Here is a 56,813-nt window from a genome sequence, read left to right on the forward strand (position 1 = left end):
CGAGGGGGAAAACATGCGGGCAGGCTCGGGGAGCAACGGATGATTTCGGCGCGACCGGAGGATTTTTTTCACGTCGGGAGGGATCCCGGGAAAGGGCTTCTCATCTCGAAGAAAAAAAATATTTCAAAGGGGAGGTTATGAAGTCGGATTGCAAAGTGTTTGAAGTATATAGTCCGGAAAATTTTCGACGGATAAAACGTTTTCGGACGGCACGGTCGCACCCGCTCTCCGGAGCGGGTGAGGATTCTAATGGCGGCCCAGCGTCGGTAGACCCCACGTCCCGGAAAGGTCGCACGAAGAGCAGGGGCAGTGAGGCGTTATCGCTCTTGCTTGCGGCTGCGTGCGTCACGGGCGCCCTCTGAGCAGGGAAAAGGATGGGCGCATAAAAAAGCCCTTGCAAAACAAAGGTTTGCAAGGGCTCCGGGTGGGTCCTAGTGGACTCGAACCACCGACCTCTACGATGTCAACGTAGCGCTCTAACCAGCTGAGCTAAGGACCCGTTTTCGGCGGGCACGGAATATATCGAATCCAAACACCGCGTGTCAAGCGATATACGTGTTCAGAAGGCGAGGGATCGCTATGAGGTCAGGAAAACGTCCCCCGCACGGGTTTTTCATGGAAACTTGAACGGTTTCGCAAGGCGAGACGTCGAAGCGGTGCTCTTTAGGGCGTCGTTTTCCTGTCGATACCCCTGCCGGGATCCTCTGACACTTCGAAACCGGAATCATGCAATACGATCACGTCGTCCAGGGAAAGGCCAGGGACCGGGGCCCCCGGATGCGGGTCGTCCGGAAAGCGCCGCCGGCGCCCAGGTTGCGCCGGTTTCCTCCCGTGCTTCAGGTGCTCACCCAGATCCCCCCATACGTAGAACAGCAGTTGAGCGCCATCGCCCTGCAGGCGCACCGGCAGGGGAAGGACCTCTCGGAGGTCTGCCGCGACATCCACTATTACGCCCAGTCCCTCGGTTTCACCGCGACCATCGGGATGCGGGAAGTGTACAGCGCGGACATGCCGTCCTTTCCCGACCAGACCGTCGTCTCTGCGCTGTTGATGGTGGACCTGAAGCCGCTTGCGGCGCGGCATCGACCGGCGGATGCGCGCACCCGTGCCGCCGGATAGTCGCCGCCGATCCAATGGCTTGCTCGCGCGTATGAGGGCCGGACCCGCAACGAGGCTGCCCTCTTCTCCCACCATCTTCACCGACCGTGAACCCGTATTCCCCCGACGAGCGCTCCGTCGTGGCCGACGTCATCGGCGCGCGGCGCACCATCCACACGTTTTTGCCGGAGCCGCCCCCGGAAGCGCTCCTTCTCCGCGCGCTCGAACGGGCGCGATGGGCCCCCAACCACAAGCTCACCGAGCCGTGGCGTTTCTATCTCCTTGGTCCGGAGACGGCGGAGGCCGTCGCGCGGCTGAATGCGGAGATCGTTGCGATGAAAAAAGGGGAGCAGGCGGGGCGGAACAAGCTTGCCCGCTGGCGCACCATGCCCGGATGGCTCGTGATCACCTGCCGGAAAGCCGGGGATCCGCTCCGCGAGCGGGAAGACTATGCGGCCTGTTGTTGCGCCGCGCAGAATCTGATGCTCGTGTTGTGGAGCGAAGGCATCGGGACGAAGTGGAGCACCGCCCCGGCCACGCGCGATCCGCGCTTCTTCGAATTGCTCGGCATCGATCCGGCGGAGGAGACGGTGGTGGGGCTGTTCTGGTACGGTTATCCCGCCGAGGCGCCCGAGAAGGCCCGTCGCCCCGTCGCCGAGGTGCTGAAAAGGCTGCCGTGACGTTCGGGCTAAAACGTCAGGCGGAGGTCGAGGCGGGGGAGGCTCGTGTCGGGCGGGGGCGGGCCGAGCGTGAGTGAGAGGTGGGCGGCGCCGTTCGTGCGGTTGGCGGCGCGCACGGCGAAAAGCCCGGCAATGATCCGGTTGCTCACGAGCGCGGCGAGGAACACGAAGCGGCGGTTGCGAAGCGTTTCGGAGTCGCTCCGCAGGCGGCGGAATTTCTGGAAGTCCTCCTCCGTCTCCCACGCCCACTGGAAGGAGCGTTCGCTCACGTAGTCGAGTTGATCCCAGGCGCGGTTGCGGAGCTGCACTGCGAGGTATTCGTCCGAGGAATGGAAGGCGGCGAGGTTGAGGAAGAAGGTCCGGTCCTTCCCTTCGATCTCGGCGTGGGCGCGCGTGGCGGCGAGCGTCTCGAAGCTTTGCACGAGCGCGTCCCTCCGCCATTCCGTTCCAATCAGCCCGAGCCACAGTCCGGCGTCGGCGAAGGCGAAGAGCGTCCCGCCGCCGCCCCACCTCCCGTTCTGCGCATACCGGTGCCCGAGGCCCGGGAAAAGGAGGCTCATCGCGAAGGCTTTTTGCGGAGATTTCGGGCGCACCGTCTCCGGGATCGGCCGCTCTTGCGCCGGGGCGGGGCAGGCACAGACGAGCATCAGGAGGGCCGTGAGAAGACCTTTTTTCATGGAGGGAAGAGGCATGGCGTGTAGGGGCCGGCGTGGTGCTTCACAGGATCGCGGGTTCCATCCGGTATCGGCGTTTATCGTCCGAATGAAGCGGAAGGCAAAAAATCTCGAGCGTTCGATGGCCCGGAATAGGTCGTCGCTTCGTATCCTGTCCCGTCCGGATCGTCCTAAGATACCCCGTCCCCGTCCCCGGTTCCCATGCATTTCGACATTCATCACGCGCATCCGTGGGACCTCTCGCCGCGGGAGGCCGTCGCGCTTCAGCGGAGGCTTGCCGCCGAGGTGCGAGAGGAGCCGCTCGGGTCGCCCGTCGAGACGGTGGCGGGCGTGGACGTGAGCGTGCGCGGGGACCGTGTGCAGACGGCCGTCGTGGTGCTCCGGCTGCCGGGGCTGGAGGTCGTCGATGAGGCCGTATGGCGCGGGCCGGTCGTCTTTCCGTACGTCTCGGGGCTGCTGAGCTTTCGGGAGATCCCCGCCATCCTCCCGGCGCTCGAACGGCTCTCCGTGCGCCCGGACGTGTTCATGACCGACAGTCAGGGGCTGGCGCACCCGCGCCGCTTCGGGCTTGCCTGCCACCTCGGCGTGCTCCTCGATCATCCCACCTTCGGTGTGGCCAAGACACGGCTGTGGGGGCGGTACGACGACCTCGGGCCGGAAAAGGGCGCAACGGCTCCCCTGTACGACAAAGGGCAGGTCATCGGCGCGGCGGTCCGGACACGGACGGGCGTCAAGCCGGTGTTCGTGAGCATCGGCCATCGCATCACGCTCGACGAAGCCGTCGGCCTCACGCTCGCCTGCGCGCCGAAGTACAAGATCCCCGAGCCGACGCGCCTGGCTCATCATCTGAGCCGGAAAGTGTGAGAGTGGGTCAGGAACTCGCGTCCTAGAAATCCACCCGGAGCCGCACGTTGACGGTGCGGGGCGTCAGGCGTGTCGGGATGCGGTTCCAGATGCCGGAGGCGTCGGGCACCCACGTATAGGCGACCGTGTTGATCATGTTGAAGACGTTGAGGATCTCCCCCGTGAGTTGAAGGCGCACGGGTCCGTTGAGGCCTTCGTCGAAGAGCACGATGTTTTTCGTCAGGCCCATGTCGAAGCGGAAATAGCGGGGATAGCGGGCCGAGAAGCGGTCGCCGGGGACCTGGGCGACGAGCGAGCCGAGGCGGGGGCCGGGGATGGGCGGCGTGTACGGCAGGCCGCTTCCGAAGAGCGTGCGCATGTGGATCTTCCACGTTTCATCGCCGGGGATATAATCCTGCACGAAGATCGAGATGGTGTGCCGCTGATCCGTCGGGCGGGGAATGCTGCCCCGGTTGTGCGTCGTGAGGAACGGCTCGACGAAACGCTCGCGGGCGACGAGGAAGCTGTAGTTGACCCAGCTTTCGAGGCCCGGCACGAACTCGCCCCGGAGTTGAAGGTCGAGTCCGTACGTGTCGCCCGAAGCGTCATTCTCGCCCGAATAGAGGACGCGGACGTTTGCGATGTCGTACGTGATGAGGTTCGAGAGGCGTTTGTAATACGCCTCGCCGCGGAGGTAAAAGCGCTGTTTCGGGAAGAAATACTCGACGCCGCCGACGAACTGCATCGAGCGCTGGGATTTCAGGTCGCGGTTGATGGCGCCGAGGATGGATTCTCCGGGGGCGGGCTGTCCCCGGAACTCGCGGTAGGTGGGGGTCTGGTAATAGAGGCCCCATGCGCCGGTGAGGGTCGTGCGCTCGTCGAGGCGATAGCGGGCCGTGAGGCGGGGGGAGAGGGTGAACTCGTCGTTGAAGGAGAAGTAGTCCGCGCGCACGCCTGCCGTGACGAAGAAGCGTCCGGGTCGGTCGGCGAAGACGTCGAAGGCGTCCTGGAGGTAGACGCCGGTCTGGTATGCGTCGAACGTGGCGGCGTCGGCGAGTTCGTTCGCCACGATGCGGACGACCTCGCCGTCGGTGGAGCGGCCGACCACGGCGGAGCCTTCGTCGAGGCGGTCTTCGAAGGTGAGGCGGCGCGCGAACAGGCCCCCTTCGAGGCCGTGCCGCTCCGTCGAGTAGATCCACCGGCTCTGCGCGGTCCACATTTTCACCCGCACGCGGTTGTTCGCGCGGTCTTCCTGTCGGGACGTGCCCACGGGGAAGAGCCCCTCGCCGCCCTGCGGGTTGTCGCTGCCGGGATCGACCTGGAAGAGCACCGACGAGCCGCTGAGTTCGAACACCTCATCCTCGACCGTCTCGAAGTACGACGCGTCGTGCTCGAGGCTCAACTTCGGCGAGAGGCGGTCCGAGAGGCGCACCCCGGCGAAGCGGGTCTCATAGCCGTCGCGCTCTTCGTTGCCGGGGTCGTACGTGATCCACAGCGATTTCAGGTTCGACGGGGCCTGCCGGCTGTCCTGACTGAGGGTGCCGAAAAACGTTTTGCGGGTGTTGGGATCGAGGGTGAAGGTGTGCTCGGCCCAGATGCCGAGGGCTTCGATCTCGTGTCCCGGCGCGAGCGTGAAGGCGACCATTGCCTGGACGTCGGTGAAGTCGGGGTTGTAGTTTCCCTTGAGCTCCTGAGTGGCGAAGAAGCGTCTCGGCCGCGATTTCCGCACGCCGACGAGCCATCCGAGTCGTCCGTCGAGGGCCGAGGAGCTGCCGCTGAAGCCTGCGTCGAGGAGCGAGGCATAGGCCGAGCCTCGGAGCCGCTCGCGCGTCCGGTCCGGGCGACGGTAGCGGACGTCGAGCGCCGAGGAGAGCTTGCCGCCATACCGCGCCGGGAAGCCGCCCGTATAAAACGTGATGCGGTCGGCCAGTTCGATGTTGAGCAAACTGAGGCCTTCCTGTTCGCCCTGCCGGGGGCGGAAGGGGAGGAAGACCTCGAAGCCGTTGATGAAGATGAGGTTCTCGTTGAAGCCGCCGCCGCGCACGGAGTACTGGTTCGACAGCTCGTTGTTGGTCACTACGCCCGGCAGGGCCTTGAGCGCGCGGAGACCGTCGTTGATGGGCAACGGCATGTCCTGGACGGTGCGCGGATGCAGTTCGTACACGCCCGCCTCCTCGGGCGCGGCGCGACCCTCGACCGTCACCCCCCCCATCTCGATGGTTGCTTCACCGAGACGCACGTCGAGCGTCGTGGCGCGACCACGACGTACGGAGACCGAGTCGAGCCGGGGGGTGTATCCGATAGCGGAGAAGCGGAGGAGATAGCGGCCTTCGGGCAGTCGGAGCGTATATCGGCCGTCCGTGTCCGTGGCCGTGCCGAAGTTCGTGCCGTCGACGAGGATCGTCACGCCGGGGATGGGTTGACGGGTCTCGGACTCCGTCACGCGGCCGTTCACCTCGCCCCAGTTTTGCGCCCGCGCGCCCGGAACGAGGGCCGTGAGGAAGAGGATCAGCCAGAAGGGAGCGAAAAAACGCATGAGCGGACTACGACGGTTCGACGAGAGCGGAGGACGTGAGCGTGTAGTATCGGTCGGTCGATGCGCGTTTTTCGTAGGTGACGGGAAAGCGAAAGGGGGGGCGGGGTGGGGAAAACGGGACGGCCTTCAAATCGTTCCGAGACCGGCCCCGGGTTCATGCTCCATCCGATGCGTGCGTGAGGGAGAGGCCATACGCCCGGAGAACGTCCGAATCACGAATTTATCTACGGCTATGCGCTTCGAAAAGGGGAAAAGCCGTCCCTCTCGCTCAATACGCCTTTGCGAACACCACGCGCCCTTTCGACGGTTTCCCGGTGAGCATATCGACGCCGGGTTCTTCGGCGCGGTCGAGGGGGATGCACCGGATGGTGGCTCTGGTCTCGTCCTTGATGCGGGCTTCCGTCTCCGCCGTTCCGTCCCAGTGGGCAAGGACGAAGCCGCCTTTTTCCTCGAGCACGGTCTTGAAGTCTTCGTACGTGTCGACGGAGGTGGTGTGCTCTTCCCGGAATCGTACGGCGCGGTCGAAGAGGTTCTGCTGGATGGCGTCGAGCGTGTCGCGGATGCGTTCGGTGAGGCCTGCCTGCGGGACGACCTCCTTGGTCCGCGTGTCCCGCCGGGCCATCTCGATGGCGTCGTTCCGCACGTCGCGGGGGCCGAGCGCCAGCCGGATGGGCACGCCCTGCACCTCGTACTCGTTGAACTTCCACCCCGGGCGATACCCCTCGCGGGCGTCGAGCTTGACCGAGATGCCGGCGGCCATGAGGCGCTCGCGGATGCGTTCGGCGGCTTCGAGCACCGCCGACTTGTCCGCATCCTTCCGATAGATTGGCACGATGACCACCTGTGTGGGGGCGAGGCGGGGCGGGAGCACGAGGCCCTGGTCGTCCGAATGCGTCATGATGAGCGCGCCGATGAGCCGCGTCGAGACGCCCCACGAGGTGGACCAGACGTATTCGAGTTCGTTGTCGCGGTTCTGAAACGTGCAATCGAACGCCTTCGCGAAGTTCTGCCCGAGAAAGTGGCTCGTGCCTGCCTGAAGCGCCTTTCCGTCCTGCATCAGCGCCTCGATGCAGTACGTCTCCACGGCTCCGGCAAAGCGCTCGCTCGCCGTCTTCACCCCCTTGATGACGGGGACGGCCATGTAATCCTCGGCGAAAGAAGCATAGAGGTCGAGGATCTTCAGCGTCTCTTCCATCGCTTCGGCTTCGGTGGCGTGGGCGGTGTGCCCCTCCTGCCAGAGAAACTCCATCGTGCGGAGAAAGAGCCGCGTGCGCATCTCCCACCGAACCACGTTTGCCCACTGGTTGATCAGCAGGGGCAGGTCGCGCCAGGACTGTATCCACCGGCTGTACGTGTCCCAGATGATCGTCTCGCTCGTGGGACGGACAATGAGGTTCTCTTCGAGCTTCGAGGCGGGGTCGGGGATGAGCCCCGATCCGTCTTCGGCCATCTTCAGGCGCGAGTGCGTGACGACGGCGCATTCCTTCGCGAAGCCCTCGACGTGCGCCGCTTCCCGCTCGAGGAAAGACTGCGGGATGAAGATCGGGAAGTAGGCGTTTTCATGGCCGGTAGCCTTGAACATCCCGTCGAGCACGGCCTGCATGTTCTCCCAGAGGGCATAGCCGTTCGGACGGATGATCATGCACCCCCGCACCGGCGAATAGTCGGCGAGCCGGGCAAAGCGCACGACGTCGAGGTACCACTGCGAATAGTCGTCGGCGCGGGGTGTGATAGCGTCAGCCATAATGTACAGTCGATGAGGTGATTCGGAGACAGCCGGAGAACACAGGCAACCTTATACGTTTCGGTCGGCAGGTTTGGAAGAGGCGGCCTGGTATTTGCCGTAATTTCAAAAGGTCTCTTTCGGTTACCTTCTGCGCCTGGAGAGCGGCCAAAAAGGCATATCCGCGACGCAGGAGGTATGGATGGAAGCCGGGCGGAGAATATACCTGCCGTTGCCTCTGTTCGCAAAGAAGGATCGCGGGAAGTATCCTTGAAAACGGGAAAGATTTTGGCTACCGTTCAGAGGTAGCGTTCGGACATAAGGTGTACCAGGGGGTGATGAAGATGAAATGGCTGTCTCAAAGGGTTTCCAGGTGGTTCACGTTCACGCCCGTCGTGTTGTTGCTCTTCGGTCTGACGGGCTGCTATACCCAACTGGCGGTGGTGGACGAGGAAGGGTACGGCGATGAGCCCGAGTATACGGAAGTGGAGGAGTACGATGAGGACGGAAACGTCGTCGTGCATCGCTATTATGACGAAGACGAGTACTACGACGAGGACGAAGAATACTATTACGAGGACGATCGGGATCGTCCGTATCGCTATCGTGCCTACTTCGCTCGCTTCTATGATCCCTTCTTCTACGACCCGTTCTTTTACGATCCCTTTTTCTATGATCCGTACTATTACGGGTCCGGCTTTCACATCAGCCTGGGGTTCGGCTTCGGGTACGGCGATCCGTTTTATTACAGTCCCTTTTATCGTAGCCCGTTCTATACGTATGGCGGGTTTTACGGCTATCCGTATTACGGCGGAGGCTCGGTCGTAGTGGTGCGTCCGAACCGGCTCTACCGGCCGCGCGGGAGCACGATGGGGCGGAGCACACTCGCGAGCAGCCGCCGGGGGACGCGCGGATACGTCCGGGGCGGCGCCACGCGGGACGGCGTCGGGCGGAGCGCCGGGGACGACTCGCGGATCACGACACGTTCGAGCGGGCGCACCATTGTGAGGAGCGGCTCCTCCGGGACGTCGGCGAGCAAGACGGACGGCGCGCGGCGCACGCGAAGCACCGTGCGCTCGTCGAGCCGGAACCAGGGGCGGAGCGCGACGGGACGCAGCGCCACCCGCGCGCGTTCGTCCTCGCGTTCGAGCGGCAGCCGGGGCGTCGTCCGGGGTTCGTCTACGCGGAGTTCCGAGTCACTCGGCCGGTCCTCTTCACGGAGATCCTCGAAAGGGAGTGTGCGTTCGTCTTCGAGACGTTCGTCGCAGAGCCGGGCGGTGCGTCATTCCTCCGGCAGTTCATCGCGGAGTGGATCGGTGCGACGTGCGCCCAGTCGCTCGTCAAGCCGTTCCTCGGGCAGCGCGTCGAAAGGCCGCAGCGCCCCGAGTCGTTCGAGTGGATCGGCCCGCAGCGCCCCGAGTCGTTCGTCGAGCCGCTCTTCCGGGCGGAGCAGCTCGAGCAGTCACCGGCGCGGGCACTGAATGCGCCGGCTCGTCGATCCGATCCAACATATTGCTCATGAATGAGCCGGGGAGAGGCCCGTGCGGATGTGCGGGCCTTTTCTGCGTTCGGGAAATATTCGCAATTTTAAGTGCAAATCCCTTTAAAACAAAAATTTGACGTGAAGGATAGTCCTATGGAAAAGATCAAGAGGACCTCGCGTGCGCGCCGGCTCGCCTGGCTGGCCGTGATCGTCGGACTGGCGGCGGCGGGACCTGCGGCGCAGGCACAGACGGGCGAAGATGCCCTCCGTTTCTCCAGCCGTTTCCCGGCGTTCGGCCCGCGGATGACGGGTATGGGAGGCGCGGGCATCGCGGGGGTGGCGGACTACTCGGCGCTGGTCGTCAACCCGGCCGGGCTGGGCTATTTCAAGCGCTCGGCCTTCTCCGGCTCGATGGCCTCGATCCTCACCAGGGACGACGGCATCTATCGCGTGCCGGGCTTCTCGAACGGGCTCGACAACGACGTGAGCGACACCCGCCTCGGGCATGCCGCCTATGTCTATCGCGCCCCGACCCGGCGCGGCGCGCTCACCTTCGCCGCCTCCTTCAATCAGGTGAACACTTTCGAACGCGACCTGGTCTTCTCCGGCGAGAACCCGAACAATTCCATCACCGACTTCTTCATGCCGTTGCCGGGTGAGTTCACCCTCGAAGAAGACGATCAGGGCATCTTTCCTTCCTTCACCCGTGACCTCTCGTTTATCGCCTTCGAGACCTTCGCCATCGACCTCGACCCCGAACTGGTCGATGCCGGAGACCCCGTCCCGTTCGTGCCGGCGGTGACGAGAGGCACGGTGGCGCAGACGGGGAGCGTGACGGAGGAGGGGAGCATGAAGGAGATCAACTTCGGCGGGGCCGTCGAAGCCTCGCGCGGGGTGATGGTCGGCCTCTCGGTCAACGTCCCCTTCGGCACGTACAAGTTCCTCCGCATCTTCGAGGAAGAGGACCTCTTCAACGACAACGACGGCAGTTTCGGCACGACCGACTTCGACTTCCTCCGTCTCGAAGAGCGCATCCGTTCGAAGCTCATCGGCGTCAATGCGCGGGGCGGGGTGTCGGCGGCGCTCGCGCCTCAGGTTCGGGTGGGCTTTACCATCGAGTCGCCCACGTATTACAGCATCGATGAGGACTTCGACACCCGTCTGGAGACGTTCTTCGACAATGGCGATGTGTTCGTCTACGGGGATCAACCCGACGAGGACGCGGGCTCGGGCGTCTTCGAGTACACCGTCACGACGCCGTGGCGCATCGGGGCGGGGCTCGCGCTCCGAAATGCCGGCTTCACCCTCTCCGCAGACGCCGAATACGTGGATTGGTCACAACTCGAACTCGACGATGCCGACGGCACGTTCGTCGACGAGAACCGTCGCATTCGGCAGGATTTCGAGGCTGTCGTCAACACGCGGCTCGGCGTCGAGTACCGGCTTGGTGTGCTCGCGCTCCGGGGCGGCTTCGCGTATCAACCCGACCCCAACGGCGCGAACGAACTCGACCGAAGCAAAACGTTCTATTCCGCCGGGTTCGGATACCGTTTCTCCCGGCAGTTCGGCGTCGATTTCGGATGGATGCAGGAGCGCTTCGACGACCGGTACCGCCCGTACGTCGAGGTTGCCGACGCGCCGGTGGTCGAGGAGGAGGTCATCCGCAACCGCTTCGTGCTCGGGTTCAAAGCGTTCTTCTAAAAGGCAGCTACCTTTGCGATAAGGGGCGCGTCCGGGATGGGCGCGCCCTTTTTTTATGCGCGAAAAGGCGTAGGGACATGCTCCGTCAGGCTTCGGATTACAGGGGAAAGGGCATTCAACCGACCGAAAAAACCATGAAACACCGCTTTCCGGATACCCGGTCAGCGCAGTTCTTGGGATCGATGACGACACATGCACAGGGTTCGCTTTGGCGGAGGTGGCGACGATGCAACAAATGATGGGATGGAGATGGTCGGCGGCGCTCGTGTTTTTCCTGATCGCCGGTCCGGTCTTCGGGCAGGTGGCTGGTTTTCAGAAGATCAGCGACACCGAGGGCGGCTTCACCGGCACGCTCGATGACCTGGACGTATTCGGTAACGGCCTCGCCGTCATCGGCGATCTCGACGGCGACACCGTGCCGGATCTCGTCGTGGGCGCTCCGCTCGACGACGACGGCGGCGGCGCTTCGTTCTCGGACTATGGCGCGGTGTACGTGCTTTTCATGAATACCGACGGCACGGTGAAGGGCTTCCAGAAAATCAGCGCGACGGAAGGCGGCTTCACGGGAGGGCTTGGCACGCTGGATAACTTCGGCGCCGGCGCGGCGGGCATCGGCGACCTCGACGGCGACACCGTGCCCGACCTCGCCGTGGGCGTCCCGCTCGACGACGACGGCGGCGGGGATCGCGGCGCCGTGTACGTGCTTTTCATGAACCCCGACGGCACGGTGAAGGGCTTCCGGAAAATCAGCGACACCGAGGGCGGCTTCACCGGCACGCTCCACGATCAGGACTATTTCGGATGGTCGATCGCCGCGCTCGGGGATCTCGACGGCGATGCGGTGACGGACCTCGCCGTCGGCGCCCGCGTCGATGACGACGGTGGTGTGAACCGCGGCGCGGTGTGGATCCTCTTCATGAACCCCGACGGCACGGTGAAGGCCCAGCAGAAGATCAGTTCGACCTCGGGCGGCTTCACCGGCAGCCTCGACGATGGGGCGGAGTTCGGCGTGTCCGTGGCTCCGCTCGGCGACCTCGACGGGGACGCCGTGCCCGACCTCGCCGTGGGCGCCGACCGGGACGAAGGCGCCGAAGGCTCGGCATGGGTCCTCTTCCTCAACGCCGACGGCACGGTGAAGGCACAGCAGGAGATCAGTTCGACCTCGGGCGGCTTCACCGGCAGCCTCGACTCCGGCGACGGGTTCGGCTTCGCCGTGGCTAAGCTCGGCGACTTCGACGGCGACACCGTGCCCGACCTCGCCGTGGGCGCTCCGCTCGACGACGACGGCGGCGCGGATCGCGGCGCCGTGTACGTGCTCCTCATGAACGCCGACGGCACGGTCCGGAACACTTATAAGATCAGCGACACCGAGGGTGGCTTCACCGGCACGCTCGATGATCTCGACCACTTCGGATGGGCCCTCGCGTCGGTGGATGACCTCGACGGCGACGGCGTCGTGGACCTCTTTGTGGGCGCTCCGCTCGACGACGACGGCGGCGCGGATCGCGGCGCGGTGTACGCGCTCTTCCTTGACGACGCCGTGCTCCCGGTGGAACTCGCCTCGTTCGAAGCGCTCGCAGACGGGGCCGCGGTGACGTTGCGGTGGCGCACGGCCTCCGAGACGAACAATGCCGGCTTCATGGTGGAAGGATGCCGGGCGGACGCTTCGGAGGTGTGGCGCTCGTTTGGCTTCGTCGAGGGCGCGGGGACGACCACCGAAGCGCGGGCGTATGCCTTCCGCATCGCAAGCCTCGCGCCCGGTCCGTACCGCTTCCGTCTCCGGCAGATTGACTTCGACGGCGCTTTTACCTTCGGCCCCGAAGTGGAAGTCTCGGTGACGACGCCGGGGCGGTTCTTCCTCTCGGACGTTTATCCGAATCCGCTCAACCCGCAGGCGCACGTCACGCTCGCGGTGTCGCGCGCGCAGCTCGTGAGCGCGGCCGTCTATGACCTTGCGGGTCGACGCGTCCGCCTCCTCTTCGACGGTGTGATGGCGGCCGACGAAGCCCGCACGTTCGTCGTGGACGGGGCAGGGTTGCCCAGCGGGGTCTACGTGCTCCGCGTCCTCGGCGAGACCTTCACGGCCACGCGCGCGATGGTCGTGCTCAAGTGACCGGCGTCAGTCGCTCTGCCGTTGTGCGCGGCGGCGTTCCCGCATGAGGCGTCGGTAGGCGTCGGCGGCCCGGTTGTGCTCGCGGAGCGTGCGGCTGAACGTATGCGTGCCGTCACCGTTCGCCACGAAATAGAAATACCGGTGCTTCTCGGCGCGGAGAACGGCGCGCACCGTGGAGGGCGCGGGGTTGGTGATGGGACCGGGGGGCAACCCGCGATACCGGTACGTGTTGTACGGGTGGTCGCGTTCGTAATCGCGGAAGAGCAGGCGTCGTTTCTGACCCTCGGCGGCGAGGATCGCGTACTGCACCGTCGGGTCCGCCTGGAGCGCCCAGCCGGCGCGGAGGCGGTTGAGGTACACCCCGGCCACGCGCGGTTTCTCGGTCTCGTCGTGCGTCTCCCACTCGACGATCGAGGCGAGCGTGAGGACGTCGTCCGGCGAGAGGTCCGGCGGGTCCGGCGCGGCGCTCACTTCTTTTCGGTAAAACGTGTCGAAGGCCTGCTTGACCTTTCGCACGACCGTCGGCGCGTCGGTGAGCCAGTAAAAAAAGTAGGTCTCCGGCATCATGTATCCGAAGAGATGGGTCGAATCCGTGCCGAGTTCGGCGGCGAGGGCGGGATCCCGGAGGGCGCCGAGGAAATCCTCCGGGGAAAAGGCCATCTCGCGCGCGACGACGGCGGCCACGACCTCCGGGCGAGAGCCGGGCGGTATGGTCAGCCGGACGGGGGTTTGAAGCCCTTTTCGAAGCGTTTCGAGGAGATCCCGGTTCGACGCGCCGGCCTTGAAGACATAGTGCCCGGCCTTGATCTGATCGCCCCAGCCGGTGAGTCTCGCCAACCATACGAACGACGTGCGGGCTTCGAGCACACCGCGGGCCTCGAGCGAGTCCACCGCGGCCTCGAAGCCCGCGCCGCGCGGGATCCATACGCTCCGTTCGTCCTCGAAGGCGGGGGTGTTCGGGGCGAAGGCGAGCCGGTAGACCGCCGCCGTGAGTCCCGCTCCGAGGATCACGAGCGCGAGCGCCGCCGTCCATGCTTTCGACTTCATCTTCACCGATCTGGGGTCTGTGTCCGGGGTGTCCTGTCTTCGAACGCCGTGTTCACGGGTCCGGTTCATCCTGATATTTTCGGCGTTCGAGCGCCCGGGTCTCGTCGATGATGCGTTCGAAGAGGCGGCGCACGGCTTCGGAGGGGAGCGGGCCGGGGTTGGCGTTGAACACGTTGTCGAGCACCTGCTCTTCGCGGCTCGGCACGTACACCGGCATGCCGAGGCGCTTTTTGAGGTGACCGATGACGTTGGCGCACCGGGAACGCTCGTTGAGGAGCTGGAGGATGGCCCGGTCGAGGGCGTCGATGCGCTCGCGCCACGGTCCGAGGTCGTCCGCCGTGGGTTCATCCGGGACGTCGGGCGGGGCGGCGGCGAGAGGGGTGAGCGCGTCGAGGACGGTCTGGATCATGGGAACTTCGGGCGGCGGGAAGCAGGGATGAACCGGTGGAACTATCGGAGGGCGAGGCCGGGTTCCGCCGTGAGGGTGAGCGGGCTCGTGAGGCCGGCCTCGAGCTTGAAGCGACCGGTGACGGCGATCATGGCGGCGTTGTCCATGCAATAGGCGAGCGGGGGCATGTACAGTCTGAAGCCTTCTTCGCGGCCGAGCGTCTCGGCGGCGGCGCGGAGCGCCGTGTTTGCCGAGACGCCGCCCACCACGGCCACGTGCCGCGCGCCGGTCTCGCGCACGGCCCGCCTCAGCGGGTCGATGAGCATGTCCACGACGGCCTGCTGAAAGGCAGCGGCGAGGTCGGGAAGACGGTTGGTGAGGAGGGCGGCCCGCTCTTCCTCGGAAAACTTGTTCAGGTAATACAGCACCGACGTTTTGATGCCGCTGAAAGAGAAGTCGAAGCCGGGGAGGCGGGTGCGGGGAAAGGTGCGGAAAGCGGGATCGCCGGTGGCGGCGAGGCGGTCGATCTCCGGGCCGCCGGGGTAGCCCAGGCCGAGGAGCTTCGCCACCTTGTCGAAGGCTTCTCCGGCGGCGTCGTCGCGGGTGCGTCCCAGGCGGGTGTGGCGGAAGCCCTCTTCCACGAGCACGAGTTCGGTGTGCCCGCCCGAGACGACGAGGCACAGGTACGGGAACGGCGGCGCGGGCGGCTCGATGAAGACCGAATAGATGTGGCCTTCGAGGTGGTTCACGCCGACGAGGGGCACGCCGAGGCCGAAGGCGAAGGCCTTGGCGAAACTCAGCCCCACGAGCAGCGAGCCGGCCAGCCCCGGCCCGTACGTGACGGCCACCGCGTCGAGGTCGACGCGCGTCACGCCCGCCTCCTCGAGCGCCGCCTCCACCACCGGCACGATCAGACGCTGGTGCGCGCGCGAGGCCAGCTCCGGCACCACGCCCCCGAAGCCCGCGTGCACCCGCTGCGACGAGACGACGTTCGACCGCAACGCATCCCCCGCTACCACCGCTGCGGAGGTGTCGTCACACGAGCTCTCGATGCCGAGAAGGAGGGGAGACGAAACGTCATTTTTCATGCATCTCGAAGGAAAGCGGAGAAGCGAACGGGCACTGGTGAATGCGGGAATCGCCGGGAAGGTTTCATCTCGCGCCGGCGGCGGGGGAGATGAAAAATTACCCTGTCCGGAACCTCGCCCGACAGAACAAAGGGGGGGCGCGTTTCGTTATTGACAAACCCACGCCCTCACGCTATACTAAAGTATTCCAGACCATCGTATCCGAGGTTCTCATGCGAAAGGCGCTTTTCATCTCCTGCATCGTGCTCATGCTCGGCATCACCCTCCCGGCCAGGGCGCAGCTTCGCCAGGACGCCAACGTGCAGAATGCGCCGGTACGGCTGTACGACCAGAGCGGCTTCACGCTCAACAAATTTTTCAGCCCCGCGCATTTCAAAATGAACCACTCGTTCGAGATGTCGGCCGGGTCGTTCGGCGGCCGGACCTCGTCGCTGGCGATGTACACGAACACGATGGCGTGGCAGTTCAGTTCCAAACTTGCCGCGCGTGTCGACGTGGCGTTTGCCTTCTCCCCGCTCGGCAATGGGGGCGTCGGAGGAGTCTCGCGGGGCAATCAGGGGCAGGTCTTTCTTCGGAACGCGGAGATCGCCTGGCGGCCGACGGAGAACATGCAGTTAAACATCTCGGTGCGGCAGAGCCCCTATGGCCTCTATGCCAGCCCCTATGGCGCCTATGGGACGTATGGCGGATATAACCGCTTTACGGCCGGGCTTCACTCCGGCTCACGAGACCTTTTCTGGAACGATAACCTGCGTTAGGCGCGTTGGCTGAGCGTCGGAACGCCCGGGACTTTTGGCGCGGCACGCCCCGAGGGGAGGTGTCGCGCTTTTCATTGGCGCCCGTCTGAGAAAGCGAAACGACCGTATGGGCACATCTTCGCAGGGGAAAGGACAGCTTCTTCTCAACGTCTCGCTCGTGGTCCTGGGGCTGGCGGCGTTGGTCCTGATCTATGCGCTCGCCGCCCGCTTCCTCTTTCCGCGCACCGATCCGATCCGCGAAGCGAATCCGGCGGGTCTCGTCGGAGCATACATTCAGGTCGAGGTGCGCAACGGCTGCGGCGTCAGCGGACTGGCGGGCCGCGCAACGATGTACCTCCGCCGCCACGGTTTCGACGTGGTGGAGGTCGGGGATCACACCTCCTTCGACGAGCCCTATTCGTACGTCGTCGATCGTGTGGGCGACCTCGAATCCGCCCGCAAGGTGGCCCTCGTCCTCGGCATCTCCGAGACGCGCGTCCGGCAGGAGATCCGCCCCGAGTATTACCTCGACGCTACGGTCGTCATCGGGAAGGACTATGCGTCGCTCAAACCGTTCCGCGAGGAATGACCGGCGCCGGCCCGAACCTCGGAAGGGGATCGGGCGTCTCACCATACGTCGCCCCGTGGGTTGCGGCCCGGGGGCACGCGGAGGCCTCGAGACGCAAGAGGAGATGCAACCCGCGCGCATCCGCCCTCGAAGAACCCCCTTCCGTCAACCGATCGGGAGCGGAAGGAGCACCGGGCTTCGCTCGATGCTTCACGAGGAAGGTAAAAAGGTTCGCGCGCTCACCTTCGCCTGAAAAATGACCCAGACCAAAATGGATGATCCCTGCCTATGACAACTTCCGGCAATTCTCTCATTCCACCCCGGACCGAGAAGAAAAAAAGAACCACTCGAACCCCCGCCCGAACCCTGGCCGCACGTGCGGCCGATGCCGCGCTCGAGAAAAAAGGGCATGACGTGGTGGTGATGGACATGCGTGAAGTGAGCGGCGTAGCCGACTACTTCGTGGTCTGCACCGGCGACTCGGAGCTTCAGATCAAGGCCATCGCCGATGCGGTGGAGGATCGGCTGAAGACCGAGTTTCGCGAGCGCCCGTGGCACAAGGAGGGCTATGAGCACCGTCAATGGGTGCTGATCGACTACGTGGACGTCGTCGTGCACGTCTTTAACGAGGAGAAAAGGGCCTTTTATGACCTGGAGCGTCTCTGGGGCGATGCGCAGAGCGAACGCGTCACCGACGAGGCCGGCTTCGGGGCGACCGTACGGCCTGGAGAGGCTTCCTCGGAGGAAGCGCCCGTCTCCGGGGAGCGGACGGACGTATGAACGATGCGGACGGACGTATGAATGATTTCGCCCGTCGCCCGTGCCGGACGGCGTGGCTGCTCGGCCTCGCAGCGATGTTGCTGGCAGGCTGTCTGCCGTCGCGTCCCGCCGAGCGCCCGCCCGACGACCGGTTCGGAAACCGCATCGAAGGTCAGGGCCCCGACGGCCGTCGGACGGTCGTTATCACGCCGCCGGACACGGCCCGCACGTATCTGTACTATCCGGCCGTCTACGACACGGTGCACGTCCGTCCCGCCGTTCCCACGGACGCGCATACGGCCGTGCCGGTGGAGGTGCTCGTCAAAGGCGCGTTCCCTGATGCCTGCATGGAACTCCACGACGTGACGCAGAAGCGCGCCGGGCATCTGGTGGAAGTCACGCTCATCATGCGGAAGCCGCAAGGGGCGGTCTGTGCCTCGGTGCTCCGTCCGTATCGCTTCTACCTGACCCTCGAAGGGCTGTATGAGCCGGGCAACTACACGCTCAAGCTGAACGGGAAGGTCCACCCCTTCGTTGTGCGCGCGCCGGAGACGGAGAACTCATGAGCCGCGGGCGGCCCCGCTACGGAGTGCCGGAGACCGTGTCGGGCGAGGGGCCGCGTGCGCGCTCGTAGAGGTCGCGCAGTTCTTCGGGCGTCTGGCGATACGTGGAGTCGTCGAGCACCTCGGCGAGGCGCGCGCTGAAAGCGGAGGCGGCCTCGAAGTCTCGCGCGTCGAGGTAAGCGAGCTGGATGAGCTGCACGAACCGGGCGGCGAGGTCGAGGTCGCGTTCGCTGCGGGGATACTTCAGGCGGTGCAGCACCACCGGCTCGGCCTTTTGCATGATCTCGACGGCCTTGTGGTCGTCGCCGACGGCCTGATACGCCTGCGCCATGAAAAGGAACGAGCGTTCGTCTCCGGGGATGGTCTCGAACGGGACGGCCTCCATGAACCAGTCGAGCAGTTCCCGCGCCTCGTCCCTGTAGCCGTCGTCGGCGATGGTCTGGGCGGTGTGGGAGAAGATGTTCCGATAGTTGTCCACCATGCGCCGGATGTTCTCATCGAAATAAACGTCCGGGTCGTTCAGCCTGCGGAAGTGGAATTTCCGGAGGTTTACCGGCGTGATGGCCGGCACCACCCGCCCGAGCGGCTCGTCGTGCCGGATGGGGACCACACGGTACGCCTGGCCTTCGAGCTGGAAGAAGTTCTCCAGGTTGAGCTGCCCGTCGGGGCTGACCGTGACGGCGAAGTAGACGGGTCGTTCCCAGTTCTGCCGCGCGGCGGTCATGAGGATATTGAGCGCCACCTGATCGGCGGCATAAAGGATGTTGAGATCCTCGCCGTTCTCGTCTTTTCCGTACGGTCGGCCCTGAAGATTCCAACGCATCGGGCTTTCGACGAGCGCCGTGTCCTCCGGAACGATCATCTCCGAGTGTTCGAAGATTTTTTTCTTGTCTACGGGGAGGAGGATTTCACGCGGGCGCCACCGGACGATGGTCAGGTCCTCGATCTCCTTATCGGAGAGGGAGATCGGCAGCGGGGGCGACTTGCGCGCCCATTGATACTTGAGCTGGCGCACGTACCACGGCGTGTTCAGCAGGGAGAGGTTCACCACGCGCACGTCCTGCCGGATGCCCTCCACCTCCTGAAGATACCACAGGGGAAAGGTGTCGTTGTCGCCGTTGGTGAAGAGGATCGCGTTCTCGTCCACGCTCATGAGCATGTTGTACGCATAGTCCGGAGCAACATACCGGCCCGAGCGGTCGTGGTCGTCGAAGTTGACGTAGGCCATCCAGAACGGGACGGCGAGGAGGAGCAACAGCCAGGTCACGAACGGCGGGACGATGCTCTTCACGGAGAAGCGCCGGCGGAGGACGTCGGCTACGAGTTCGATGATGCCTGCCGCCCCGACACCGATCCACAGGCTGAAGGCGAAGAAGCTGGCGACGTAGGAGTAGTCACGCTCTCGGGGCTGAAGCGGCGGCTGGTTCAGGTAGAGGACGATGCCGACGCCGGTGATGAGGAAGAACACGAGCACGGCGAACCCCCTCCGCCAGTCTCGCCAGAAATGGATCGCCATGCCGAGCAGGCCGAGCAGCAGGGGCAGAGCGAAATAGGCGTTTAGAGACGCCTTCTCGCTCGGTGTGAAGCGGGGATAAGTCTTCGCGCGCGGGTCGTTGAACGTCACGACGTGAGGGGCATCCTGCACGTCGCTGGCCTTTCCGACGAAATTCCACAGCAGATACCGCACGTACATGTGTCCCAGCTGATAGCGAAGGAAAAAGTCGAGGTCGGAGTCGTACTGGGCGTAGATGCGCTCGTGGTTCGGATCGGGAGACCAGCGGCGGGGGAAAAAGACCTCCCGGCGGTTGTCCACCCGTCGGAGGCGATTGTCGAAGGTCGGGCCCTTGAGGAGCGGGGTGTTGCCGTACTGCTCGCGTTTGAGATAATAGACGATGGACTCGGCGGTCTCGGGGTCGTTCTCGTCGATGGGCGGGTCGGCGGCGCTACGGATGAAAATGAGCGCATACGTCGAGTACCCGATCAGCACCATGGCAATGCTCAGCGCGATGAGGTTGGCCGCCTGCATCCCCTTCTTCTGCGTGTAATAGACGCTGAAGACGACGAGCGCGACGAAGGCGAAGAAAAACAAATACGGCGATCCCGACTTTCCGGCCCAGTCGGGCAGCCACTGCACGATGCCGGGGAAAATCAGTCCGAAGGCGATCATCGAGACCAGACCGGCAAGGGCGATGTGGAGCCATCGCTCGCGGGGCGTCCAGTCGGGTTTCTCGAACTCGGTATAGAACACGATGAGTGCGAGGAAGAAGATGGCCAGCAGATTCAGCAGGTGCACGCCGATGGCGAGGCCGAAGAGGTATGCGATGAGGAGCAGGTAGCGGTTCGAGGCCAGCCCGAACGGGTGCTGGCGACGTCCGGCGAGGGCGGCTTCCTCCTGAAGCGCCTGATCTCGCCATTTGAAGATGAGCCAGACCACGAGCGCGGTAAAGAGCATCGAGAGGGCGTAGACCTCGGCTTCGACGGCGTTGAACCAGAACGAGTCGGTGACGGCGAAGGTGCACGCGCCAATGATGCCGCCGCCGAGCGCTACGATGCGGTCGATGGTGGTCCATTGGGCGGGAGGCCCCTGCCATTCACGGATGAGCCGCACGATGATCAGGTGCGTCAAAAGCACCGTGAAGGCGCTCGCAAAGACGGAGATGAGGTTGATCGAGAGGGCGACGTATGCGGCGGGGACGAACATCGAGAGGAGCCGCCCGAGGAGCATGAAGAACGGCGCACCCGGCGGGTGAGACACTTCCAGCTTGTGCGCGATAGCAATGAACTCGCCCGAGTCCCAGAACGACGCCGTCGGGGCGACGGTCAGGAGATAGAGCGCCAGGGCATAGGCAAAAACAACGGCGGCAACGATCCGCTCCGTCAATTTCCAGTTCATGTCGAAAGGCTCAGTGGGGGAAAGAAGCGCGCGGGAAAGTCGGGACCGCTGCATGACCGGGTTGCGATCCGGCGAGCGGCTGCACGTGCGGAGCGCCAGAGCGTCGGCGGGGCCTGTCTCGCGTCCGCGCTATGAACGCGGGCCCCGGCGGTTTGATTCGCGCCGTCCCGAGTTCCTTCTCGTCGTGCCGGGGGACGCCATTCGGGACGCCTACCGATGGCCGCCGACGACGAGGACGATCTCGCCGCGCACCCGGGGCTGCCCGGAATAATGCGCGTGGAGTGCGGCCAGCGGCCCCCGGCGGATCTCCTCGAATTTCTTGGTCAACTCCCGGGCGACGGCGGCCGGTCGCTCGGCCCCGAAGATCTCGACAAACTGCCCGAGCGTCTTCACCAGCCGGTGCGGCGATTCATAGAAGATCATCGTCCGCGGCTCCTCGGCGAGGCCGCGCATCCGGGTCTGCCGGCCTTTCTTGACCGGGAGGAAGCCCTCGAAGACGAAGCGTTCGGAGGGCAGCCCGCTGGCCGTGAGGGCGGGCACGAACGCCGTCGCCCCCGGCAGCGGCACGACGCGGATGCCGGCCTCCAGGCAGGCGCGCACGAGATAGAAGCCGGGGTCCGAGATGCCCGGCGCGCCGGCGTCGGAGATGAGCGCCACGCTTTGCCCGGCCTGCATGCGCTCGATGAGGCGGGGCGCCTTCCGGACCTCGTTGTGCTCGTGATAACTCGTCTTCGGCGTCGTGATGCCGTAATGCGACAGGAAGATGCCGGACGTGCGCGTGTCCTCGCACGCGATCAAGTCTACCTCCTTGAGGATGCGAAGGGCGCGAAGCGTGACGTCTTCGAGGTTGCCGATGGGCGTGGGGACGAGGTAGAGCACAGGCGTCTCGGAACGTTCACGAGGATTCATGCATGGTCGCTCGCATTCCGGAACGCCTGCGGCGGAGCCATTCGGCGAGGCGGGTGCGCAGACGCGGCGTGGCCCGGAGATCGAACGTGACGTAGAGCACGAGCCATATCCCGGCGATGAGCGTGATGAGGTTGGCGGCCCACATGCCTACCCACGGCGTGAGCAGGTTCCGATCGGCGAACTTCTCGCCCTGCACGAGGGTGACCCAGAAGAAGAGGAACAGTCCGATGGCCAGGGCGCCCGCCGTCCCGAGACCCCCGCGCCGGATGCTCAGGCCGAGCGGCGCGCCGATGAGCACGAAGATCAGGCACGCCAGCGCAATCGAGCGCTTTTTGTGGATCTCGACGAGGTAGCGGTTGGCCTGCTCTTGCTGCCATTTGACCGCCCGTCGCGCGTTGTCCACCTGCGTGCGCGCCGTCCGGGCCTTCATCACAGCGACGTCGTAGACTTCGAGCTGTTGTCCCCGCCTGAGCCCCGCCAGCACCGGGCGGTCGGAGAGCGGGCGCTCCGTTTCGGCGGCGACGGTCGGCGTGGGGAGGGCCGGGGTTGCCTCGCCGGGGGAGGCCGTCGTCGTGTCCCTCAGCAGTCGCATCGAGGCTTCGAAGAGCTTTTGCTTCTCTTTGGCGACGCTCGTCTCCAGCGAATCAACGATGAAAAGCATCTCATCGGTGCGCATCGTGCGGTCGGAGCGACGGGTGCGGCTCGGGTCGCTTCGCTCGAAGATGAAATCGGAGAGGTCGAGGCGGAAACGATGGCGGGAGAAGGCGAGGCGTTCGTACCGCTCCGGGTCGCGGGAGGAGGGGGGCTTGTTGCGCCGGTGGATCTCGCCGTCGAAGAGCACGAGGTCGATTTTCTCTCCGTTGCCGAGCGGTTCGATCCGTCCTTCCCGTGCCTTGATGTCGACGCGCTTGCGGGAGCCTTCGGTGTAGTCGTAGATCAGGATGTCTTCGAGCACGTTCGGGCGCTCCGGCGGGATGGATTGCACGAGGATGCTGTAATTGTTGACGCCTTCGTAGAAGACCCCTTCCTGAAGCTCAAACCCCGGCTTTTTCTTCCGGATGTCCCACCAGAGGTTGCGGGCGCGGAAGTTGGCCTCGGGCAGGATCTGGTTGTTGAAATACCACATGCCTCCCGCAAGGCCAAGGCCGATCAGGAGCACGGGCCAGAGCAACTGCGGCAGCGAAGCGCCCGCCCCCTTGATGACGACGTAAGCTTTGGTCTCGGCCAGGCGTCCGAAAGTCATGAGCGTGGAGATGAGCGCCGACATCGGCACGGCCAGCACGAGCATGTACGCCAGATTGTAGACGATCAGTTCGAGGATGACCCCGAGCGGCAGGCCCTTGCCCACGAGATCCGGGAGATACCGAATCAGAAACTGCATCAGCAGCAGAAACATGAGCGTCCCGAGCCAGCCCAGAAAGGGGCCGGGCAACAGCCGGATGATCATGCGGTGAAAGTGGGTCAGCATGGCGGGGCGTGGGGCGGTTTGGCGTCAAGGTAGCCCTTTTCGCGCAGAAGCGGAAGCCGGCGGCAGGCGGGTCCTCAGGCGGCGCGACGGAGCGTAAGGAGCGTGATCTCGGGGCGGATGCCGAGGCGGAGCGGCGGCCCGACGGTGCCGAGGCCACGGTTCACGTAGAGGAACTGACGCCCGTCGCCGCCGGGGCGGTTCTCGGCGTAGAGGCCGGCCCATCGCGGGTAGACCACACGGGCGAAGCTCCACCGCACCGGCCCGGCTTCGATGCCGAGCTGGCCGCCGTGCGTGTGTCCGCAGAGCATCAGGTCGATCTCGGGGTGGTTCGGGCGGACGTGGGTGTCCCAGTACGTCGGATCGTGGGCGAGGAGGACGTAGGCCGCCTCGTCGTCGTCCGGCGAGAGACCGTCGAGGGCGGCGGGGAGGTCGGCGTGCCGCTGGTAGAAGCCGGTGTTGTCCGTGCCCACGAGGTGCAGGCGCGCGCCGCCGATCTCGAACGTGCGCCGCTCGTTCACGAGCAGGTCCACCTTCGTGCTCCGCACGGCCGCCACGACGTCGGGCGTGTGGGCGTAGTGGTCGTGGTTGCCGAGGCAGCCGAAGACGCCGAGGTCGGCGCGGAGCTCGCGGAGCGCGGGCAGAATCATCGGAAGTTCGGCGGCGTTGCTGTTGACGAAGTCGCCGGTGACGGCGATGAGGTCCGGGCGCAGGTCGTTGAGGAGCGCGACGGCCTCGCGCATGGGCTGCGGGCTGAAAAAAGAGCCCGCGTGCAGGTCCGAGATCTGGGCAATGGTCAGGCCGTCGAGCGCGCGCGGCAGCCCCGCCACGGACACCTCCACCCGGCTGAGCATGAAGTCGTACAGCGTGCGAAAGACGCCGTAGCCGACGATGACGAAGGGCACGGCGGCGGCGCTCCAGCCCATCCGTTGCAAGAACTCACGACGCGGCACCCGCTTCATGTCCGAGAGGTCGAGCGCGGGTGCGGACGGCGCGGCGACGGCCTCCGCCTCCGGAGCAACGTCTTCAGCGGGCGCGGCGGGCAGCAGCTGTTTCTGAAACCACCCGAAGAGCCAGACGACGAACCGCGTCAGATCCTTGATCAGGATCCCGCACGCGATCAGTGCCTTCGGCACGTAATAGACGGCCCACACGCCGATGACGAACGCGCGCAAAACCTTCGGCTCCACTTCCCACCAGCGCGAGACGTAGAGGTACACCGGCAGCACGAACGGCATCAGCGCCATGAAGACGCGATAGAAGGGGAGGGTGCGCCGCGCCCAGCGCCGGTATTCGGCAAAACGCCGCCAGTTCCGATAGACGTAATAATCGAGCCCGAAGAGCCCGACGAGCAGGCCGAGGGTGATGAACGTAAACTTCAACATAGCAAGCGATTAACGATGTCCGGGCGGGGTTGTTCTCCGAAAGTCGATGGTGCTCGAAAGGATCGGCGAAGGCATCATCGCCTGCGAACCAAGAACCGTTCCGGGATGGCGCGTGCGCGCGAGGGGATCCCCTGCGGCGTCGCGGCATTTACGGGAAGTCCGCGCCCGGCGTCCGGGGAAAAGCTTTCCGCGGCCCTCCGACGCCGGCCCGCGATTCCGTCCTCAACCGTCCGTGCCTTCCCATGACCGTCAAGTCCTTCACGTTCAACCCTTTCATGACGAACTGCTACGTCTGCCACGATGCGGGCGAGGCGGTCCTCGTCGATCCGAGCGCCGCCACACCGGGCGAGCAAGAAGCCGTCCTCGCCTACGTCGAAGCGCAGGGGTTGACCATGAAACACCTCCTCCTCACGCACGCCCACATCGACCACATCTTCGGGTGCGCCTTCTTCGCCCGGCGCTTCGGGCTCTCCTTTCGAATGCACCGGGAGGATCTGCCGCTGCTCGCGCGCGCCGAGGATCAGGCGGCGCTCTTCGGCGTCGAGATCGAGCCCCCGCCGCCCGTCACGGAATTCCTCGACGAGGGCGATACGATCACCTTCGGCGAACGGACGTGGCGCGTGCTCCACACGCCCGGCCATTCTCCCGGCTCCGTCTGCTTCCACGACGCCGCAGCGGGCGCCGTCCTCTCCGGAGACGTGCTCTTTCAGGGTTCCATCGGGCGCACCGACCTCTGGCGCGGCTCCCTGCCCGAACTCATGGCCTCGATCTTCCAGAAACTCGTCCCCCTCGGCGACGAGACCGTCGTCTATCCCGGGCACGGGCCGGCGACCACCATCGGGCGGGAACGGCGGACGAACCCGTTTCTCACCGGAAGCTTCGCCCCGCTCTGACCGACCCGGCGCGCCCTCCGCTCACGGCCACGTAGCCTGAAGCAACGGATGCGGGGGATTCTTTTTGTCGAAGAGCCGCTGAATGGACCTATCGACGAGTTCTCCCATCGTGTCGCACCGGGCAAAGGCGTCGTCTTCATAGTGGCGGCTCAACTGCTCGCCGAGACGACGCACGTTCTCGTCCGGGGCGATGAGATCCTCGCGCATGACCTCCATCAGCCGGTCGAAGCGCCCGTGCGAAACGCGGACGCGGCTGGCAATGAGCGAGCGCTCCTCTTTCTGATACTGATCGATGTTTTCCGGCGAGAGGTATTTGCGCGTGGCGTGGAGGAACGGGCCGTTCTGAGGGTAACACTCCGGGATGTAGGTTTCCTTCCGCCAGTGATGACTCTGCTGGTCGAAGTCGATGGGGTGCATGTGGAAGTGCCACTTCTCGAAGTCCCGGGCGATGTCGATGACGAAGTTGCCCGAATGCATGTCGCCGAGCAGGCAGACGAAGCTTCGCTCGTTGAATTTGACGAACTCTTTGGCGAGACGGACGAGGTCGAAGCGCGTCATGGGCATGCTCTCGCGCATGAAGTCGTTGGCGGGGATGCCGATGATGTGCTCCTCGATGATCGTCCCGCTGTGGATGAAGTAATGAATGCGGTTCGGTGAGAGAATGTGCTCGAGCTCCAGCCCGTAGAGTCGGTTGGCGTCGACGCGCTTGACGTAGAAATAGTCGAAGTTCTCGTTGATGCTGTTGACGATGCGGATCCGGAACGGCAGCGTGTTGCCGTAATTGCACTGGTCGATCCGGTCGATGTAGAGGTGCTTGACGATGGAGACGTCGCCTCCGGCTTTGAGGATGGCGTACGTCAGGCGAAGCTGGTCGTGGATCTCTTGCTGTTCTCCCGGCGGATAGAACACGGTGGACCAGAGCGTGTCTTCGCCGACCTCATTGTATACCGGGATGGCATTGTTGAAGCGCAACAGGTCCTCGTACCGGATGCCGGCGTCGTAGACCCGCCCGTACCGGAGGAGGTACGATTGGAAATAGTCGCTGACCGGATACGCTTGCTTCTTCTTACTGATGAGGTGTTTCATGCCGGAGGAGGCGGGCGGGAGGAGGCGGGTCACACGCTTTGTGCCAGGACGCGCCGGCGCACATGCTCGTAGTATTCCTCGTATCGGGGGACGATATGCGCCAGGTCGAAGGTGTCGACGGCGCGTGCGCGGGCGGCGGCGGCCATGCGGGCGTGGAGCGCCTCGTCGGTGAGGATCTCGGCGGTGCGCTCGATGAAGGCGTCGACGTCGCCGAGCGGACAGAGGAAGCCGGTCTCGCCCTCGACGACGAGCTCGGGCAACCCGCCGATGTCGCTCGCCACCACGGGCACCTCGCAGGCCATCGCTTCGAGCGCCGCCAGGCCGAACGTCTCGGAGCCGCTGGGCATCAGGAAGACGTCGGCGATGGAGAGGATCTCCTCGACGGGCTCCTGCTTGCCGAGAAACCGGACGTCTTCGTGGACGCCGAGCTTGCGCGCCAGGTGTTCGGCGGGCATACGGTCCGGTCCGTCGCCGACGAGGAGGAGCTTAACCTTCAGGCCCCGCTCCCGCAACCCGTGAAAGATCTGAACCACTTCCGTGGCCCGCTTGACGGGACGGAAGTTCGAGACGTGGACGAGCAGCTTCTCTCCGTTGGGACACAGCGCCTGCTTGAAGTGCTCCTTGTTCATCCGGCGGAAACGGGTCGTGTCGATGAAGTTGGGGATGACCTCGATGTCGGCCGTGACGCCGGAACAACAACAGAGCGTCTCCTCACGGAGGTACTCGGAGACGGCCGTGACGCCGTCCGAACGGTTGATCGAATAACTCACCACCGGCGCGAACGAGGGGTCGCGCCCGACGATGGTGATGTCCGTGCCGTGGAGGGTGGTCACGATGGGCACGACGATGCCTTCCGTGGCGAGGATTTGCTGGGCAAGCACGGCGCTCGTAGCGTGCGGGATGGCGTAGTGCATGTGAAGCACGTCCAGCTCTTCATACTTCACCACATCGACCATCTTGCTCGTCAGGTTGAGCGTGTACGGCGGGTATTCGAAGAGCGGATACGCGTTGACGTTGACTTCGTGGAAAAAGATGTTTTCCTGCACGTGACCGAGGCGGAACGGAATCGAGTAAGCAATGAAATGGATCTGATGCCCACGGGCGGCAAGCGCCTTGCCCAGTTCAGTGGCGACGACGCCGCTGCCGCCATAGACGGGATAGCACGTGATGCCGATTTTCATGTGATGCAGGGGCTGGGATGGAAAAGAGAGTTGCGCCTTCCATGAACGCGAAGGCGAAGGGCAGGTTGCATGCCGCCGTGCCCGTCCGGCGCCGGGGAGATTGTGTTACGATCCTGTGCCCTTTGCGCGGCTTTTCATATAATGCGCCGAATCAGTCCCGTCTTTTCCATTATCTTCGCCAAAAAAGGAGGGTCAAATGATGCAAAGAGGAAGGATGAATCGCGCGAGCGCCTGGGTGATCATGGGACTGCTGGGGCTGGCCTTGTTTCGCCCCGCGCAGGCCCAACTCGGCGTTGCCGCCGGGCTGAACTTCGACAGCTTCACCGACATCCGGGTGCTTGACAGCAACGCCACCCTCGACAATTCCACGGGCTGGCACGCGGGCGTCTTTCTGGACCTCGCGCTCGGCCCGCTCGCCCTGCGCCCCGGCATCTTCTACCGGGATCTCAGCCAGATTGATCTGAGCGTCACCGGCTTCACCGATACGTTTGGCCTCAACGTGAACATGATCGAGGTCCCCGTCGACGTGCGCATCCGCCTGGCCCCGACGCCGTTCATCAAGCCCTATGCCGTCGTGGCGCCGGTGTTCGCCTTCGCCAACTCCAGCAATAGCGACGACGTGGAAAATGCGGTCGAAGACTTTGCCATGTCGGCAAACGTGGGCCTCGGGCTCGAACTGTCGGTGCCGGGCTTCGGCATCCGGCTGTTTCCGGAGATCCGATACGCCTTCGGCCTCTCCCGCTTCATCAGTAAGGAATTCCGGATAGCCGGGCAAACCGTGGAGACTACGGACATCTCGCGCAACAATGCTTTCATGCTCCGGATCGGCGTGGGTCTCTGATCGGTCCGGCGCTCACTTGCCCGGCTCGCGTCCCCGACCGATGGTGACGACCACGGGAAAGTGATCGGTGTACGTGAAGGGGTCGTGGGCATGCACGTAGTGCACCTCGACGATGCGCCGGCTGAGGACGGGCGAGAGGAGGATGTGGTCGATGGCGGAGAGTTCGTCCCGGTCGATGACGCCGTCGTGGTCGCGGTCCCAGAAGTTGGTGAAGCGATGGTCCTGCGGCACGTCGGAGAGGACGTTGTGGAGGTCGTCGTCAGCGTCGGGACCGGCGGCTTTGATGCGATGGAGCACATCGGTGATGGGTCGGTTGCCGGAGAAGTCGAGCGTGGCGTCGTCGTAGTCGTTGAAGTCGCCGAGGACGACGACGGCGCGTCCCGCCTCGATCTCGCGCACGGCGAGCCGTCGGATCACCTCGGCCTGCGCTTCCCGCCGCTCCTTCCGCGTCGGATCGTGCGGGCGGGCGTAGAAGTGCAGCCCGATGAGCGTCGTCGGCACGCCGCCGAGGGTGAGGCGGGCGTACAGGTTTTTGCTTACGCCCTGCTTGCGGCGCTCGCCTTCGACCGGCGCCCGCTCGTCGGTGCGCCCCACCTCGTCGATGGGCAGCCGTGAGAGGAGCGCCACATCCTGTCCCGTAAAACGGTCGTTGCCCTGAACGAAATAGACCTGGTATCCGAGGTCATCGAGCGACTCCTCGAGCATCAGGTAGAGCACGGTGTCGTTTTCCACCTCTTCGAGCATGACGACGTCGGCCTGGATGAGGCGAATGATCCGGGCGATGTGCTCGCGGTGGAGCCGGGCCTTCTCGGGATCGCCTTTATGGGGAAACGTCGCTTCGCCCTCATCGCCGAGGCCATCGAAGAGGAACTCGGTGTTCAGCGTGGCGATGCGGATGCCCTCGTGCCGGTATTCGGGGGGCGGCTCCGGGTGGAAGACGAACGCGGCCGGCGCTTCCGACGGCATCGGCGCGGGCGCGGTGCGGGCGCATCCGCCGAAGAACAGTGCGGCGGCGACGAGCAGGAAAAGGTACGGGCGGTGGCGCATGGTGGGCGAGGAAAGAGGGGAAGGAAACAGGGATGATGGCGGCGATGGCGGGATGATACCCGGGAAGTGTCCCGGGGCTCCCATCCGGAGACCGGCGGATCCAAAAAAAGGCGCACCCACGGGAGATGCGCCTTCATGGTTGGGTCAACCGGATCGACGGGGATTACGAGACGCCCTCATAAAAACGGAAGCGCCGCGCGTCGATCTGGTATTTGCGTCGGGGTTGCACCGGTTCGCGGCCCATTGCCCATTTGGGGTGCGCTCCGCTGCTGAGCGAACGTTCGCTGAAAAAGTGACGGGTCCGCTCGGAGAACGGGCGGAGCGAGTCGCCGGCCGTGCGCACGAAGTTGGCGATCTGAAGCGCGCGACGCCAGCCCGGCACCTTCGAGTTCACATCGAGCCCAATGTAAAAATCGCGCATGGGGTTGCCGGGCGCGAAAGCGCTGAACTGATACGGGTCCAGCACCACGTCCCGGTAGGTGCGCTTGCCCCGGTAGCCGGTCTCGACCCGGTTCCGGATGACCCAGGCTACGAGCTCTTGCTCTTCGGGGCGCTTCGACTCGGAGAAGATGCCGCGCGCCAACCAGAGCGTCTCCGTATCCAGGTGATCAGGCGGTAAGGGGGGGAGATGCTTCGGGTTCAGAAGCGCCTCCTCCACCGGAGAAACCGCCGTCGCCGACGTATCGGCAACGGCGACACTGTCGACTACCGCGAGGCTGTCCGGTGCGGTTTCGTTCCAGATGCCGGGGTGCGAAAGCCCGAACAAATCTCCCGTCACTGCCATCAGGCCTGCGAAACAAATCACCACGGCGACTATGACCGTAAGCTTCTGTCGCATGGCTCCGTGAGTTGGTTCAACATATCGATCCTTTCATGCCGCGAATACGGCGAAAAATTTTTTCTTTATTTTGTCGCGCAGACTGGGCGGTCACTACCTAATTCATGCCAGTCCCGTTTCATCCCCAAAACGATGAGGCATACCTATAGTTTCATGATGAGTCTTGTCTATAAGTGCATTGTGAATAGTGATTTAGATGGTGTTGATTCATTATTCACCCGCCGTTCACCCCGCCTTCATTGCAGGTTCGTTCTTGACGGATAAGGAGTGCGACAGGCAGATTTCCGGGTGTTTGAGACCGGGTGAGAAGAGCGTTTGCCCCCTCATGGGACGGTGCGGGTACGGCCATTTGAATATGAAAAGATAACCGTTGCGGAGGCGTCGGGATGACGGGCGAACCCGGCCCTCCGTGGCGCGTTCGGTAGGCACGTTCGCCGCAAAGCTTCCTCTCGATGCTCCGCTCCCCCCTCGTCATCGTAGCCGACGAAAACATCCCGTATGTTCGCCAGGCCTTCGGGCCCTTCGGTGAGGTTCGCCTCGTGCCGGGACGCGAGATCTCTGCCGCTCACGTGCGCGGGGCCGATGCGCTGCTCGTCCGCAGCGTGACCCGCGTAGACCGGGCCCTGCTCGAGGGGAGTGCGGTGCGCTTCGTCGGCACGGCGACCATCGGGACGGATCACGTGGACCGAGCATGGCTGCGCGCGCGCGGCGTCGCTTTCGCCCATGCGCCGGGATCGAATGCAAGTTCAGTGGTGGAATACGTTCTGGCGGCGCTCCTCCGGCTCTCCGTGCGGCAGGGACGGGCGCTCCGGGGCCGTACGGTCGGCATCGTCGGATGTGGCAACATTGGCGGGCGTCTGGCGCGGCGGCTGCCGGCGCTGGGCGTGCGGGTGCTCCGGAACGACCCTCCACGCGCCGAAGCCGCCGTTCAGCGGGGCGAGCCCCACCCCTTCGTCACGCTCGAAGCGCTTCTCTCCGACGCCGACGTGGTGACGCTCCACGTCCCGCTCACGCGTGAGGGACCGCACGCCACGCGCGGCCTCTTCGGGGCGGAGGCCCTCCGGAGGATGCGTCCCGACGCGTGGCTGGTGAACACCGCGCGCGGTCCCGTCGTCTCGAACGCCGCCCTGCTCGATGCGATCGCCGTCGGTCGTCCCGCCGCGACGGTGCTCGACGTGTGGGAAGGCGAGCCGAACCCCGACCCGGATCTGATCCGCCGCGTCGACCTGGGAACGCCGCACATCGCGGGGTATTCGTATGACGGAAAGGTGCGGGGGACGGTCATGCTCTATCGCGCCTTCGTCGAGCGTTTCGGGCTGCCGGACGTGTGGGAGGCCGAAGAGGCGTTTGCCTCCGGGCCGGGCGATCGTCTCCGCCTCACGCCGCCCGAGACCTCCCTTGCCGAAACCGAATGGCTCGACGCCGTCGCGCGGCAGATGTATGACCTCGAAGCCGACGACCGGCGCTTCCGACGCCTCCTGAACCTGCCGCCGGACGAGCGCGGGGCCTACTTCACACGTCTGCGGAAGACGTATCCGCGCCGCCGGGCCTTCACCCGTCACACGATGGCCCCGGCACACGTTCCGCCCGCTTTTCGCCTGGCGCTCACGGAAGGGCTGGGCGTGCGTCTCGTCGGACCTCAGCGATAGCCGTACGAGCGGAGGAACGTGTCGGTGTTCCGCCAGTCGCCTCGCACCTTCACGTGAAGCTGAAGGTAGACTTCTTTGCCGAGAAACGCCTCGATGTCGGCGCGGGCGGCGCTTCCGACGCGCTTGAGGGCTTTTCCACCCTTGCCGATGAGAATGCCTTTCTGCGTGTCGCGCTCCACGACGATCTCGGCGTCGATGAAGTCCTTGCCTTCTTCCCGTTCCTCGTACACCACGATGTTGACCTGCGTGGAGTACGGGATCTCCTGGCGAAACTGCTGGAAGATTTTCTCCCGGATGATCTCTGAAATGAAGAAACGCTCCGGATGCTCGCTGAGCATGTCTCGGGGATAAAACGGCGGTCCGAAAGGCAGGCGCTTGACGATGGCCTCCAGAAGGACGTCGAGGTTTTTGCCCTTGAGGGCCGAGATGGGGATGACCTCTTCGAAGGCGCGTAGTTTCGTATACGCCTCGACGAGCGGCAGCACCTCTTCTTTATTGATGAGGTCCATTTTGTTGATGACGAGGATGGCCGGACGCTCCCCGATGTGTTCGAGGCTGAACGTGTCCGGTCGGTCCTGCGTGGCGTCGGCCATGAAGAGCAGGAGGTCGGCGTCCTGAATGGCTCCGCTGACATTGTGCATCATGGCTTCCTGAAGCTTGTACCGCGGCTTGATGATGCCGGGCGTGTCGAGGAAGACGACCTGGTATTTTTCCTCCGAGAGGATGCCGAGGATGCGGTGGCGCGTCGTCTGAGGCTTGGGGGTGACGATGGCGAGCTTGCGTCCGAGCAACGCGTTGAGCAGGGTGCTCTTGCCCACGTTCGGTTTGCCTACGAGCGCCACGTACCCGCTCCGGTGGTCGGGGGGGACGTTTTCGAGGTTGATCAGCGGTTGATCCGATTCCGGGTTCGGCGGAGGTGTATCGCCGGGGTTTTTAGAGGTCATAGTCGGTGTCCGGGTCGAAGAACGGAGGGAGCGTCGCGCCTTCGGTGTTTGCGCCTTCGAGGGTCGCGCCGATGAGGTCGGCGTGCGTCAGGTCGGCGCCTTCGAGGTTGGCGCCCGTAAGGATGGCCTCGCGGAGCTTGGCGCGCCGGGCGACGACGCCCGAGAGGTTCGCCCCGAAGAGGATGGCTTCGAGCATGTGCGCATCGTCGAGGTGGGCGCCCGTCAGATTGGCTGCGTTGAGCGTCGCAAAGCCGAGGTCCGCGTGATTCAGGCGCGCCCGCGTGAGGTTGGCGTCGTCGAGGTGGGCGCCCGTCAGGTTGGCTTTCGTCAGGTCCGCCCCTTCGAGGTTGGCTTTTTCGAGTTCGGCCACCGTGAGGAACGTCTTTCGCAGTCGGGCGCCCGAGAGATCCGCGCCGCTGAGGTTGATCTCCATCAGGTTGAGACCGGAAAGATCCGCGCCGCCCAGATCGGGACGGACGTCGGGGTTCAGGACGCGCCACGCATTCCACGAACGAACGCCTTCCTGGAGACGGGCGAGATGGTCTTTGTTTGCCATGAAATTGTGTTTATTAGGCTTGTGGGCGAAAGGCCGTTTGGGAGAAAAAAATATACGAAGGAAGGTTATAAACGGGAGGGTCAATGTGTTTATAGGATACCACCTCTACTGATTGCATATCTTCAGGTGGCGAAGAGGTCCGGTCTCGTGGTGGGGGCCGGGCCTCTTTTTTTACTCTCCGCCCCGAACGCCGCCGTAACTCTCCGAACACACCTTCCGGATCGTCCGGATACAAAAAACCCCCGGGAATGCCGTCGGGCCGATTCCAGGGGGTCGATGTGGAGCTAAGCGGATTCGAACCGCTGACCTCTTGAATGCCATTCAAGCGCTCTACCAACTGAGCTATAGCCCCGATTTTTTCAAGGACGCCCAAGATACGAAGCGCCTCCGCTTCGGTTCAACACCTGCGGGCGTCTTCGGCTCCCTTCCACGATCTATTCATAATCAAGTTCCAGCCGTTCGTCCCGGGGCGGAGTCAGAGGAGAAGGATGCGTATTTTAGGGGAAAGGGACCGGCCTCGAAGGGAGGTCGGGATCAATGGCGTCGCATCCCGGGTACGGGTGGCGCCCGTCGAGGAGCCTCGCCGGTGAAGGGGCGCAGCGGACATTGAACGGACATTTTCGCGACGAAAGGGGGACGTATGGCATTGGAAAGGCCGGTACACGTATACAAGTTCGGCGGTTCTTCGGTCGCCACGCCGGAGCGGGTTCGTCAGGTGGCGGCGCTCGTGCGGGCGGAGCCGGAGGCGGCGCGGCGCATCGTCGTGGTCTCGGCGCTCGGGGGCGTCACCGACCGGCTGTTGGCGGCCATCGAGGCGGCGCTGGGGCGGACGGGAACGCACGGGGACGTGCTCGACGAGCTGTGGGCGCGGCACACGGCTGCGGTCGAGGCGCTTGCGGCGGTGGGAGCGCGCGAAGCCCTGCTCGGCCGGCTCTCGGCGCTTCGGCGCGACCTCGGCGAACTGCTCGACGGGGTCTATCTGCTGCGCGAGTGCACCCCGCGCACCCGTGATGCCGTCCTCGCGGTGGGCGAGCGCCTCTCGGCCCCCATCGTCGCGGCCGCCTTTCGCGCCGCAGGCCTCGACGCCGCCGACCACGACGCCGCGCGCTTCATCCGTACCGACGACGCCTTCGGCGAGGCCGCCGTCCGCTTCGCCGAGACCGAGACGCTCGTCCGCGACTACTTCGCCGCGCTTCCTCCGGGACCCGTCGCCGTGGTGACGGGGTTCGTCGCCGCCACCGAGCGCGGCGTGACGACGACGCTCGGGCGCTCGGGCAGCGACTATACGGCCACGATCCTCGCCGGAGCGCTCCACGCCGAACGCGTGGTGATCTGGACGGACGTGGACGGCGTGCTCTCGGCGGACCCGCGCCTCGTCGCCGACGCGTTCACGCTTCCCGAACTGAGCTATCGCGAGGCCGCCGAGATGGCGTTTTTCGGCGCGAAGGTGCTTCACCCGCGCACCATGCGTCCGCTCATCGAACACGGCATCCCGCTCCTCATCAAAAACACCCTCAACCCCGGCGCGCCGGGCACCCGCATCACCGCCGAGTCGACGCCCACGGAAGGGCGGGTGAAAGCCGTGACGGGCATCGGAAACGTGGCTGTGGTGATGCTCGAAGGCGCGGGCATGATGGGCGTGCCGGGCATCTCGGCGCGGGCTTTCGGCGCGCTCGCCGCGCGGGAGATCAACGTGCTGATGATCTCGCAGGCATCGAGTGAGCAAAGCATCTGCCTCGTCGTACGCGAGGCACAGGCGGAACGGGCCGTCTCGGCGCTCTCGGAGGCCTTCGAACACGAACTCGCGAGAGGGGACGTGAGCCGGGTCTTCGCCCTTTCGGGAAACGCCATCCTTTCCATCGTGGGGGATCATATGCGGATGCAGCCGGGCCTGGCCGGGCGTATGTTCTCCACGCTCGGACGGGCGAACATCAACGTGCTCGCCATCGCGCAGGGCGCCGCCGAGACGAACATCTCGGCGGTGGTCAGCCGGACCGATGCGCGCCGGGCCGTGCGGGCGCTCCACGAAGCTTTCGCCCGCGCCCACGAACGCGCGCACCTCTTCCTCATCGGTCCCGGCGGCGTCGGGCGCGCCTTGCTCGACATCCTCGCCGCGCAGGCGCCCGTGCTCCTCGAAACGATGGACCTCGACCTCCGCCTCGTCGGCATGGCCAACTCGTCGCGGATCGTGTGGGACGACGATGGACTCCCCTGTGCCGAGGCCCTCGACCGGCTCCGTGCCGGGGGCGAGCCGGTGGACCTCGACGCGCTCGTCGAACGCCTGGCCGCAAGCCACCTCGAACGGCTCATCGTCATCGATGCGACGGCCTCGGAGGCGGTGGCCCGGCGCTATCCCGAGTTCCTCGAAAACGGGCTGGCCGTCGTCACGCCGAACAAACGGGCCAACACGCTCGAACAGGCTTTTTACGACCGTCTCCGAGTTCTGGCTCGGAGACGGGAGGTTCCGTACCGCTATGAGACGACCGTCGGCGCGGGGCTGCCGGTGATCTCCACCCTCCGCGACCTGCTTCGCTCCGGCGACCGGGTGAGGCGCATCGAGGGCGTGCTCTCGGGCACGCTGGCCTTCGTCTTCAACCGTCTCGCCGAAGGCCGGACGTTCTCGGAGGCGGTGCGAGAGGCGCGGGCGCTCGGCTTCACGGAGCCCGATCCCCGCGACGACCTCGGCGGCGAGGACGTCGCGCGGAAGATGCTCGTGCTCGCCCGCGAGATGGGGTGCTCGGTCGAACGCGCCGACGTCTCGGTCGCCTCGCTCGTGCCGCCCGATCTTCACAACGTGCCGGTGGACGTGTTCATGGACCGCCTCGCGGAGTTCGACGGCGTGTGGGCCGATCGCATGGCGGCGGAAGGACGGCTTCAATACGTGGCGCACGTCTCGCCGGGCCATCTCCGCGCCGAGGTTCGGGCGCTCACGCCCGGCTCGCCCTTCGAGCGGCTGCGCGGGACGGACAACATGATCGTCTTCACGACGGACCGGTATCACGACCGCCCGCTCGTCATTCAGGGGCATGGGGCGGGGCCGGAGGTGACGGCCGCCGGCGTTCTGGCCGACGTCGTCCGGGCGGCGCGCACGATGGCCTGAGGCGTCGGTCGCGCGCGTGGGCGTCACCGTATCCGGAAGAGCGCGGCGAGGTAGCCGAGGCCGGCCGTATAGCAGGCGGAGCCGATCCACAGCGCCGTCACGAGAGAGCGGTTGCTCGCCCCGGATTCGAGGGCGAGGAGCGTAACCATGATGCCGTTGTGCACGAGCGCGATGACGAGCCCGCCCACGAACGCCTGGCGAGGGAGGATGAGGAGCGACTCACGTTCCTGGGCGGGGAAAAGCCCGAGGAGGAAGCCGACGAGCGTCTTCGTGAACATCTGGATGCCCCATGTGCCGTAGATGGCGTCCATGAGCAGGCCAAGACCGAAGCCGCCGACGGCTCCGTACCGTCGGCCGTACCGCAGGCCGAGCCATGCCACGAAGAGCAGCACGGCGTCCGGATAGGCGCCCCAGAGCCGAAGCCGCCCGAAGATCAGCCATTGCGCCGCCACGATGGCGAGACCAAAGGCTGTCTGTCGGAAAATGGAGAGCATGGATCGGGCGTGTGCGGGAGACGGCGGCGGCGTCCGGGCGTTGAGAAGACGTCCAATCTACGAACGCGCCGCCCGAGAAGGTATAAGCCGGGTAGGGATGAAAAAGAATTTCACGGCAGCCCGCCCGGAGCGGAAGAAGCGGCCGGAGGCTGGAACCTCGGAGAACCACGCCGGGTTTGGAGCCACGGAGCGGGAGGCGCCGTATGAATCGCCGACCGCTGGAGTGAAGTCGCCCGTCCACCTCCGTTGGAATCGCATGGCCCAGTCTTCGAACAGGAATACGTCGCGCAAGAAAGGCCGCCGGTCGTCTGCCCCCGGACGCCGAACGAGCGGTCCGCGCTCCCGCGGGCGCCGTCAGGGCGGCGGGATGGTTTTTGACCGGCGCAACTACGTGTTGCTCATCGCCGGGGTGTGCGTCATCATAGTCGGATACGTCATGATGCGCCTGGAAAATGAGGTGGACGGCTTCATCTCGCTGTACGTGGCGCCGGTGTTGATCCTCGGGGGCTATCTCGAGATCATCTATGCCATCATGTGGCGGCCCGGTTCGAAACCAGACCCGGGAGAAAGCGAAGCCGCTGCCTAGCCGAAAAGGCACTCTTCCACGCATGACCCGGATCGTGCGGGAGCAAACGATCATGCCGAAGCCCACACGCGAAGCCTTCCGTGCCGCGCTTACCCCCGCCGACGTGCGGGCGCTTCAGATCATCTACCTGGCCATCGCTCTGGGGGTGGCGCTTTTCGCTCTGGTCGTCGTCGCGCTCTTCTGGTGGCAGACCGAAGCGGTGGAGCCGACCGAGACCCGAATCTCGATCGTGCAGTTGCTTACCCTCGCCCACGTGCTCACCGCCGCGACGGTCTATTTTTTCGCCGGGCCGTTCGTTTACCGGAAAGTGCTGGAGACGGAGGCATCCGATGAAGGATCGGGTGCGGGCGGAGACGTGCTGAGGCGGATCCGAACCGCCGAGATCGTGCGGCTGGCGCTCATCGAGGGCGTGGCCATGCTGGGACTCGTCACGTGCCTCCTGGGCGTGCTCTTCGGCGTGCTCCGCGAAGCGCCCGTGTACTGGCTGAACCTGTTCTCGACCTTCGTACTGCTGGGCTTCGTCGGGCGCAACCTCCCGACGGCCGAACGCCTCGAAGCCGTTTTTCACAGGTATGTCGAGAGCCGACCGGGCGTATGAAAGCCGTCTCTCCGACCGGAAAGAAACGGCGATGCCAATGAAAAGGGGCGACCGTCTGTGGGCCGCCCCTGGTCTTTGGTGAGTATGCCGGAAGGGTCGGCGCTCAGTGGCCGTTGGAAGGCAGCGGAGAGGCGAACGCTTCCGGACGCCAGGAGAACATATAATCCGGGTCCTCGTGTTCGAGCGCGAGCCTGGTGAGGCGCAACGGGCGGAACGTGTCCACCATCACCGCGAGCTCTTCCGTGCTTTTCTTCCCGATGGATGCTTCCACCGTGCCCGGGTGCGGCCCGTGCGCGATGCCGCCGGGATGAAGCGTGAACGACCCCCGCTCGATGCCGCGTCGGCTCATGAAATTGCCCTCGGCATAATAGAGCACCTCATCCGAGTCGATGTTCGAATGGTTGTACGGGGCCGGGATAGCCTGCGGATGGTAGTCATACAGGCGCGGAACGAAGGAGCAGATCACGAAATTGCGCCCGGCAAAGGTCTGATGCACCGGCGGCGGCTGATGAATGCGCCCGGTGATCGGCTCGAAGTCGTGGATGGAGAAGGCGTACGGATACATGTAGCCGTCCCACCCCACGTAATCGAACGGATGATAGCGGAAGAAGAGGCGGTGGAGGTAGTCGTGCTTGGCGATGCGCACCTCGAACTCGCCCTCGGCGTCGATGGTCATGAGTTCGGACGGCGGGCGGAGGTCGCGCTCGCAGAACGGGCTGTGTTCGAGCAACTGCCCGAAGGTATTCATGTACCGCTTCGGGAAACGCACCTCCGAGAAGCTCTCGATGACGAGCAGCCGCCGCCTCACGCCTTCCTTGAATTTCCACCGGTGCGTGATCGTGCGGGGGACGTGCACGTAGTCGCCCGCGGTGAACTCGAGCACGCCGAAGGGACTCTCGAGCACACCCTCGCCCTCGTGCACGAAGACCACCTCGTCGGCGACGGCGTTGCGGTAGAAATAGGCCATCTCGTCGGTCGGCTCGGCCAGGGCGAGACGCACGTCCTCATTGCCCATCACGTACCGCCGCGCCGCCAGCCAGTCGCCGCCACTCTCGATCTCGAAGCCCTTGATGTGGCGATGCCGGAGAAAGTCGAGGTCCGTGTATTCGACCCCGTACGGGATCGGGTCCTCGATGCGTTCGACCACCGTGGGGGGATGGAGATGATAGGCAATGGACTGGATGCCGCTGAAGCCTTCCGCGCCGATCACCTCTTCGCTGTAGAGCCCACCGTCGGGCTTTCGAAACTGCGTGTGCCGCTTGCGGGGGACCTGGCCCAGTTTGAAATAGTATGGCATGGTTCGATAGCGGATTGGGGATTGCGTAGGAACGCGCCGTCAGGCGCCGTCGGCGGCCCGTCCCGGCAATCGGCGGTTAGAGGTTTCCACGCAACGCCTGTTCACGTTCGATGGACTCGAAGAGGGCTTTGAAGTTGCCCTTGCCGAACGAACGTGCGCCCTTGCGCTGGATGATCTCGTAAAAGAGTGTCGGGCGATCCTCGACGGGCTTCGTAAAGATCTGGAGCAGGTACCCCTCGTCGTCCCGGTCGACGAGGATGCCGAGTTCCTGCAACGCATCCACCGGCTCGTCAATCTTGCCGACGCGGTCCTGAAGCTCGTCGTAGTACGTCGTGGGGATATTGAGGAACTGCACGCCGCGGTTGCGGAGCGCCGTCACCGTGCCGAGGATGTCGTCCGTGGCCATCGCCACGTGCTGCACGCCGGGACCATAATAGAAATCGAGATACTCCTCGATCTGACTCTTCTTGCGCCCCGATGCCGGTTCGTTGATCGGGAATTTGATGCGCTCGTTTCCGTTGGCCATCACCTTCGACATCAAGGCGGAGTATTCCGTCGAGATGTCTTTGTCGTCGAAAGAGAGCAGGTTTTTGAAGCCGAGCACGTGGGCATAGAAGTCCACGTACCGGTTCATCTCGCCGAGGTGGACGTTGCCGACACAGTGATCGACATACTTCAAACCCACCGGGCCGGGCTTCCAGAATGGATTCTCCCAGGCGACGAAGCCGGGCATGAACAGCCCGTGGTACGCTTTCCGCTCGATGAAGCTGTGGATGGTGTCCCCGTAGGTGGCGATGGACGCCCGCACGATGCGCCCGTGTTCGTCTTCGAGCACTTCGGGCTCCCGGACGGCCTTCGCGCCGCGCCGCACCGTTTCCTCGAACGAGTACGTGGCGTCGTCCACCCACATCGCGATGTCGCGCACGCCGTCGCCGTGGCGCTTGATGTGCTCGGCGATGAAGGAGTCGGGCGAGAGGGGAGTGGTGAGCACGAAGCGAATCTTACCCTGCTGGAGAAGGTAGCTCGCTTCCTCTCGCGAGCCCGTCTCCAACCCGCGATAGCCGATGATCTGAAAACCGAAAGCGCTCTGATAATAATAGGCCGCCTGCTTGGCGTTTCCCACGTAAAACTCGATGTAGTCCGTCCCGTTGATCGGGAGAAAATCTACCTCGGGCGTGGAGGACGAAGGAGAGAGTACCTGTGTTGCTGCCATAACCTACCTCGCTTCACGATAGCTAAATCCGAAAACGAACGAAAAACAGGGGCCGAGCCTCAGCCGCGACGCTCGCATCCGGGCGACGCGCATGGAATTTACACCGATGACCGGAAGCCCACGTTCCAAAGGTACACATTTTATTCGGGGGGAAAAGCGGATGGACGCCCGGGGAGGTAAAGAATGAGCAAAAATAATCAAGTCTGTCCGAATAATTGTCGGAAATCAAAATATTATTCCGAATAAAGCTCGGCAATGACCTGGCCGCGGCGCTTTTCCGGAACGCGAGACGGGAAACAAACCGGCGGGATCGGCATGAGCAAGCCGTTCCTTCATGACTGCGCACCGAACCCGCACGCCGGATGAAGCCCTGGGAGACCCTGAAGAGCCGGTATCTGCTCAAACGCTGGTGGATGAACCTGCGCGTGGACCACGTGCGCCTGCCCGGCGGGGCGGAGCTGCCGGAGTTTCACGTGATCGAGTATCCGGACTGGGCGTGCGTGGTCTGTTTCGCTGAAGACGGGCGGCTCGTGATGGTGGAACAGTATCGCCACGGCATCCGGCGCGTGAGCCTGGAGTTTCCCGCCGGCGCCGTCGACCCGGGGGAGGACGGCCTGGCGGCGGCGCAGCGAGAACTGCTCGAAGAGACGGGCTACGCGGCCGACGTGTGGATGCGGCTCGGCCAGTGCTCGCCCGAACCGAGCAAGCAGACCAACTACGCCCATCTTTTCGTGGCGCGCGGCGCCCGGCGTGTGGCCGAACCGTCCTTCGATGAGGGCGAGGACCTCCGTTTGTGTCTCCTCGAACCCGACGAAGTGTTCCGTCGCGCGGAGTCCGGCGATATGATGCACGGCATCCACCTGGCGGCGCTTTTCTGGGCCCGCCACCGGGGCCTTTTCGACGAGGGCGGAGCCCCCGAGGCCGCGTGACGTTCGGCCTGGCGCATCATGCGGAGGAGCGGGACGTATCACCCCGATGCACGGGCAATAACCCACCGGGAGGATCGTTTGAAGAGCGAGGAGACACGGGCTCGTTCGACGATTCGAAAAGAGAGAAAAAGATGCGGAGCCTGAGGATAGGGACCTTCGCGGCGGGGATGCTCGCGGTCGCCGCGCTCTCGGCGTGCGGATCGCGCACGGGGGTGGTGGTCACGGGCTTCGAGGTGTCGCGGACCTCGTGGGATACCCTTCGGGTGCACGTCGCCTTCGGCGCGCGAAGGCTCTTCGGCGATCCCCGCCCGTTACGGCCGGATGAGACCACCCTCCACGTCTTCGACGCCGCTTTCGACACGTTGTATGCCGGGCCGGACCCGGTCATCCCCATCCCGGATGCCGACCTCGGGAGCGAGGAACGGCTGCTCGTGGAAGTGTGCGGGGCGTTCGGGGCGCATCGCGTCTGTGAACAGCGGGCGCTCCGGGCTTCACCCAAACGGGTGCTCGCCGAGCCGGACATCGAATACCCCGTGGACGAGCGCTACGAACGGGGGCGTTTCCGCTTCGGGTTCGCCGTCGAACGGCAGCGCTTCGGTGAACAGGCATGGGAGCCCGTGGCGCGGCGGCGGCCCGTCGGGGGCTTCATGCTCGCGTACGTGGACACGGAAGTAGGCGCGCCCGTCCGCGTGCCGTTCTCCCGAAACCGGGGGCGCTTCGACCTGGCTTCGCTCGACCACTATCGCGACTTCAAATATGCCCTTCAGACCGAACTCTTCGACGGCCGGGAGGCGGCCGTACGTTTCGACGTGTATGCGGACCTCATGGGCGCGGATCAACCCCTCACCTCCGTCGAGAAACGCATCGTGCAGAAGACGAACGAAGAGCGAATGGCCGAAGTGGCGGCGTTCGTCCGCGAGGCCGGCGCGCGTGTACTCGAACGTCTCGGCCTCGATCCCGGCCGGCGAAGGGTATACGTCTTCGTCGACGACTGGGCGTATGATCCGGGCGCGCGGGTCTACACGGTGACGATGGAACTACACTGGGCGAGCGGCTTTTTCAGCCGACGATGGCATGAACTCGACGGGCGGCTCGTGGTGAATGAGGACGGGAGCGAAGCGCGGTTCGAGCGTACGCGGGCGAAGGACGACGCCGAGCGCCGATGGCGCGAGCGCATTCCGGCGGATACGCTCCGGATCCCGAAGCTTCGGAGGCCCGATCACGGGCGTGAAGGGAACGTTGATCCGGAGCCGCCCCGGCGCGAACGGGTGAAGACGTGGTGAGCGGGCGGCGAGACGATAAACGTCGTTTCGAGACTCAGACGAAGAGCGGGGCCTCCTCACGCTCCGGCGGATTTTTCCGATCCGGAAGCCAGCTCGAGGCAAAAGTGACGGCTCCGAGCGCCGCGCCTGCGCCGATGATCAACTCGGCGGAACGGGCCGTCGGAACGTGTCGGGCCAGGAGAAAGACCGATGCGGAGGTCAGGGTGAAGCCCACGGCGCGCATCATCCAGCGGAGCGGGCGTTCCGTGCGGGAATGCTCATGGGGGGGGCGGCTTGTCTTCATGGCGGAAGGAACGGAGAATGGCTACGGATAACATCAGTTGAAATAGTCGCATACAAGGATTGTGCCGCCGGGAGACGGGCGACGAGAGAGGAGGCTACCTCGAGGGGTCGACGAGCGACTCGGGAGGATGCACCGGCGCGCGGAGACGTCCCGCATTGGCGCTGACGGTGCGCGCGAGCTGATCGAAGTATTTCGAGTTCCAGAGGGCGGCGTGCGTTCGGATGATCCGCCACTGCCGAAGCCGGTAGGGCGTCGGATTCGCCTGCGCGAGGTCGGCGAAGCGGGCTTCGAGGGCGAGCAGCCGGTTCCGGTTGGCATACGTGAACCCGAACCGGGCGATCTCAGCCACGAGGTCGTCGTACGCCTGGTCCCATGACGTTCGCTCACCGTCGGGCCGGGCGAAGGTGTCGTGATCGAAGCGGAAGGTGGCGGCAGGGTCGAAGACGTCGAGGCCGGCGTCGGCGAGGGCTTCGACGGCCCCGGGCGGGAGGAAGAAACGCACCGGCGCACCGGCGACGGCGTCGACGAGGTGAAGGTCCACCTCGGGCGGGAGGTCCACGCTGTCCGGCGCTTCGGGGAGGAGGAAGTGGGGGTTCATCGCCCGAAAACGATCGTAGAGGCGCGGGGTGAAGGCAGCCTCCCCCCAGTCGAAGCGCCGTCCGGTGGCTTCGAGCGCGCCGAGGAGTTCACTCAGAAAGAGCGCGTGGCCTCGTTTGAGTTGCACCCGCTCGGCGCGCATCGTCCGCGTCGTGTCGATGGGGAGCGTCTCCGTGGCGCGGAGTGAGCCGTACGCCGAGGGCACGTACGCGCGCGAGGCGCTCCGGAAAGAGGAACTCCGGGACACGGTGGCGTAACCGTCGGTCAGCCCCCACAGGAATGCGTCGAGCACATTCGGCTTCGAGGTGTTCGGGGTTGCGGCGCTCGTCAGGTAGGCGCGGTATATCTTGAAGAGGTTATACGGTCCGGAGTGATAGGCCGAAAGTCCCGGCAGTTCGTGCCCGACGGCGTTGGCATAGGCGCGCATGAGCGTGAAGGCGGGCTCCATAGCCAGCAGCGGGTGGCGTTCCTCCCACACCTGAACCCGCCCGCCGCTCGCGGTGCGAAGCTTGAAGTGGCGAATGCCGTTTTGCCGGAGCAGATACGGCATGATCTGATACCGGCTCCGCGCGCCTACCCGCGAGACGAGCGCGTCGTCGTTGAACGTCTCGACGGTGCCGACCTCGGTGGCGAGCAGGCTCAGCCCGAGCTTCCGCGCCAGCCGGATCTCATACTCGAGGAACGCCGTCTCCCGTTCTCGCGCCTCACGGACCTGGTCGGCGCGGCCCCACTTGACCATGATCGCCCCTTTCGGGAACCCGAGGGCCTGGTATTTTTTCGAGAGCCGCCGCGTCTCTTTGGCGCGCTTCCGGTCGATGTCGCGCCAGTCGATGGACGCTCCCCGGCGATACGCCTGGCGCTCCTCGATGAGGGTGAAAACTTCGAGGGTCTCGAACGTGCGGTTGTCGAGCACGCGGATCGTGAAGTTGTCGTCGATGCCCTGACGGGTCTCGTACAGGGAAAGCAGGGCCCGGAAGTCTCGGATGCGGCGACGGGTTGCCGGGTTGAAGCGGTCTCCGGGGTCGAAGGCGGTGAGATAAGGACGGTAGAGGCGGTCCGGGTGGAGGTCGAGGCTCCGCATCGTGAAGGCGCCCCGGCGGGCGTCGGGCGCGCGCGGCGTCTCGGCGGGCGTCTCGGAAACGCCGGCGGGGACGGCGTCGAAGTGGAGCAGCACGTTCCGGGCCAGCAGGTCCATCCCGGCGAAGGCCATCATGCTGGCGGTGAAAAGAATCAGGATCAGCAGCCCGAGATGGATCGAGCGCCGGTTCCACAGGAGCACTCTGGGGTCGATCCTGAAGTCTCCCTCCTTCGGCGGCGTCGGTCCTTCTCCGCTAAACGCCCTGTCTTTTCCCTCGTCCGTCATCATCATTTCTCAGGCACTTTGAACGCCGGGGCGGCGATGCATTTCGAGGATCGGAGTCGGTCGGGGGAAGATGGCTTGCGTGTCGAAGCGTTCAATAAATGAGTTCTTTCGTACATCGGTCGGTTACATGGATAAATTAATCCCTGCCTCGTTCGGGGTTCATTGCTCGGGAGGATGGCGTCGCCGTTTCCGGGCCTGATCGACGAGGCGGCGGAAGAGCGGCTGCATGGCCTCGCCCATGCGTTCGGGGTGAAACTGCACGCCTATCAACAGCCCGTCGGCACTCTCGATGGCTTCGACGACGCCGTCCGGCGATGTGGCGGAGACCGTGAACCCCGCGCCGACCTCGGCGACGGCCTGCACATGCCTCGTGTTCACCATGAGCGTGTCGGTCCCGAGCATATCGTGGAGGTGCGAACCCTCGACGAGGCGCACCGGGTGGACGTCCGCACCCCGCCCGGACGAATGGACGGACGCGCCGTTCCTCTGACGCTCGACGTCGGCGAAGATGGAGCCGCCCCGGACGGCATTGAGAAGCTGCATGCCATAGCAGATGCCGAGCACCGGCTTGCGGGCCTTCATGAACGCGGCGAGCACCCGACGATCCGAACGCGCGCGGACGGGGTCGGTCTCGTCGATGTCGGAGGGGAGTGCGCCGATGAGCCGATCCGTCACCGCGGGACCGCCCGTGATGACGAGTCCGTCGAGGAGGCCGGCGAAGGCTTCCGTCCCGGACTCGAGCATGGGCACGATCACGGGGAGGCCGCCGGCCCGCTCGATCGCCTGCACGTACGTGTGGTGCAAACGTTGTTCTCCCGCCTCGAACGATGTGGTGATGCCGATGCGAACCTCCATGCCCTCTGCGTCGCCCCTCTCCAAAATCCGAATGATCCGCTCCTTGAAATGTGCTTCGTTGCCTCCCATGGCCGTTGGACGGAGGTCGGTCGTTCATTCACCGGACCCCACCCGAACCGTGTCGAAAACATACGGCGTCGGGACGTGAAGTGGAAGCCTGAAAGGGGCAGAAGCGCGAACAAAATTGCCGGGCCGCCGGAATGAAGCGCCGGCCCGACCGACACGCTGTTCCGGTGGGTCCACGGGAGGGGTGAAACAGGTTTTTTTCCTACCGCATCCCGGAACGCACAGCGTATCCTTGTCCGGGAAGAAAGTATGCGAAGACCCGTGTTCACGGGAGGACGTCGCGGAGGGTCAGGCGCGCGGGATCGGAAGCGGCGGCGGCGTCGAGGCTGAGGAGGAGGTAATCTTCGGCGCGCCACGCGCTCGTCACGTGGGTGGCGAACGCTCCGGCGTCGAGGAGGTCGTGGAGTGCGTGACGGATCGTCCGGTTCCGATAGCGCTTCGAACTGGTCGAGGAGCCGTGGATGATGCGCACCCGGGCGCGCCCGCGCCGGGCGGCTTCGCGGATCGTGGCGCGGACCAGGCGCATCGCTTCCTCGACCGTCGCTCCGTGAACGTCGAGGGTGACCGTGCGCCCGTCGTCTTCGAGTCTGGGAAAAGGCATCGCAGGGGAGGGGAGTCTCAAGGATGGACGCCGCGAAGCATGAGGCCGGCGGCTGGAGAAAAACGGACGTGGAAGCCGACGGTTTTTGCCGAAGGATCTGGCAAGTTAATGATAAAAATGCGTTCTTAAGCATTGAAAAATTCGATAGTTCGGCGCTTCAGTCCACGTTGTATGCTCCGGTTGGTAGGTCTGGACGAGCGCGTGCGAGAGCCTGTTGGGTGTCACTCCGGAATGACCGGGCCGGACCGGCTCAGAAGAACTCACCCGGCCGTAGGAATATAGCGGCCAACCATTTCACGGAGGGCCGTCGTTTTTTCCAGACCGCAGGCAACGTCCATTCCGGGCAGGCAGGAAAGCGTTGCTTGCGATGCGCATTGCGGAGACGAACGGTTCTGATGGACCGGCGCAGCGCGCCCGGACGTTTTGACGGGAGCTGTTTTTGTCTCGGCTTCCGGGAATCGTAGGGACGAGGCGGTAATTCAAGGAGGGCCAACCTATGGGAGCGCGTGAAGGAGGAGTCGTGCAGCCGGATGTATCGTTCGAGGTCTTTCTCCAACTCGATTTTCGCGTGGCGCGAGTGACGCGAGCGTCTCTGGCCGAGGGGACGCGCGCGCCCTCCCGGGTGCTCACCCTCGACCTCGGACCGCTCGGCGTCCGCACGTCCGTGGCGCAGTTTGCGCTCGTTCCCGAGGCGGAGATGGTCGGGCGGAACGTCGTCGCCTGTTGTAATCTCGGCACGCGCCGCATCGGGAAATACACGTCGGAGGCGCTGGTGCTCGGGACGCCGCATCCGGACAACCCGCCGGGACAGGGGCAGGCCCTCCCGCTCTTCGCTCATCCCGAAGCCGCGCCGGGCGACCGGGTTTTCTGAATGGAACGTCGCGCACATATCCACGAGTCGGGTGTCCGGGCCGGGACGTACGAGCGCGCCTTGGAGAACCGGCCTATCGAGGACGCCGGTCTGGGCTATGCGGCCACGCTCGACGCGCAACGGCGGGCCCTGGCGTGCATCGCCGAGGACCTTCGCGCCGTCACCTCGGGCGGGCGGCTCGACGCGCCTTTCTTTTTCGATTCCGCCGAAGCCTGCATCGCTACGTATGCCGAGGCGCTCGGGCACGTCCGCGAGCGGTTCTGGACGACAACCCGCCTCCATTCCGGCTTCTGGACCGTCCGCGATCCGCGCATCATCGAGGCCAACGTTCGGATGACGCGCCGCGTGCGTACGCACGGAGGCACGGTGCGTCGTCTCTTCCTCCTCGATCAGCCGCCCGAGCGTGTGGCGCAAGCCTATCGGGATCAGCGCATCCTCCATGATCAACTGGGCAACCGGGAGGAGGTCAAGCGCCTCGACGACGCTTTCGAGACCCTGAAAGAGAACCTCCACGCCCTCGCAGCGGACGGCTGTGAGTTGCGGGTGATCCATGACGCCGAGGGTCGGCACCGGGCCCTTCCCGAAGCGATGGCCTGGCGACCGGAGGACTCGGAACTGGCGATCTACGACCGTTTCCGCGTGGACGCCTTCGGCGGAGGACGGACCGGACGCATCACGAACGTGCGGAGCTTCAGCCGGGCAATGCGGGACTTCGAGGAGCATCTCGCCGCCGCCGAGGCCTTCTTCGTCGATCTGTGGGCAACGGCGGATGCGATGCCGAGCTATCTCGCCCGGCTCGATCGCGCGGTGGCCGCTTCGAAAAACCGGATTGCCTACCGCTCGAACTGGCTGGCGCGCTACGAATATGCCCTCGACCCGGAGGACGAAGCCCTGAAGTCCGCCGAAGCGCGCGCCCTGGCGGAAGCCCTCCGCACGCGGGGCCGCTGGGGGCATGTGGGGCGGTGCCTCGACGTCGGGACGTGCACCGGGCGGTATCTGCTCTTCCTCCGCGACGCCGTGCGCCCGGAAGGGCGGATCGTGGGACTCGACGACAACCTTCAATGCGTACAGTTTGCCCGGGCAAACGTGGAGCGCGAGGCTTCGGACGACGCCCGCATCCGCATCCTCCACGGTGACTTCGGTGCGCCTCGGCTCTCGCTCGAGGACGCGCCTTTTCATCTGATCACCTGTATGATGAGCACCCTCTCCCACTTTGGACGGGACCGCAACGACGGCCTCGACGACGCGCTTCAGGAGACGCTCCGGCGCATGCGGCGGTTGCTCGACCCGCGGGGCGTGCTCGTCTTCAGCCTGTGGTCCGGAGAAGCCTGCCGAACACGGCGTTTTCTCTCGATATACCGGCCCGAGGACGGGCGGAGGCTGGCCTCGTGGACGCCCGGCAGGCAGGAGACGGAGCGGCGACTCTCGGCGGCGGGCTTCGAAACGGTCGAGCGGATCCGACCCGATTCCCGGCTGGACCTGTGGATCTGTGAACGCGGCTGAGGGAACCTCAAACAAACCCGAGCGCGCGCGAGGCGCGTCTCTGTTCATCCGAGTCGAAACGATTTATGAGTCAAAGGACCACGGCGCCCCTGGAGGGGGGGCGCAAAAGCCCGACGACGGGAGGGGAGCACGGGCTTCACGCGCTCACGCGCATGCAGCTTCGCCTGTGGATGGGGCAGCAGTTCGATGCGCGTGCGACGGGCTACCACATGGCCTTCTCCTTCGCGTTCGGCGGCGCGCTCGACCCCGCGCACTTCGACGCGGCGTTTCAGGCGGTGCTCGACCGGTGCGATGCGCTTCGGACGGTCATCGAGCAGACGGACGAGGGGCCCCGTCAACGCGCCGTGCCGCCCTTCCGCTTCGCGATGGAGGAAGTGGATCTGTCCGGCGCGCCCGATCCGGAGGCGGCGCTCGAACGCCGGCTCGCCGCCCGGGTTGCGTGCCCGCTCCGGCTCGATGAACGGCTCTTCGACACGGCGCTTTTCCGGATGGGCGAGGGACGGCACGTGTGGTACGTGAACCTGCATCACCTCATTGCCGACGGATGGTCGTACGAGCTCCTCTTCCGGCGCGTGGCGGATGCGTATGCGCGGGTGCGGGCGGGCACGCTCGACGCGCTGCCGGCGTTTCCCTCGTTTCATGCTTTTCTCGAACGCCGGTCGCCCGTACGCCGGGCGGCTTCGCCTTCGAACGGGGAGCCGCTTCCCCTTTTCGGGGAGACGTCTGCGAACCGGACCGCTCGGGAGCGCCGGATCAGCCGCACGCTTTCGGACGAACGGATGGGACGACTGAATGCGCTCGTCGCTTCCGAAGGCGCGCGCTCGATCAACGCGCACCTCGCCCGGACGAACATTCTCGCCGCGCTCGTCTTTACCTATCTCCATCAAATCACGGGGCGGCGGAGGCTCGTCCTCGGGATGCCGTTCCACAACCGTCTCGACGAGGCGTCGCGGGAGGTGGCCGGATTGTTTCAGGAGACGCTGCCCGTCGCCGTCGAGATCGGTGTGGAGGATACGTTCGCGTCCCTGCTCGAAAAGACGACTCGGGCGACGTGGACGGCGATGCGGAAGGCCCGGAGCGGCGTCGTGGAGGAAGACCCGCGCGCGTACGAGGTCATGTTCAATTATCCGAACGTCACGTTCTCCTCCTTCGACGGGATGCCGGTCGCGCCCCGGTGGCTCCATCCCGGCTTCGGCGACGGACGCAGGTTGCTCTTCGTTCAGGCGCACGACTTCGGTGCGACGGGCCGCCTCACGCTCGACGTAGACGTGAACGAGGGCGTCTTCGACGCGGCGCGGCGTCGCCACGCGGCGGACCACCTCGCATGCCTCTTCGATCAGTGCCTCGCCGAGCCCGGACGTCGGCTCGACGCGCTCGACCGCGTTCCGCCCGACGAGCGCGCGCGGCTGATAACGGGCTTCAACCGGACGGCGGCAGACTTTCCGGCGGACCTCACGCTTGCCGACCTCTTCGAGCGGCAGGTCGAACGCACGCCGGAGGCGACGGCGATGGTCTTCGGCGAGGCGGCGCTCACGTACGCCGAACTCAACGAGTGGGCGAACCGGTGGGCGCATGTGCTCCGGCGGCGCGGCGTGGGGCCGGGCGTGCCGGTGGGGGTCTTTGCCGAACGCTCCCCGGAACTCATGGCCGCGCTCCTCGCACTCTTCAAGGCGGGCGGCGCATTCCTCCCGCTCGACGTCGCTTACCCCCGCGAACGCCTCGCTTTCATGCTCGCCGACGCGCGCGCGCCGCTCGTGCTCACCCGGGCGCATCTCCGGGAAAAGCTCCCGTCCGGAACCTTCGACGCGCTCTGCCTCGATGCCCCCGCGCCGGAGGCTTCGCCCGCGAACCTCTCGCGTCCCGACACCGCGCCCGACGACCTCGCGTACGTCATCTATACCTCCGGCTCGACGGGCCGCCCGAAAGGCGTGGCGATGCCGATGCGCGCGATCACGAACCTCGTGTGGTGGCAGATGCACACCGCCACGCGGCTCGTCCGCCCGCGCACCCTTCAGTTCACGCCCCTCAATTTCGACGTCGCCCTTCAGGAGATCTTCGCGTGCTGGTGCGCCGGCGGCACGCTCGTCGTGCCCACCGAAGCCGTCCGCCGCGACCCCGAGGCCGCGCTCCGCCTGCTCATCGAAGCGCGGGTCGAGCAACTCTACGTCATCTTCTCGCCGCTTCGCCGTCTGGCCGAGACCGCCGTCCGCCTGGACCTCTACCCGACGAGCCTCCGCGAAGTGATCACTGCCGGGGAGCAGGTGCAGGTCGCGCCCGCCCTCGTCCGCTTCTTCGAAAACCTTCCGGATTGCACGTTCGAAAACCAGTACGGTCCCTCCGAGACGCACATCGTCACGCGGTGGGTGCTCTCCGGAGCGCCGAAGGATTGGCCGGTGCTCCCGCCCATTGGAAAGCCCATTGCGAACACCGAGATCTATCTTCTCGACGAGCACCTTCGCCCCGTGCCCGTGGGGATGCCGGGCGAGCTTTTCATCGGAGGCGTACAGGTGGCCGACGGCTATCTCAACCGTCCGGAGTTGACGGCGGAGCGCTTCGTGCCCGACCCGTTCTCCGGGCGTGTCGGGGCGCGGCTTTATCGCACGGGCGACCTCGGGCGTTTCCTTCCGGACGGCGACATCGCGTTTCTCGGGCGGAAGGATTTTCAGGTGAAAGTGCGGGGCTATCGGATCGAACTCGGCGAGATCGAGGCCGCGCTCGCGCGCCACCCCGCCGTGCGCGAAGCCGCGGTGACCGCGCGCGTGAATGCATCCGGCGACCGGAGGCTGGCCGCCTACCTCGTGCCGCGCGCCGCCCCGCCCTCGGCGGAAGAACTGCGCCGGTTCCTCGCCGAGACGTTGCCCGAATACATGATCCCGTCCCACTTCGTCTCGATTGAAGCGATGCCGCACACGGCCAACGGCAAGGTGGACCGGCGTCGGCTTCCCGCGCCGGAGGGCCGCCCCGTGCTCGAGACCGCCTTCGCCGCACCGCGCGACGGAGAGGAAGAAACCATCGCCGCGGTGTGGCGAGACGTGCTCGGGCTCGAACGGGTGGGGCGACGCGATAACTTCTTCACCCTCGGCGGCGACTCGCTCATGCTCGTCGAGGTCCACGCGCGTCTCTCAGAACGCTTCGACCGACCGCTTTCCATCGTGAACCTCTTCGAGTATCCGACCATTGTCGCGCTCGCTCGTTTTCTTCGCGAGGAAGGGGCTTCGGGTGCGGGGGCGGCGCGGGCGCGGGAACGGGCGATGCGGCAGAAGGAGGCGCTCCGGCGGCAGACGGCGCTCCGGGAGCGGCGCGGGGGGAACGACGGCGCAAAGGGTATGCACAACGATGGAGGAAACCCATGATCACCACCGATGCTTTTGAAGTGAAACCGATCGACGCGCCGCTCGGCGCGGAGATTACGGGCGTCGATGCTTCGGCTCCGCCCGCCGACGACCTCGTGCGCGCACTCAAGCAAGCGCTCGCCGAATACGGGGTGCTCGTCTTTCGGGGGCAACACCTCGCGCACGAGCAGGAACAGGTCGCCTTCACGCAAGCCTTCGGCGAGACGGTCGTGCCGTGGCTCCACGGCGGCGAACGAAACACCTTCGCCCGGATCGAGGAGATCAGCCCGCGTCCGGCGTATACGGGCGAACATCCGAGTTGCGTATACTGGGTCAACGGCCCCGGCTTTTATGACCGCCCGGACGACGGGTACGCACAGGACTGGCATGCCGACGTATCGTATCTTCAAAACCCCCTTCACTATTCGTTTCTGTACGCCATCGAAGCGCCCGAGAGTGGATATGAGACGTGGTACGTGAACCAGTACGCCGTCTATGACGATCTCGACGAGGCGACGAAAAAGCAACTCGACGGGCGCTCGATCTCGCATGAGTTCAAGTCGGCTTTCCCGAACCTTTCGGGCGCGCTGCACCCGCTCGTGCTCAAACATCCGATCTCGGGTCGACGCGCGCTGTACGGGGTCCCCGGCTACGATCGCGGCGCGCCGGTCGGGATGACGGAAACGGAGTGGCGGCCCATCCGGGAGCGGCTGGAGGCCAACCTCGCGGAAGAGCGCTTCCTGTACCAACATCACTGGCGCACCGGCGACCTCCTCGTGTGGGACAACCGGTGCGTGCTCCACCGGCGCGGGCCGCAGGTGCGCGGGCAGACGCGCATCCTCCGCCGCACCGTCGCCGGGGACGGCTCCGCGAACGACCTTCGGATGCGACTCCTCGGATGGGACTGAGGAGCGCACCCGCTCGAACCCGCAAATGACTCACCACCGGACCGAAGAATCGATGGACGGGATTGCCATCATCGGCATGCACGGGCGTTTTCCCGGCGCGAACGACCTCGATGCATTCTGGCGGAACCTCCGCGACGGCGTCGAAGGGATCACCTTCTTCTCGGAGGAAGCATTGATCGAGGCCGGCATCCCGCCCGAGGCGGTGCGTGCCCCCGATTACGTGAAGGCGGGCGGGGTTCTCGAAGATGCCGAACGGTTCGATGCGGCTTTCTTCGGATACCCGCCTCGTGAAGCGGCCCGCATGGACCCGCAGCACCGCGTGTTCCTCGAAGGGGCGTGGGCGGCGCTCGAGCACGCGGGATACGATCCCGCACGGTATGAGGGAGCCGTCGGCGTCTATGCGGGGGTGAGCCTGAACACGTACCTGTTGAACAACCTCTTCGCGGGACGGGACTTCTTGCCGCACATGAACGACCTCTCGGTGATCATCGGCAATGGGCCGGAGTACCTCGCCACCCGGGTCTCGTACGAACTCGACCTTCGGGGGCCGAGTGTGGCCGTGCACGCCGCGTGCGCCACCTCGCTCGTAGCCGTGGCCGAGGCGTGCCGGAGCCTGCTGACGTATGCGTGCGACCTGGCGCTCGCCGGGGGCGTCTCCGTACGTGTGCCGCAGGCGCGAGGCTATCGCTTCGTGCCCGACGGCATCTTCTCGCCCGACGGCCACTGCCGCGCCTTCGATGCGCAGGCGCGGGGCACCGTCTTCGGCAACGGCGTCGGCATCGTCGTGCTCAAACGCCTCGACGAAGCCCTCGCCGACGGCGACACGGTCTTCGCCGTGATCAAAGGCGCGGCGGTCAACAACGACGGCGCCGCGAAGGTGGGCTATACGGCGCCGAGCGTTCGGGGGCAGGCGGAGGTCGTCGCCACGGCGCTGGCGCTGGCCGAGGTCCCGCCCGAGACGGTGACGTACGTCGAGGCACACGGCACCGGCACCGCCCTCGGCGACCCCATCGAGATCGCCGCGCTCACGCAGGCTTTCGACACCGAAGAGAAAGGCTATTGCGCCATCGGATCGGTGAAGACGAACGTCGGGCACCTCGACGCGGCGGCGGGCGTGGCGGGCCTGCTCAAAACGGTCCTCGCACTCCATCACCGGGAACTGCCACCGAGCCTCCATTTCGAGACGCCCAATCCGAACATCGACTTCGAGAACACGCCGTTCTACGTCAACGCCGCGCTTCGTCCGTGGGAGACGGGCGCCTTCCCGCGCCGCGCGGGCGTGAGCTCCTTCGGCATCGGCGGAACGAACGTCCACCTCGTCCTCGAAGAAGCACCGGAGCCGCCGCCCCCCGCGCCCTCGCGTCCGTATCAGGTCCTCATGTATTCCGCCGGGACGGAGACGGCTCTCGACGTGATGAGCCGACGGTTGGCGGCTTTCCTTAAAGAAAACCCTGAAGTCTCGCTCGCCGACGCCGCATACACGCTCCGGGTCGGACGGAAAGCCTTCGTGCACCGCCGGGCGGTCGTGGCGCGGTGCGGGGCGGAGGCCGTCGCCGCGCTCGAAGCGGGCGACGCACGCTCGGGCGAAGCGCCGGAAGAGCCGCCGCCGGTCGCCTTCATCTTTCCGGGACAGGGGGCGCAGTACCCGAACATGGGGCGGGGGCTGTACGAGACCGAGCCGGTCTTCCGCCGGCACGTGGATGCGTGCGCGGAGCGCCTCGAAGCGCACCTCGGCTTCGACCTCCGCACGATCCTTTTCCCGTCCGAAGGCGCGGAGGATGCGACGGCCGAGAGGCTTCGACGCACCGGCCTCACGCAGCCCGCCCTCTTCACCGTCGAATATGCGCTGGCGCGGTTGTGGATGTCGTGGGGCGTGCAACCCGAGGCGATGACCGGGCACAGCATCGGCGAGACGGTGGCGGCGTGTCTCGCCGGCGTCTTCTCACTCGACGACGCCCTCGCCTTCGTCGCCGCGCGGGGACGGATGATGGAAGCGTTGCCCTCCGGAGCGATGCTCGCCGTCCTTCTGCCCGAAGAAGAGGCGCGGGCCTTCGTCGACGAGCCGCTCTCGCTTGCCGTCGTGAACGCTCCCGAACAGTGCGTCCTCTCGGGACCGCACGAGGCCGTGGCGGCGCTCGAGGCAAGGCTCGAGGCCGCGGGAGTCGCCTGCTCCCGCCTCCGCACGTCCCACGCCTTCCACTCGGCCATGATGGAGCCGATGCTCTCGGAACTCACGGAACGGCTTCGCGCGATGACGCTCCACCCGCCGCAGATCCCCTTCATCTCGAACCTCACCGGCACGTGGATCACCGACGATGAAGCCACGGACCCGGCGTACTGGGCGCGGCACGTCCGGAACACGGTGCGGTTCAAAGACGGACTGGAGACGCTCATGGCCGACCCCGCCCGCGTGTTCCTCGAAGTCGGGCCGTGGCGGACGATGGCGGCGCTCGGAGGATGGCCGGAGGCGAGCAAGCGCCACCTCCTGGCCTCGATGCGGCCTCCCCGCGACGAGACCCCGGACGAGGCTTTCCTCCTCGACGCCGTGGCCCGGCTGTGGACGGCGGGCGTGCCGGTGGATCCCGCCGGCTTCTTTGCGCACGAAAAACGCCGCCGCATCCCGCTCCCGACCTATCCGTTTGCGGGCGAGCGTCACCGGGTCGAGCCGGCGCAAGCGGCGGCCGCGACGGCGAAGCCGAAGGACGGGGCGGCCGTTCCCGAAGCCGGGAAAAGGACCGATCCGGCGACGTGGTTTTATGCGCCCTCCTGGCGGCGGCAGCCGAGAACGACGCGCGCGCTCGAAGCGCCGGAACGATGGCTCGTCTTCACCGATGCGCATGGCCTGGGGAGCGCCGCGCTCATGCGGCTCTTCGCGCAGGGGCAACGCATCGTGCGCGTGCAGCCCGGCAAAGCCTTCGCCCGCGACGACGAGCGCGTCTTCACGATCCGACCCGGCAACGCCGGGGATTACGTGCGGCTCTTCCGCGCGCTTCGCAAGGGGGACGGCCTCCCGAAACGCATCCTCGATCTGTGGGCCGTGGGCGAGGCGGCGACCGACGACGCACCCTTCGCGCATTTCAACCACCTCCTCGCCTTTGCCCACGCGCTTGCCGACCACGATCGCATCCCCCGGATGGATCTCACCGTCGTGACGACGAACCTCTTCGACGTGACGGGGGAGGAGCAGGCCCTTCATCCCGAAAAAGCCACGGTGCTCGGCCCGGTCCGCACGTTGCCGAAAGAGTT

At 65.4% G+C, this 56,813-nt stretch carries 46 protein-coding genes and 2 tRNA genes (1 of these 48 running past the window's edge); 23 read left to right on the top strand and 25 right to left on the bottom strand.

All coding sequences use genetic code 11. The features are described from left to right. Positions 1-425 precede the first annotated feature (425 nt). Positions 426-499: transfer RNA gene (locus tag AC1HIY_RS04060), tRNA-Val, on the bottom strand. Positions 500-726: 227 nt separating this feature from the next. Here AC1HIY_RS04060 and AC1HIY_RS04065 point away from each other — a divergent pair. Both AC1HIY_RS04065 and AC1HIY_RS04070 read left to right on the top strand, forming a co-directional pair. Then, the gene (locus AC1HIY_RS04065) at positions 727-1,119 is read left to right on the top strand and encodes a hypothetical protein (protein ID WP_479575431.1); all 393 of its coding nucleotides are present in this window, start codon (positions 727-729) and stop codon (positions 1,117-1,119) included. A gap of 86 nt (positions 1,120-1,205) precedes the next feature. Further along, positions 1,206-1,778, top strand: coding sequence for a nitroreductase family protein (locus AC1HIY_RS04070; RefSeq protein ID WP_479575432.1), 573 nt, complete (start codon positions 1,206-1,208; stop codon positions 1,776-1,778). Between the two features lie 8 nt (positions 1,779-1,786). Here the strand turns inward: AC1HIY_RS04070 and AC1HIY_RS04075 are convergent, their stop codons facing one another. Next, positions 1,787-2,455, bottom strand: a complete 669-nt coding sequence (locus AC1HIY_RS04075; RefSeq protein ID WP_479575433.1) for a hypothetical protein — start codon at positions 2,453-2,455, stop codon at positions 1,787-1,789. Positions 2,456-2,653: 198 nt separating this feature from the next. On the opposite strand from AC1HIY_RS04075, the gene nfi reads away from it, so the two are divergent. Next, positions 2,654-3,316: a deoxyribonuclease V gene (nfi, locus tag AC1HIY_RS04080; protein WP_479575434.1), complete on the top strand. Its 663-nt coding sequence runs from the start codon at positions 2,654-2,656 to the stop codon at positions 3,314-3,316. A 22-nt stretch (positions 3,317-3,338) separates the two neighbouring features. On the opposite strand, the gene AC1HIY_RS04085 is transcribed toward nfi, so the two are convergent. Both AC1HIY_RS04085 and proS read right to left on the bottom strand, forming a co-directional pair. Beyond that, the gene (locus tag AC1HIY_RS04085; protein WP_479575435.1) at positions 3,339-5,831 is read right to left on the bottom strand and encodes a TonB-dependent receptor; all 2,493 of its coding nucleotides are present in this window, start codon (positions 5,829-5,831) and stop codon (positions 3,339-3,341) included. 268 nt (positions 5,832-6,099) lie between these two features. Then, on the bottom strand, positions 6,100-7,575 hold the full coding sequence (proS, locus tag AC1HIY_RS04090; RefSeq protein ID WP_479575436.1) for a proline--tRNA ligase: 1,476 nt from the start codon (positions 7,573-7,575) through the stop codon (positions 6,100-6,102). Positions 7,576-7,898: 323 nt separating this feature from the next. On the opposite strand from proS, the gene AC1HIY_RS04095 reads away from it, so the two are divergent. From AC1HIY_RS04095 to AC1HIY_RS04105, 3 genes are all read left to right on the top strand, one after another. Then, positions 7,899-9,035, top strand: a complete 1,137-nt coding sequence (locus AC1HIY_RS04095) for a hypothetical protein (RefSeq protein WP_479575437.1) — start codon at positions 7,899-7,901, stop codon at positions 9,033-9,035. 155 nt (positions 9,036-9,190) lie between these two features. Continuing rightward, entirely contained in the window at positions 9,191-10,738 is a 1,548-nt protein-coding gene (locus tag AC1HIY_RS04100; RefSeq protein WP_479575438.1) for an OmpP1/FadL family transporter, read from the top strand. Between the two features lie 235 nt (positions 10,739-10,973). Next, positions 10,974-12,851 carry a T9SS type A sorting domain-containing protein gene (locus AC1HIY_RS04105; protein WP_479575439.1) on the top strand — a complete coding sequence of 626 codons (1,878 nt, stop codon included), beginning with the start codon at positions 10,974-10,976 and terminating at the stop codon, positions 12,849-12,851. A gap of 6 nt (positions 12,852-12,857) precedes the next feature. Here AC1HIY_RS04105 and mltG read toward each other — a convergent pair whose 3' ends face one another. Genes mltG through tsaD form a run of 3 tightly spaced genes read right to left on the bottom strand, consistent with a single transcriptional unit; the run spans position 12,858 to position 15,374 of the window. Beyond that, the gene (mltG, locus tag AC1HIY_RS04110; protein ID WP_479575440.1) at positions 12,858-13,898 is read right to left on the bottom strand and encodes an endolytic transglycosylase MltG; all 1,041 of its coding nucleotides are present in this window, start codon (positions 13,896-13,898) and stop codon (positions 12,858-12,860) included. 52 nt (positions 13,899-13,950) lie between these two features. After that, positions 13,951-14,307 (bottom strand): chorismate mutase, encoded by a 357-nt coding sequence (gene pheA, locus AC1HIY_RS04115; protein ID WP_479575441.1) that lies wholly within the window; start codon positions 14,305-14,307, stop codon positions 13,951-13,953. Between the two features lie 41 nt (positions 14,308-14,348). Beyond that, positions 14,349-15,374, bottom strand: coding sequence for a tRNA (adenosine(37)-N6)-threonylcarbamoyltransferase complex transferase subunit TsaD (gene tsaD, locus AC1HIY_RS04120; RefSeq protein ID WP_479575442.1), 1,026 nt, complete (start codon positions 15,372-15,374; stop codon positions 14,349-14,351). Positions 15,375-15,586: 212 nt separating this feature from the next. On the opposite strand from tsaD, the gene AC1HIY_RS04125 reads away from it, so the two are divergent. The 4 genes from AC1HIY_RS04125 to AC1HIY_RS04140 all read left to right on the top strand — a co-directional run bounded on the left by AC1HIY_RS04125 (position 15,587) and on the right by AC1HIY_RS04140 (position 18,004). After that, entirely contained in the window at positions 15,587-16,132 is a 546-nt protein-coding gene (locus tag AC1HIY_RS04125; RefSeq protein WP_479575443.1) for a hypothetical protein, read from the top strand. A 106-nt stretch (positions 16,133-16,238) separates the two neighbouring features. Continuing rightward, complete coding sequence (locus AC1HIY_RS04130) at positions 16,239-16,700, top strand: LytR C-terminal domain-containing protein (RefSeq protein WP_479575444.1); 462 nt, start codon at positions 16,239-16,241, stop codon at positions 16,698-16,700. Positions 16,701-16,967: 267 nt separating this feature from the next. Then, a complete protein-coding gene (gene rsfS / locus AC1HIY_RS04135; protein ID WP_479575445.1) occupies positions 16,968-17,459 on the top strand; it encodes a ribosome silencing factor in 492 nt (163 codons plus the stop codon). Between the two features lie 17 nt (positions 17,460-17,476). Further along, positions 17,477-18,004, top strand: a complete 528-nt coding sequence (locus tag AC1HIY_RS04140; protein WP_479575446.1) for a hypothetical protein — start codon at positions 17,477-17,479, stop codon at positions 18,002-18,004. A gap of 16 nt (positions 18,005-18,020) precedes the next feature. Here the strand turns inward: AC1HIY_RS04140 and AC1HIY_RS04145 are convergent, their stop codons facing one another. The 4 genes from AC1HIY_RS04145 to AC1HIY_RS04160 all read right to left on the bottom strand — a co-directional run bounded on the left by AC1HIY_RS04145 (position 18,021) and on the right by AC1HIY_RS04160 (position 24,653). Next, the gene (locus tag AC1HIY_RS04145) at positions 18,021-20,894 is read right to left on the bottom strand and encodes a glycosyltransferase family 117 protein (protein WP_479575447.1); all 2,874 of its coding nucleotides are present in this window, start codon (positions 20,892-20,894) and stop codon (positions 18,021-18,023) included. A 210-nt stretch (positions 20,895-21,104) separates the two neighbouring features. After that, complete coding sequence (gene rsmI, locus AC1HIY_RS04150) at positions 21,105-21,803, bottom strand: 16S rRNA (cytidine(1402)-2'-O)-methyltransferase (RefSeq protein ID WP_479575448.1); 699 nt, start codon at positions 21,801-21,803, stop codon at positions 21,105-21,107. Further along, positions 21,790-23,271, bottom strand: coding sequence for an LptF/LptG family permease (locus tag AC1HIY_RS04155; protein WP_479575449.1), 1,482 nt, complete (start codon positions 23,269-23,271; stop codon positions 21,790-21,792). Before AC1HIY_RS04155 ends, rsmI begins: the two co-directional genes overlap by 14 nt. Before the next feature lie 74 nt (positions 23,272-23,345). After that, positions 23,346-24,653 carry a metallophosphoesterase gene (locus AC1HIY_RS04160; RefSeq protein WP_479575450.1) on the bottom strand — a complete coding sequence of 436 codons (1,308 nt, stop codon included), beginning with the start codon at positions 24,651-24,653 and terminating at the stop codon, positions 23,346-23,348. 242 nt (positions 24,654-24,895) lie between these two features. Between AC1HIY_RS04160 and AC1HIY_RS04165 the strand changes: the two genes are divergently transcribed. Then, positions 24,896-25,546, top strand: coding sequence for an MBL fold metallo-hydrolase (locus AC1HIY_RS04165; protein ID WP_479575451.1), 651 nt, complete (start codon positions 24,896-24,898; stop codon positions 25,544-25,546). Positions 25,547-25,567: 21 nt separating this feature from the next. On the opposite strand, the gene AC1HIY_RS04170 is transcribed toward AC1HIY_RS04165, so the two are convergent. Together AC1HIY_RS04170 and bshA are read right to left on the bottom strand one after the other, a co-directional pair. Next, positions 25,568-26,632 (bottom strand): hypothetical protein, encoded by a 1,065-nt coding sequence (locus tag AC1HIY_RS04170; RefSeq protein ID WP_479575452.1) that lies wholly within the window; start codon positions 26,630-26,632, stop codon positions 25,568-25,570. A 29-nt stretch (positions 26,633-26,661) separates the two neighbouring features. Then, complete coding sequence (gene bshA / locus AC1HIY_RS04175) at positions 26,662-27,813, bottom strand: N-acetyl-alpha-D-glucosaminyl L-malate synthase BshA (RefSeq protein ID WP_479575453.1); 1,152 nt, start codon at positions 27,811-27,813, stop codon at positions 26,662-26,664. Positions 27,814-28,027: 214 nt separating this feature from the next. On the opposite strand from bshA, the gene AC1HIY_RS04180 reads away from it, so the two are divergent. Continuing rightward, complete coding sequence (locus AC1HIY_RS04180) at positions 28,028-28,654, top strand: outer membrane beta-barrel protein (protein ID WP_479575454.1); 627 nt, start codon at positions 28,028-28,030, stop codon at positions 28,652-28,654. A gap of 12 nt (positions 28,655-28,666) precedes the next feature. Here the strand turns inward: AC1HIY_RS04180 and AC1HIY_RS04185 are convergent, their stop codons facing one another. Together AC1HIY_RS04185 and AC1HIY_RS04190 are read right to left on the bottom strand one after the other, a co-directional pair. Then, a complete protein-coding gene (locus tag AC1HIY_RS04185; protein ID WP_479575455.1) occupies positions 28,667-29,701 on the bottom strand; it encodes an endonuclease/exonuclease/phosphatase family protein in 1,035 nt (344 codons plus the stop codon). A gap of 163 nt (positions 29,702-29,864) precedes the next feature. Next, a complete protein-coding gene (locus tag AC1HIY_RS04190) occupies positions 29,865-30,539 on the bottom strand; it encodes a hypothetical protein (protein WP_479575456.1) in 675 nt (224 codons plus the stop codon). 452 nt (positions 30,540-30,991) lie between these two features. On the opposite strand from AC1HIY_RS04190, the gene AC1HIY_RS04195 reads away from it, so the two are divergent. After that, complete coding sequence (locus tag AC1HIY_RS04195; protein ID WP_479575457.1) at positions 30,992-32,188, top strand: 4-phosphoerythronate dehydrogenase; 1,197 nt, start codon at positions 30,992-30,994, stop codon at positions 32,186-32,188. Here the strand turns inward: AC1HIY_RS04195 and era are convergent. From era to AC1HIY_RS04210, 3 genes are all read right to left on the bottom strand, one after another. Then, the gene (era, locus tag AC1HIY_RS04200) at positions 32,179-33,132 is read right to left on the bottom strand and encodes a GTPase Era (RefSeq protein WP_479575458.1); all 954 of its coding nucleotides are present in this window, start codon (positions 33,130-33,132) and stop codon (positions 32,179-32,181) included. The genes AC1HIY_RS04195 and era overlap by 10 nt on opposite strands. Next, positions 33,122-33,688 carry a pentapeptide repeat-containing protein gene (locus tag AC1HIY_RS04205; protein ID WP_479575459.1) on the bottom strand — a complete coding sequence of 189 codons (567 nt, stop codon included), beginning with the start codon at positions 33,686-33,688 and terminating at the stop codon, positions 33,122-33,124. The genes era and AC1HIY_RS04205 overlap by 11 nt, the downstream gene beginning before the upstream one ends. A 279-nt stretch (positions 33,689-33,967) precedes the next feature. Then, positions 33,968-34,040 (bottom strand) — tRNA-Ala (locus tag AC1HIY_RS04210). Between the two features lie 288 nt (positions 34,041-34,328). Here AC1HIY_RS04210 and thrA point away from each other — a divergent pair. Continuing rightward, the gene (gene thrA / locus AC1HIY_RS04215; protein WP_479575460.1) at positions 34,329-36,788 is read left to right on the top strand and encodes a bifunctional aspartate kinase/homoserine dehydrogenase I; all 2,460 of its coding nucleotides are present in this window, start codon (positions 34,329-34,331) and stop codon (positions 36,786-36,788) included. A 23-nt stretch (positions 36,789-36,811) separates the two neighbouring features. On the opposite strand, the gene mreD is transcribed toward thrA, so the two are convergent. Further along, positions 36,812-37,282, bottom strand: a complete 471-nt coding sequence (mreD, locus tag AC1HIY_RS04220) for a rod shape-determining protein MreD (protein WP_479575461.1) — start codon at positions 37,280-37,282, stop codon at positions 36,812-36,814. A 367-nt stretch (positions 37,283-37,649) separates the two neighbouring features. On the opposite strand from mreD, the gene AC1HIY_RS04225 reads away from it, so the two are divergent. Both AC1HIY_RS04225 and AC1HIY_RS04230 read left to right on the top strand, forming a co-directional pair. Continuing rightward, positions 37,650-37,868 (top strand): DUF3098 domain-containing protein, encoded by a 219-nt coding sequence (locus tag AC1HIY_RS04225; protein WP_479575462.1) that lies wholly within the window; start codon positions 37,650-37,652, stop codon positions 37,866-37,868. 22 nt (positions 37,869-37,890) lie between these two features. Then, on the top strand, positions 37,891-38,466 hold the full coding sequence (locus AC1HIY_RS04230) for a hypothetical protein (protein WP_479575463.1): 576 nt from the start codon (positions 37,891-37,893) through the stop codon (positions 38,464-38,466). A gap of 103 nt (positions 38,467-38,569) precedes the next feature. On the opposite strand, the gene AC1HIY_RS04235 is transcribed toward AC1HIY_RS04230, so the two are convergent. Beyond that, a complete protein-coding gene (locus AC1HIY_RS04235) occupies positions 38,570-39,763 on the bottom strand; it encodes a homogentisate 1,2-dioxygenase (protein WP_479575464.1) in 1,194 nt (397 codons plus the stop codon). Positions 39,764-39,839: 76 nt separating this feature from the next. After that, positions 39,840-40,976, bottom strand: a complete 1,137-nt coding sequence (gene hppD / locus AC1HIY_RS04240) for a 4-hydroxyphenylpyruvate dioxygenase (RefSeq protein WP_479575465.1) — start codon at positions 40,974-40,976, stop codon at positions 39,840-39,842. 362 nt (positions 40,977-41,338) lie between these two features. Here hppD and AC1HIY_RS04245 point away from each other — a divergent pair, with 362 nt between their 5' ends. Next, positions 41,339-41,905, top strand: a complete 567-nt coding sequence (locus AC1HIY_RS04245) for an NUDIX hydrolase (RefSeq protein WP_479575466.1) — start codon at positions 41,339-41,341, stop codon at positions 41,903-41,905. 131 nt (positions 41,906-42,036) lie between these two features. Then, the gene (locus AC1HIY_RS04250) at positions 42,037-43,188 is read left to right on the top strand and encodes a hypothetical protein (RefSeq protein ID WP_479575467.1); all 1,152 of its coding nucleotides are present in this window, start codon (positions 42,037-42,039) and stop codon (positions 43,186-43,188) included. Positions 43,189-43,222: 34 nt separating this feature from the next. Here the strand turns inward: AC1HIY_RS04250 and AC1HIY_RS04255 are convergent, their stop codons facing one another. The 4 genes from AC1HIY_RS04255 to AC1HIY_RS04270 all read right to left on the bottom strand — a co-directional run bounded on the left by AC1HIY_RS04255 (position 43,223) and on the right by AC1HIY_RS04270 (position 46,953). Beyond that, the gene (locus AC1HIY_RS04255) at positions 43,223-43,471 is read right to left on the bottom strand and encodes a hypothetical protein (protein ID WP_479575468.1); all 249 of its coding nucleotides are present in this window, start codon (positions 43,469-43,471) and stop codon (positions 43,223-43,225) included. 94 nt (positions 43,472-43,565) lie between these two features. Continuing rightward, entirely contained in the window at positions 43,566-45,431 is a 1,866-nt protein-coding gene (locus AC1HIY_RS04260) for a hypothetical protein (protein ID WP_479575469.1), read from the bottom strand. Positions 45,432-45,590: 159 nt separating this feature from the next. Further along, positions 45,591-46,286, bottom strand: a complete 696-nt coding sequence (locus AC1HIY_RS04265; RefSeq protein ID WP_479575470.1) for a gamma-glutamyl-gamma-aminobutyrate hydrolase family protein — start codon at positions 46,284-46,286, stop codon at positions 45,591-45,593. 331 nt (positions 46,287-46,617) lie between these two features. After that, positions 46,618-46,953, bottom strand: a complete 336-nt coding sequence (locus AC1HIY_RS04270; RefSeq protein ID WP_479575471.1) for a Smr/MutS family protein — start codon at positions 46,951-46,953, stop codon at positions 46,618-46,620. A gap of 496 nt (positions 46,954-47,449) precedes the next feature. On the opposite strand from AC1HIY_RS04270, the gene AC1HIY_RS04275 reads away from it, so the two are divergent. The 5 genes from AC1HIY_RS04275 to AC1HIY_RS04295 form a co-directional block, all read left to right on the top strand. Continuing rightward, positions 47,450-47,824 carry a tRNA-binding protein gene (locus AC1HIY_RS04275; RefSeq protein WP_479575472.1) on the top strand — a complete coding sequence of 125 codons (375 nt, stop codon included), beginning with the start codon at positions 47,450-47,452 and terminating at the stop codon, positions 47,822-47,824. Beyond that, the gene (locus AC1HIY_RS04280; protein WP_479575473.1) at positions 47,825-49,327 is read left to right on the top strand and encodes a class I SAM-dependent methyltransferase; all 1,503 of its coding nucleotides are present in this window, start codon (positions 47,825-47,827) and stop codon (positions 49,325-49,327) included. A 65-nt stretch (positions 49,328-49,392) separates the two neighbouring features. Next, positions 49,393-52,680: a non-ribosomal peptide synthetase gene (locus AC1HIY_RS04285; RefSeq protein WP_479575474.1), complete on the top strand. Its 3,288-nt coding sequence runs from the start codon at positions 49,393-49,395 to the stop codon at positions 52,678-52,680. Continuing rightward, positions 52,677-53,567, top strand: coding sequence for a TauD/TfdA dioxygenase family protein (locus AC1HIY_RS04290; RefSeq protein WP_479575475.1), 891 nt, complete (start codon positions 52,677-52,679; stop codon positions 53,565-53,567). Before AC1HIY_RS04285 ends, AC1HIY_RS04290 begins: the two co-directional genes overlap by 4 nt. Before the next feature lie 25 nt (positions 53,568-53,592). Next, on the top strand, positions 53,593-56,813 hold the 5' portion of the coding sequence (locus AC1HIY_RS04295) for a beta-ketoacyl synthase N-terminal-like domain-containing protein (protein ID WP_479575476.1). Its footprint extends 2,560 nt past the window's final position; the window shows 3,221 of its 5,781 coding nt (coding positions 1-3,221); the start codon lies at positions 53,593-53,595; the stop codon falls past the right edge of the window.

This window comes from Rhodocaloribacter sp. (genome assembly GCF_056451265.1).

What these genes read in the sequence shown, in the direction of transcription:
- AC1HIY_RS04065 (WP_479575431.1), top strand. Translation starts at nt 727, where the DNA reads ATGCAATACGATCACGTCGTCCAGGGAAAGGCCAGGGACCGGGGCCCC.
- AC1HIY_RS04075 (WP_479575433.1), bottom strand. Translation starts at nt 2,455, where the DNA reads ATGAAAAAAGGTCTTCTCACGGCCCTCCTGATGCTCGTCTGTGCCTGC.
- nfi (WP_479575434.1), top strand. Translation starts at nt 2,654, where the DNA reads ATGCATTTCGACATTCATCACGCGCATCCGTGGGACCTCTCGCCGCGG.
- AC1HIY_RS04085 (WP_479575435.1), bottom strand. Translation starts at nt 5,831, where the DNA reads ATGCGTTTTTTCGCTCCCTTCTGGCTGATCCTCTTCCTCACGGCCCTC.
- proS (WP_479575436.1), bottom strand. Translation starts at nt 7,575, where the DNA reads ATGGCTGACGCTATCACACCCCGCGCCGACGACTATTCGCAGTGGTAC.
- AC1HIY_RS04095 (WP_479575437.1), top strand. Translation starts at nt 7,899, where the DNA reads ATGAAATGGCTGTCTCAAAGGGTTTCCAGGTGGTTCACGTTCACGCCC.
- AC1HIY_RS04100 (WP_479575438.1), top strand. Translation starts at nt 9,191, where the DNA reads ATGGAAAAGATCAAGAGGACCTCGCGTGCGCGCCGGCTCGCCTGGCTG.
- AC1HIY_RS04105 (WP_479575439.1), top strand. Translation starts at nt 10,974, where the DNA reads ATGATGGGATGGAGATGGTCGGCGGCGCTCGTGTTTTTCCTGATCGCC.
- mltG (WP_479575440.1), bottom strand. Translation starts at nt 13,898, where the DNA reads ATGAAGTCGAAAGCATGGACGGCGGCGCTCGCGCTCGTGATCCTCGGA.
- pheA (WP_479575441.1), bottom strand. Translation starts at nt 14,307, where the DNA reads ATGATCCAGACCGTCCTCGACGCGCTCACCCCTCTCGCCGCCGCCCCG.
- tsaD (WP_479575442.1), bottom strand. Translation starts at nt 15,374, where the DNA reads ATGAAAAATGACGTTTCGTCTCCCCTCCTTCTCGGCATCGAGAGCTCG.
- AC1HIY_RS04125 (WP_479575443.1), top strand. Translation starts at nt 15,587, where the DNA reads ATGCGAAAGGCGCTTTTCATCTCCTGCATCGTGCTCATGCTCGGCATC.
- AC1HIY_RS04130 (WP_479575444.1), top strand. Translation starts at nt 16,239, where the DNA reads ATGGGCACATCTTCGCAGGGGAAAGGACAGCTTCTTCTCAACGTCTCG.
- rsfS (WP_479575445.1), top strand. Translation starts at nt 16,968, where the DNA reads ATGACAACTTCCGGCAATTCTCTCATTCCACCCCGGACCGAGAAGAAA.
- AC1HIY_RS04140 (WP_479575446.1), top strand. Translation starts at nt 17,477, where the DNA reads ATGAATGATTTCGCCCGTCGCCCGTGCCGGACGGCGTGGCTGCTCGGC.
- AC1HIY_RS04145 (WP_479575447.1), bottom strand. Translation starts at nt 20,894, where the DNA reads ATGAACTGGAAATTGACGGAGCGGATCGTTGCCGCCGTTGTTTTTGCC.
- rsmI (WP_479575448.1), bottom strand. Translation starts at nt 21,803, where the DNA reads ATGAATCCTCGTGAACGTTCCGAGACGCCTGTGCTCTACCTCGTCCCC.
- AC1HIY_RS04155 (WP_479575449.1), bottom strand. Translation starts at nt 23,271, where the DNA reads ATGCTGACCCACTTTCACCGCATGATCATCCGGCTGTTGCCCGGCCCC.
- AC1HIY_RS04160 (WP_479575450.1), bottom strand. Translation starts at nt 24,653, where the DNA reads ATGTTGAAGTTTACGTTCATCACCCTCGGCCTGCTCGTCGGGCTCTTC.
- AC1HIY_RS04165 (WP_479575451.1), top strand. Translation starts at nt 24,896, where the DNA reads ATGACCGTCAAGTCCTTCACGTTCAACCCTTTCATGACGAACTGCTAC.
- AC1HIY_RS04170 (WP_479575452.1), bottom strand. Translation starts at nt 26,632, where the DNA reads ATGAAACACCTCATCAGTAAGAAGAAGCAAGCGTATCCGGTCAGCGAC.
- bshA (WP_479575453.1), bottom strand. Translation starts at nt 27,813, where the DNA reads ATGAAAATCGGCATCACGTGCTATCCCGTCTATGGCGGCAGCGGCGTC.
- AC1HIY_RS04180 (WP_479575454.1), top strand. Translation starts at nt 28,028, where the DNA reads ATGAATCGCGCGAGCGCCTGGGTGATCATGGGACTGCTGGGGCTGGCC.
- AC1HIY_RS04185 (WP_479575455.1), bottom strand. Translation starts at nt 29,701, where the DNA reads ATGCGCCACCGCCCGTACCTTTTCCTGCTCGTCGCCGCCGCACTGTTC.
- AC1HIY_RS04190 (WP_479575456.1), bottom strand. Translation starts at nt 30,539, where the DNA reads ATGCGACAGAAGCTTACGGTCATAGTCGCCGTGGTGATTTGTTTCGCA.
- AC1HIY_RS04195 (WP_479575457.1), top strand. Translation starts at nt 30,992, where the DNA reads ATGCTCCGCTCCCCCCTCGTCATCGTAGCCGACGAAAACATCCCGTAT.
- era (WP_479575458.1), bottom strand. Translation starts at nt 33,132, where the DNA reads ATGACCTCTAAAAACCCCGGCGATACACCTCCGCCGAACCCGGAATCG.
- AC1HIY_RS04205 (WP_479575459.1), bottom strand. Translation starts at nt 33,688, where the DNA reads ATGGCAAACAAAGACCATCTCGCCCGTCTCCAGGAAGGCGTTCGTTCG.
- thrA (WP_479575460.1), top strand. Translation starts at nt 34,329, where the DNA reads ATGGCATTGGAAAGGCCGGTACACGTATACAAGTTCGGCGGTTCTTCG.
- mreD (WP_479575461.1), bottom strand. Translation starts at nt 37,282, where the DNA reads ATGCTCTCCATTTTCCGACAGACAGCCTTTGGTCTCGCCATCGTGGCG.
- AC1HIY_RS04225 (WP_479575462.1), top strand. Translation starts at nt 37,650, where the DNA reads ATGGTTTTTGACCGGCGCAACTACGTGTTGCTCATCGCCGGGGTGTGC.
- AC1HIY_RS04230 (WP_479575463.1), top strand. Translation starts at nt 37,891, where the DNA reads ATGACCCGGATCGTGCGGGAGCAAACGATCATGCCGAAGCCCACACGC.
- AC1HIY_RS04235 (WP_479575464.1), bottom strand. Translation starts at nt 39,763, where the DNA reads ATGCCATACTATTTCAAACTGGGCCAGGTCCCCCGCAAGCGGCACACG.
- hppD (WP_479575465.1), bottom strand. Translation starts at nt 40,976, where the DNA reads ATGGCAGCAACACAGGTACTCTCTCCTTCGTCCTCCACGCCCGAGGTA.
- AC1HIY_RS04245 (WP_479575466.1), top strand. Translation starts at nt 41,339, where the DNA reads ATGAAGCCCTGGGAGACCCTGAAGAGCCGGTATCTGCTCAAACGCTGG.
- AC1HIY_RS04250 (WP_479575467.1), top strand. Translation starts at nt 42,037, where the DNA reads ATGCGGAGCCTGAGGATAGGGACCTTCGCGGCGGGGATGCTCGCGGTC.
- AC1HIY_RS04255 (WP_479575468.1), bottom strand. Translation starts at nt 43,471, where the DNA reads ATGAAGACAAGCCGCCCCCCCCATGAGCATTCCCGCACGGAACGCCCG.
- AC1HIY_RS04260 (WP_479575469.1), bottom strand. Translation starts at nt 45,431, where the DNA reads ATGACGGACGAGGGAAAAGACAGGGCGTTTAGCGGAGAAGGACCGACG.
- AC1HIY_RS04265 (WP_479575470.1), bottom strand. Translation starts at nt 46,286, where the DNA reads ATGGAGGTTCGCATCGGCATCACCACATCGTTCGAGGCGGGAGAACAA.
- AC1HIY_RS04270 (WP_479575471.1), bottom strand. Translation starts at nt 46,953, where the DNA reads ATGCCTTTTCCCAGACTCGAAGACGACGGGCGCACGGTCACCCTCGAC.
- AC1HIY_RS04275 (WP_479575472.1), top strand. Translation starts at nt 47,450, where the DNA reads ATGGGAGCGCGTGAAGGAGGAGTCGTGCAGCCGGATGTATCGTTCGAG.
- AC1HIY_RS04280 (WP_479575473.1), top strand. Translation starts at nt 47,825, where the DNA reads ATGGAACGTCGCGCACATATCCACGAGTCGGGTGTCCGGGCCGGGACG.
- AC1HIY_RS04285 (WP_479575474.1), top strand. Translation starts at nt 49,393, where the DNA reads ATGAGTCAAAGGACCACGGCGCCCCTGGAGGGGGGGCGCAAAAGCCCG.
- AC1HIY_RS04290 (WP_479575475.1), top strand. Translation starts at nt 52,677, where the DNA reads ATGATCACCACCGATGCTTTTGAAGTGAAACCGATCGACGCGCCGCTC.